Here is a 57,200-nt window from a genome sequence, read left to right as displayed (position 1 = left end):
TAAATCTATAGCCATGAAAAATCGTTTTGCCTTACTCTTCGTGCTTGCCGGGTTGCTTTTTATTAAACCAGCTTTCGCTCAAACAGCCGCATCGGAATTTAAAGGTGCCGAAGCCACACAAGCCCACTATAAAGCGCTTTATTACCTTGACGAATCGGACCCGAAGAAGATTAAGCAAACCCTGCGTAATATGGACAATGCCCTGGAGGACATCAGGTTAAAAGGAAAGGTTGAAATGGAGCTTATTGCTTTTGCCGATGGTGTTGCCGTTTATGATAAAGCGGGGCCATACGAAGCCGAACTGCAAAAACTACTGCAAAAAGGAGTGATACTGGCGCAATGCAGCAATACCGTAAGGGAGCGGCACATTGATAAGGCTACGCTTTTTCCGTTTATAAGCTATGTGCCCAGCGGCAACGGCGAAATTATTATCCGCCAGGCCGATGGATGGGCAACTATACATCCCTAAGGCTTTAGCCAAACTAAATATCGTCCTTATTTTCACGCTTTATTATGAAAGAACAATCCGTTATCCAGGACTATTTAGACCACCTTTTTCCCCAATTTGAGCCCGGGTTAAAGGCTTTTTTAGTTCAAAACGCATCAGTCATTCATATTCCCGCCGGCGAGGTTGCGTTGCGCACCGGTCAATACATCAAATCAACCATGATGATTTTAAATGGCCGGGTTAAGCTATACCGCGAAGGCGACGACGGGGGCGAATTTTTCATGTACTACCTGGAACCGGGTAATGCCTGTGCCCTAACCATGATATGCGCTGCCAAACTGGAAACCAGCGAAGTAATGGGCAAAGCTATTGAGGATACCACTGTTTTGGCTGTGCCGATAGCGCTGATGGACCAAATGATGGCCACCTACAAAACATGGTATTATTTTGTATTGGAAACCTACCGCTCCAGGTACGAAGAGTTACTGATAGTGATTGACCATATTGCCTTTAAGGGCATGGACGAACGTTTATACTATTACCTGCAAAATCAATATCAAAAATTAAAAACGCGCGAGCTAAAAATAACCCACGGCCAGATTGCCGCTGATTTGAACTCATCGCGCGAGGTGATTTCCCGCCTGTTAAAAAAAATGGAACAGCGCGGAGATATTGTACTGAACCGTAATTTTATTGAGTGGAAAAAATAAGAAAAAATGGTTGTGCATTTGCGGTACAAACCTCCGGCTCATTTTTTGCGGATTGTAAAAAGATAATAGCGTCAGAAACATTAAGGTATCCGGGCTGTTGAAGTATTTGGGGAAATGAGTAATTTGTGATCTCTAAACAAACCAAACAACCGGTTATGAATTCACGTCGCGATTTTTTACAAAAATTAGGTATATCGGCCTTAGCCCTGCAACTGACACAGGTTTCGGGATGGGCAAGTAGCATGGACCATCATAACGAAGCGTATGAAGGGCCGGTGCTGCGTGTGGCCATAATGGGCCTTGGAAGTTATGGCACCCGCGTTGCCGAAGCCATGCAAGCCTGCACAAAAGCCAAACTGGTTGGCGTAATTAGCGGTACGCCCTCAAAAGTTAAAGACTGGCAAAGTAAGTACGGCATACCCGTAAAGAATTGTTATAACTACGAAAATTTTGATAACATAAAAAGTAATCCCGACATAGACGCGGTTTATGTTATAACACCAAACGGGCTGCACCACGACCAGGTAATAAGAGTGGCAAAAGCCGGCAAACATGCAATTTGCGAAAAGCCAATGGCCGTGAATGCCCGTGAAGGGCAGGAGATGGTTGACGCCTGTAAAAAAGCGAACGTAAAGTTATTGGTGGGTTACCGGATGCATTTTGAACCCAAAACCCTCGAGGTGATCAGGATGCGAAAAGCCGGTGATTTTGGAAAAATATTATTCTTCCAGGGATTATGCGGTTTTACAATTGGCGATCCGTCGCAATGGCGCTTAAATAAGCAGCTGTCAGGCGGAGGATCTATAATGGATATTGGTATTTATGCCATCAACGGCGCCCGTTATATGACCGGCGAAGAACCCATTTGGGTTACTGCGCAGGAAACCAAAACAGACCATGTAAAATTTAAGGAAGGCGTTGATGAAACCATACAATTTCAGTTTGGTTTTCCTGGCGGAGCTGCGGCATCCTGTTTATCAACTTATAACATGAATAACCTTGACCGTTTTTTCCTGAACGGAGAAAAAGGATTTGCAGAGTTGCAACCATCCACCGGCTACGGGCCTATCATGGGCCGTACAAACAAGGGCGAACTAACCCAGCCTATTACCGTTCATCAAACGGTGCAGATGGATGAAATGGCCGCCATTATCTTCCACAACAAACAGCCTGTTGTACCTATAGATGGCGAAGAAGCGGTAAAAGACCTGAAAATAATTGACGCAATATACCTTGCGGCTAAAACCGGCAAAAAAGTTGAAATTAGGCTTTAATACCTTGCAGAGACTCAAAAATCAGTTACAATAACCGGGTAAATATTTACCCAATAATTAAACTATTCCCGGTATATAAGTGCATTGTCGACAAAATTTAGCTTAAAAAAACGCAAGTTTGAACTGGTTCGTTTTTTGAATTGTACATTCATATGTATGATTTTAACCTGGCTTGTGTAATTGATGACGACAGCATAGCCCGCCTGATGTCGGAGATTATGATCTTTAATTATAAGATAGCTAAAAAAACGATCACCTTCGAAAATGGTAAAGCCGCGCTTGACTACTTTAAACTATTTAAAGACAAACCCGACATGCTACCAGAATTCATACTGCTGGACATTAATATGCCGGTACTTAACGGATGGAGGTTTATTGAACGTTTTGCGCGGCTGGCCCCGGACCTGTCCCGGAAAGTTGTAATTTATTTAGTGAGTGCATCCCTGGATCCCCATGACCATCATCGCGCATCGGCCCTCGAACTGATTTCCGGTTTTATTATTAAACCCGTTAATAAAACAGCATTAGAACAGGTTGTTAGAGCGGCGATGATTGATAAAAACATCACTTACTTTGGTAAATGAAGTGCCTGCAGTGGAAAAATACTGCAACGGATGATAAGCCGCTATACACAATACATTACTCATCGCGGAGCAATTTCAATTAGCATGATGATGGCATTGTTAGATAATGCTTCCAACTCCGTTTCGTCCAAATCCCATAAAACAAGGCCGTCCCTGGCGTGCATTAGCCGGTATTGAACTTCAAACGCACCCTCAATAACATAGGCAAATAAAGCATTTCCCGGTTTTGAAACCCGAAGAGTGGCTTCTGCCCGACCGTCAAACTGCCCCATGTAACCAATTGTATTTCCAAGCCGGAAAATTTCGGTCAGACGGTTGCGGCTCGCCGGAAGATCGAAGCTGAAAGACTGGTTTACCGGTTCTTTTGTTTTGATCCAGAGCTGCAAAAAATTAACCAGGTCCGTCTCTGCATTATACGGATTATTAACCTGGAAACCCAAACCGGCCGGGAGCGCCAATAGCTGCACCATGCCGGGTTCGATCATGGTGTGATCGCCGTTGTGATCACGACACCCTATCGCGCCAACAACCGGGATAAGTAAAACGGCTGTTTGTTCTTTCACGCTCATCCTGGTGCTTTGCGCCGCGGCCAGCGTATCATCGTTTAAAACATACAAATCGCTAAACGGATGCTTATAATTGTTGTAATAATTGCCAAAATTAAAGGTGTGATAGCTGCGGTACCAATCCTGCTGGGTTAGTCCACGTTCATCTGCTAAAAACATTTTTCCTTTGGATTGCGGTATCATGTAAATTTTATAACGAAGTTTAATGGCGTATAAAGATATCTTTTGGTATATAAGCAGGCACCCTTAAACAATTGCCCAATGCTGTTACGTAAAGAAAAAACAGGCGTGCCAATAACGTCCGGTGTTCCATATCTAAACAGGGTTTAGTTCTTCAACTTAATAACATCACACAATCGTTTTTTGGGGCCGTAACAGATAGCCTGTTTTAAAGTTAGGCAGCAACGCCGATGCTTATCGTAAGCACGTATCCGGCCGAAACACTTCCTGTAACGGTTGATAGCTCGGTAGCAAGAGAGTCGCTGAACACCATATCCGCGGTATTTGCGGTATCCTGAACCCCGCGTGCCTTATAGTCAGTTGCCGTGGTGTAAACTGTATTGCAAACATCTGTAGGGAAGGCAATCTGCGTGATTAATAACGAAGTACCCGATGAATTGTATACATGCACATGGATGTGCGGGGCCCTTGGAGAATACCAGCCGGGGAAAATACTGGTAAACGTAACCAGCCCATTGCTATCGGTAGGTTGCCTGCCGCGCAAAAAATGAGACGATGTATAATCAATGGTAGCATAGCCGCCGCCGGGGGTATCTGTATATTCAGAATAGTAACCCAGTGCGGTACAATGCCAGATATCTACCAGGGCGCCCGTTAACGCGGCGCAGCTACTGTTGGTATTGGTGAATGTAAGCTTAATGGTTAAAGGCACGCCCGATTGGCCATCAACAATATTGCTCCTCACGTAGCTTGATGGTGTAATGGTAGGGTAAGGCCCGGCAGTTTCTGAAGCCCCGGTGGTACAGGTTCCGCTCGTGGTTGTGGTTGTAGTTGTTGTGTCGGTAGTAGTAGTTGTGCTTTCCTTTTTGCAGGAATTGGCAAGCGGGGCAATGGCGGCAAAGCCTAATGCTGCAAGCCCGCTGGTTAAAAAAGTTTTTCTTTCCATGATGTTAATTGATTCTTTGAGCGTGATTAATAGCTGAAAGTATCTATAACCCTGGGTACCGGCTAAAATGTATCGCCCAATTATCGATATCTGTCGACGAATGTAAAAAACGGGCGAGCCGTTCTGAACTGAACAACGCCCCCATTTTATTATATCCTGAAACAGAATTGCGTTTGCACTTTATATAACATCGGCTGCGAACGCCGGTTAATACCTACCAGCCCGATGCTGCTTTGGAGCACCGAGCTGCAACTTAGTTGGAAAGCGTAGCCGACGCCGATGCTTTTCAACCCCAATTTTCTGCGCAGCAGAAGTGCGGGCACAGCCTCGGCGGGTGAACGTTCGCCATCATGCAATATACGTCATAGCTTCTCCTGCGTTTCACAAAATCTTACTACCCGCAATATGTATAGGGTTTCTCTTCTGCTGGCCTACCAAATCTTAACCCTTTTATCGGGATCCAGCCACATCTTATCGCCCTTTTTTATACCAAACGCTTCATAAAACTCTGGCACATCTGTAAATGGGCCATTTACGCGCATAAAGCCAGGGGCATGTTCGTTGGTTAATATCTGGCTCGATAGGGCTTCCTGCCTGTCTTGCCCCAGCCAGCCCAGCGCATAACCTAAGAAGTAGCGTTGCAGCGGGGTGAAACCGTTGATGGGGTTGCCTTCTTTATATTGGCTGGTTTTCTTGAAGGCATCCAGGCCAATTACTATACCACCCAAATCGGCAATGTTTTCGCCCTGGGTGGCTTTGCCGTTTACGTGCAGCCCGTAAATAGTATAACCGTTAAACTGGTTTATGAGCATTTGCGCACGCTGGGTAAACTTAACCGAATCCTGTGGCAGCCACCAGGCTTTTAAATTTCCTTTAGCATCAAACTGCCGGCCTTGGTCATCAAAGCCGTGGGTCATTTCGTGGCCGATGGTAGATGCAGCGGCGTAGCCGTAAATGATGGCATCGTCAATATTCTCGTCTTTAAAGCCGGGTATAGCAAAAATACCCGCAGGCAGCACAATCTCGTTATTAGATGGGTTATAGTAGGCGTTATAGGTTTGCGGTGTCATCCCCCATTCGGTACGGTCAACCGGCTTACCCAGTTTAGATGCGTTAAACTTATGCTGCCAGTTGTTGGCTCGCATCATATTCAAAGCAAGCGGCCCGCGGTCAATCTCCAGCGTCGAAAAATCTTTCCATTTATCCGGGTAACCAACCTTTGGCATTACTTTGCTCAGTTTATAATATGCTTTTTCTTTGGTTTGCGGGCTCATCCAGTCAAGCTTTTCAATATGCTCTTTAAACGTTTCGCGCATGGCTTCAACCAGTTTTACATAGCGTTCTTTTGTTTTTTGGGGAAAGTACTCTTTTACAAATATTTGCCCCAACACTTCGCCCATTACACCGTTTTCCAGGTCAAGTATTCTTTTCCAGCGGGGTAGTTGTTCTTTGCTGCCATATAGCACCTTATCATAAAAACGAAACAGCTCCTGGTCAAACGGTTTGCTCAGGTACGATCCGAAAGAGGTAACCAGGTTTTTACGCAGGTAGTTTTTCCAATCGGCAATACTATAATCATGCAAAGCCTTGTTAAGGGCGCGATAGTACTCGGGCTGGCCAACAATCACGGTATCCACATCCTTGTAATCCATTTTTTTAAAGGTGGCTTTCCAGTCGATATCGGGAGCCAGTTTGCCTAAGCCGGCCAGCGTCATTTTATTATAGTTACGGTAAGGGTCGCGCAGGTCTTCCAGCTTACGGCTGCTATCGGCAAGCGCTGTTTCAAGGGCATAAGTTTGTTTGGCGGCAGCACCTGCAGCATCAATAGGCAAGCCGCTCAACCTGAATATTGTTGGCAAATGCGTTAACTTATAATCGGTGCGGATGGCAACACTATGTGCATCGGTATTAAAGTAGTAATCGCGGTTGGGCAACCCGATACCCGATTGGCCTAATTCCAGCATTATTTTATCGCTGTTTTTGCTATCCTGTCCGGCATAGGTGCCTAAGGGTGTAGTTACGCCTATACCATCCAGGTGAGCAAATTCCTCAATAAGGCCTTTAATATCTTTAATATCCTCAATCTTTTTCAGTTCATCATTAAGCGGCGTAATACCCCGCTTTTCAATGTCAACGGTATCCATGCCGCTGTAATAAAAATCGCCTATTTTTTGGGTATTACTGCCTTTAGGGGCATTGGCCTTAAGTGCGTCTTCATTAATTTTTCTCATCCGGTCGCGCAATTCCTCTTGTACAACGTTGCCTATACCCCAGGCTGCGTAAGCTCCGGGAATAGGATTCTTTTTAAGCCAGGTTCCGTTGGCGTATTTAAAAAAATCGTCGCCGGGTTTCACACTGGCATCCATGTTTTTAATCACGGGGTCGTTATCCGCGTAAGTTTTGGTATTGTCTTTACATGCCGGAAGCAAGGCAATTGTGAGAAGCCCGCTTAAGAGTATAGCGGGTGTCGCTTTTTTGATCATAAATTTGTTTGGGTGTATGTAAAAAAATACAACGATTGTATTGAATAATAGAATTTAGGACAGCGATTTTATTAAAACAGACGGCTTTTAATATATGCCTTGAAAAAAACCAGCTAATGAAACATCAAAATAATAACAAACTTTTCGGAGGGTATCCAGTCTAATATCAATTTTTCCAGACTCAAGCCGGGCAATATTAATATTGGTTTCGGTAAAAAACTTCTCCTGGGTAACCTGGTTCTGCCGCCTCAAGTTCTTGATCTGGAGTGCTATTTTTTTTTTAAAAGCCTCGTCTGAATTGCTAAGGTACTCAAAATCAGTAAATAACATAAAATTAGATTTATTAAAAAATTGATCTTTGACAGGGGAGCTCAAAAAATAATTTAGCGTTTGATTATTAAAGTTCGTAAAAAATATTGGATTAAATAATTGCGGCGTAACTATTATTTATTGCCAGTAATTATCAAAATAATAAATACTGGCAATAAATTTGTTTAAAACAACTCGCCCTGCATATGATCTGTGAAAAAAAATTAAATCACCTACCTGTGAAAAACTTTTTTTGAATTCTCAGACGCCCAAGTTGAGATTTTTTGTTCTTTGTTTTGGGTTTAATCAATAGTTTAAATTAATTAGGGGAAAGGGAGCTTCCAAAAAGGCTCTCTTTTTTTATGTTCTTTTTTTACAACCCGGAATCAGGGATCAGCCCAAAAATTTGATGGATAATAAAGTCAGACGTATATTTTGGCAAGTCTGAATAAGAAGAAAGGGTATAGTCCAAAAATGAGGGCGTGGATGAAATAAATATAATCTTGCGGGATTTAAAATGCAACCGAACATTCCTTGCAGAACACCTCCGAAACACTTGCCGCTTATTATTACCATAGGTTATGCTGGAATTCTTCGAACTAACGAACGTTACTCAATTACCTGCAGGGCTTAATGTCTGCCTGGAGGAAAAGAATATTGTACCTTATAAAATATAAAGATCAGAAACTGGGATTCGAAGGGTATTCTAACAGAGATCTGTATCCTGAATTTCCCTATCCGTGGCCAGAAGGTAAACTTATGCATCAAAAGACGCAGATGGGAAGCGACCGTCACAAGAGACCGGGATCTGATTTGGCGAGGAGCGCGAATGACAACGAAATTCGGCACCTTTTTTAAAAGTATATATTTGGATAATCACCCCGGTCAGCAACCATTTGGCCTGGCTGTTCTTCCAGTTAAATAGCACAGTTAGGGCGGCAATACAAGAACTTTTTTAGTGATTTTCATATTTGGGATCAAGAGTAACATACCGGAGACCGGATGCTGTTTCCAGGCGGTACGGGCGCGTCACCAAGCATCGGCGAGACGTGTTGAATTAATGCCAATAAAAGCAAGCTAAGGACGTAAAGCACCGTTGTAGCGATACTCAAGGGCGCACTGCCGAACGGATCATCACTAAGATACCGTTACGCATCCGAAAAAGGGTAACAGCGGTTACTATCAACACGGCACTAATATGATCGAGGCTATTTGCAGGTGTTTTAAAAATACCGAAAGGGTCATAAACTGTTCCTTGGTACGAAAGCTGGCTTATGATGCAGGACAGGAATCCCGGATCAAATATCGCCGGGAAGCGCCGGATGAGGAAAACAAGCTATTGATGCTGCCAAAGAGCACGAACAGGCTTGTCATTCAGAAATATTTTTCCCAGAAAGAAACCTTAAAACTGCTCCCGGCAAGAAGCCGTTATCTGCTCTTTAAACATCAATCCAAATGGTAAGGTTCGCAAAAGGAAAGGGCTGATATCCTGTTTTGTATTTGGCCTATGAGTTGGCTGTCGGCTTAGGCAATATATCAGCCATCTGCAAGAGTAACAGCAAGCCTTTAAAAAGACTGCTATCTGTATAATGCCGAGGAAGCGGCAGGTATCGAATATTTCACCCACCCTTTCAAGATCTATTGATGGGTTATTATCTTAGAGCGCCTCATTTTTTCTATACAGATAAACTAAAATCTATGCTTAATCTTCCCTTTAAACGAAATAGTTTGATTCCCAAATTTTAAAATTGCCAGCACATCTATAAAAAATAAAAGCCGCCCAGACCTTGCGTCGGGCGACTTTCAACCTAAACCTTATCACAATTAAACCGGTAAGGATTACCAGTTCATATAAGCATATACAATTACTATACCAAAAATAAAAACTTCGTAAATTTTTTTAGCAAGTCGTCTTTTTAGCCTTATACGCGTTAAAAATGCATGTTAACAAAAAAAAACATCAACCTGAAAAAATCGATATTAGTTAATTGTAAACTTTTGCGTATAGCATGGTAAACACATTAAGCTTGTTTTGTCGTTTTTTTCCTACGCAAATAGCTATCTGATAAAAACAGGGCCAATACAACATCAAATACAATAAACCATTTAAATACCGGGCTGGTAAAAATATTGGCTGCATTTGGTAGTTTCATAGTATCCGGCAGTTTAACATTAAAAGATGCAGGTTGAAAATGAGTGTTTGCAAAAGCGAACACCAATAAAGCCAGGATGGTAAAAACAAAGAAAATAGCTATGCCTATAATAATACGTTTATCAATAGTCGCTTTAAGTGGCTGGCGCGCGTTTTCGGCGCGGATGGTTTCCATCACATTGTAAGTAAATGCCATTGATGGCTCGTCCAGTTCCATGGCCGTAAATTCCAGGTTTAACTGTAGCAGTTCCTGGTATTTTTTGCTGTACGCTTCATCCTGCTCAATAAGCCGGGCAATGGCATCCTGCTCGGCCGGCGTGCAGGCGCCATCAATGTAGTTCCAGAGTTTTTCTTCTATGGTATTCATATCAGTTCTTTAACCTCATGTTTTAAATTACGCTCCAGCTTATCTTTCAAACGCTGGCGCGCCCTGAATAGTTTTACTTTAACCGTATTGGCTTCCATTCCCAGGGTTTGTGCAATTTCTTCCAGTGATTGCTCTCCTTTATAAAACAGGGTTATGATGGTAGCATCATCGGGCAGTAACTGCGCAATGGCCTGGTTAAGATAAAACGACCGCGATTTATTTTCCACATTGTCGGTATCATAAGCCGACTCGTGGTTTTCAACCTGTATAAAGGTAGCTTCGTCATCAATTGAATCGGTGACTATCCTTTTCTTTCTTAAAAATGTCATGGCCGTATTATATACAATAGTGTACAACCATGTACTAAATTTTGACTGCCCGCCGTATGATGTCAGCGCACGGTATGCCTTTATAAAACAATCCTGTGCAATCTCCTCGGCATCCTCGCGGTTTTTTGAAAAACGCAAAGCAAGCGTAAACACAAACCGCTGGTGCCGCTTCACCAAATCAGCATACGCCGATTGGTTGCCCGCCAGTGTTTGTTCAATAAGATCGATATCTGAAAGCTTGCTTTGCATGTGTTACAACCTCTCTGACAACAGGGCTTTTACTTAGGTTACAGGAAGGTAAGAAAAAATGTGCAGATTTCAGATTTCAGATGTGCAGATTTTTAATTCGCTAAAAAGGGGCCAAGCAAAAGATCTTCCACTTGTGGAAGGCCTTTTGCTATTCATCATCTGCACATCTGAAATTTGCATATCTGCACATCAAAGCCCGAAGGGCCTTTAATTCCTCCTGTTAAACAAAAACGACGCATAATAAAGCAATGTTGCCAGCGAACTGAGCGCGGCTACAACGTAGGTCATCGCGGCCCACCAAAGTGCGTCTTTGGCTTGTTCGTGCTCTTCGGTAGTTTGCACAACACTGTAGTTGTTATTAAGCCAGGCCAGTGCGCGGCGGCTGGCATCAAACTCGACGGGCAGCGTTATAAAACTGAACAAAGTGACCAATGCAAGCGCTGCCACGCCAATAGCCAATACAAAAGGATTGTGCGAAAAAATCAGCAGCATGACACCAATCATCAGCGTCCATTGAGTTAGGGTTGATGCTATATTAATAACCGGTACCATAGCCGACCGGAAACTAAGCCAGCTATAAGCATGCGCATGCTGCACCGCGTGGCCGCATTCGTGCGCGGCAACGGCCGCCGCCGCAACACTGCGGCTGTAAAAAACATCCTGGCTCAGGTTAACGGTTTTTGTTTCGGGGTTATAATGATCGGTAAGCTGGCCTTCTACACTTATTACCTGTACGTCAAATATGCCATGGGCGCGTAGCATTTGAACCGCCACCTCCTGGCCCGAAAGGCCGGATAGCAATCCAATCTCTGAATATTGTTTAAACTTACTTTTAAAACGCCATTGTACAATAAAGCTTACAACTGCAACCAGGATCATTAAAAACCAGGCCGAGTTATATCCAATATATCCTATTATAAATGATAAATGATCCATATTTTAAGTCAAAATTAAAAAGTCAAAATTCAAAAATGATTAGCATGCAATAACGCGCTCAATCTGTGTACGTATGTTCACACGCATTTCTAACTGGATATTCAAAAACCATTCCGCTCAAACATGCATGTCAAAAGTAATGCCCGCAGTGATAGGTTTTGACTTTTGAATTTTTCACTATATGTTTATTTTTTATGGTGTTCAAGAGTGCTTCGCAATTTTTACTTTTGACTTACTATGTATTCCTACTGGGAGCGGACTTCTTTTATTGACAATGCCGATGTAATCATCATTGGCAGCGGCCTTGTGGGCTTAAGTGCCGCCCTGCATTTAAAAAAGCAGCAGCCATTATTGAAGGTAGTGGTGCTTGAGCGGGGCTTTTTACCAAGCGGTGCCAGTACTAAAAACGCTGGCTTTGCCTGTTTTGGTACAGTTAGCGAGCAAATTGAGGTAATAAACCGATCATCGGAAGCAGAGGCTATGCGTTTGGTTGATTATAAATGGCGCGGACTGCAGCGCCTGCGGCAAAACCTTGGGGACGAAAACATTGGTTACTACCAATATGGTGGCCACGAGTTGTTTATGACCGGCGAAGCCGTAGCCGCAAAAGCCGCTTTTGACCAAATGGATCACCTCAATAAATTATTGCAGCAAGTTATCGGATCGACTGACATTTATGCAGTCGCGAATGAAAAAATTGCAGGTTTTGGCTTAAACGACGTAGCCCACATGATTTACAACCGTTTTGAAGGCCAGATTGATACGGGCAAAATGATGCGGACTTTGCTTTATAAGGTGTATGAATTGGGCGTATTGGTTTTAAACAATGTACATGTATCGGCAATTGGTCATGAAGCCGGTAACATCAGCTTGCAAACCACGCAGGGCAACTTCAAAGCGGGCAATGTGATATTGGCTACCAACGCATTTGCCAGCCAGTTATACCCCGAACTGGATGTAGTGCCAGGAAGGGGTCAGGTATTGGTTACAAAGCCTGTCCGTGGCTTAAAGCTGAAAGGTACCTATCATTTTAATGAGGGCTATTACTACTTCCGCAACATTGATAACCGTGTGCTTTTTGGCGGCGGCCGCAACCTGAATTATAAGGCTGAAGAAACCTGGGAATTTGGACATACCGATGAGGTTAAAAAGAAACTTGCGGGTTATTTAGCCGAAGTTATCCTACCCGATCAAAAAATAGAGATTGATTACTGGTGGAGCGGTATCATGGGCTTTGGCGAACAACTAAGCCCGATAGTAAAAGAAATAAAACCCAATATTTTTTGCGCGGTGCGCTGTAATGGCATGGGTGTGGCTATGGGAAGCCTGGTAGGCGAGGAGGTAGCAACGTTAACGTTGCGCAATACTTAACTACTGTAATTGCAAGTTTTAAATTCAACTACATTGTGATCGGCACACCAATGACTAATGACGCGCAGCAAATAACAGCGCAGCGAAATGAATAGTTAATTAGCCAGAAAAGCATACCTGTCATCGGCGAAGGTGTTGCCTTGTTTTACATCGCCTGTTTCATAACCTTTTTTAAACCAGTATACACGTTGCGCGCTGGTGCCATGTGTGAAGCTGTCGGGCTCAACATGGCCCTGGCTTTGTTTTTGCAGGCGGTCGTCGCCAATTGCGCTGGCTGCGTTCAGGGCTTCTTCAATATCATTTTCGTTTATCACCTTTTTTACGCTTTGCTCATAATGGGCCCAAACGCCCGCGTAAAAATCGGCCTGCAATTCCAGTTTAACCGAAAGTTTGTTGTACTCACGTTCGCTCATCCTGCTGCGGGCCTGGTCCATTTTGGCACTTACACCCAACAGGTTTTGAATATGATGCCCAACTTCGTGTGCTATAACGTAGGCGTTGGCAAAGTCGCCGCCGGCGCCAAAGCGGGTTTTAAGTTCGTCGTAAAAACTCAAATCGATATATACCTTAGCGTCGCCGGGGCAGTAAAATGGCCCGGTGGCCGAACTGGCATTACCGCAGGCCGATTGTATATAATCGGTAAATAAAACCAATTTAGGATCCTGGTACTGACGCCCCATATCGTTAAAAAGTTTGCCCCAAATGTCTTCGGTATCCTTAAGTACCACGCGAACAAATTTTTTGCCGTTGTCTTCGGGCGCGTTGGGGTTTTGTTGTTCGGTTTGCTGTTGCTGGTCGCCAGCCTGGTTAAGCAGCTGCGATGGGTTTATCCCGGTAAACATATAAATTACTGCCCCAATAAGGCCCAGTATTCCGCCGCCAATTGCTATGCCACGACCGCCGCCGCCACGACGATCTTCTACATTATCGCTTTCGCCCCTGCCAAACCATTGCATAATTTTGTGATTTTTAGAGGTAACAGCAAAATGGAGTGGAATGTTTGAGCCCCCTCTAAATCTCCCCCGGTAGGGGAGACTTTTGAAAGGAAGGTTAGTTTATATTCTCTTGAATGGACATATTTTTAAAAGTCCTCCCTTCCGGGGAGGATTTAGGAGGGGCTGGCCGCATGGCTTACTTTATTTCAAACACCGCATTTATCTGCAGGCTGATCTTAATCTTTTTAAAGTCGATATCGGATTGGGGGGCATCGGCAACGGCAGCTTTATACATCATGGTATTGTACTGGCGTGGCTGGGGGAAACTGCTGTTATCGGTTTCGGCAATATTGAGCACATCGCCCAGTTTACTGCCAAGACCGTTCAATAAAAACGAAGCTTTATCGCGGGCCGAGAGCAGGGCTTTAAGTTTCAGCTCGTTTTTCAGTTCGTTTATTTTTGAATAATCGTAGCTGTCGATGTTGGTAGACTGAATGCCTTTAGGATCTATTTTAGATACGATCTGGTTAAACTTGTTCAGGTCTTTTATCCGGAGGCCGTATTGTTTGCCGGCTAAAAAATCGGGTTGTTTCTTTTTTTGAAAGGTATTGTTCCAGGCTGATACGTTGTTGACGGTAAAATCGGCCGCCGGGATGCCGGCATCTTTAACTGCTTTTTCGAGCTGAGCTTCCAGGTCCGAGATCTGGATGTGTTTTTTACCGTCCATATATTCCTGCAGCGATATAATAACGTTGATGATATCGGGGGTAACTTCCTGTTCGGCAAGGCCTGTAACTTCTATTTTACGGCGCAAATCAACAGCCTGCGCAAAGGCTCCATAAGTAAATGTTAGCAGGGCGGCAATGATGAATAGTTTCTTCATGGTGTAATGTGTATGGTTGTTTTTTGTTTGTATGACTGTAATGACGGGCAAATAGTTTAATGTGTAACAGCACGCGCTATTTAAATGTTTAGCACGTTCTTCTCTAATCTCCCCGAAACGGTGTATTCAATTTGCATAACCAACAACGCCCGGTCCTTTCGAACCGGGCGTTGTTGGTTAAATATGTTTTGATTGAATATGCTAATCGAAAAGTCTTCCCTTCAGGGGATGCGCAAAGGGTTTACGCCTTTACTCTTTCTACATAAGTTCCGGTAGTGGTATCAACTTTTACCTTATCGCCAATGTTGATGAACAACGGTACACGGATTTCGGCGCCGGTTTCAACTGTGGCATTTTTAAGGGCGCCGCTTGAGGTATCACCTTTAACAGCCGGCTCGGTGTAGGTAATCTCCAGCTCGGCCGATCCTGGAATTGAACCCATGATAGGCTCGTCGCTTTCAAAAGCTACAATCACATTCATGCCTTCTTTTAAAAATTTAACAGCAGGGCCAAATAAAGCTTTGGGCACGTTATGCTGATCATAAGTAGTATTATCCATCACTACCAATGAATCGCCATCCTCGTATAAATATTGATAATCGTTGGTTTCAACACGGGCTATATCAACCTCTTCGTCGGTACGGAAACGGTATTCAACCAATTTTCCCGATTTTACGTTACGCATACGGGCCTGGTAAAATGCGCGCAAGTTACCTGGTGTACGGTGCAAAAACTCTTCTACCTGCACTAATTCGCCATTAAAGCGAAGCACATTTCCATTTTTAACATCTGATGCTTTAGCCATAAAATAATATTGAGGCGCAAAATTAGAAATTAGATCTGAGATGTAAGATATGAGATTTGAGATTTTTACCAGGAAGATAATCAATACATTACACCGGGCTTCCCGAACAAGGATCAATAAAAAAGCAGTCCGGAAAGGAGCGCCGGGATTTGAGTTTTTAATTTTATTCAACCTGTTGCGTTGCGCAACAGGTGAAATAGTGAAAAATAGTATTTATTTAATAATCAATCAATCAATTACCAATTGTCATGTTTTACAAATCGCAACAAAACCGCAACAGCAGGCAAAACAGCCGGGGCCGGGGAACTAAAAGAACTGCAGGCAATCAGTCCTTCACGCTCTGCCAATTGAGCTGCTTTGGATTGCTCCAAAGGCCGGCCCTGAACCGGCAACCATGACGTCCCGAAACGAAGTAAGACTTACTTACAACATCTTTTTAACCCCACCCTGCGTGGAGGAGCCTGGCCTTTAATTTTAAAAAAGGAAGGGTAACTGGCAACAAGTGACTTGCACCTTGCGGTGCCCCTGCTCTATCATCTGAGCTACCGCAACCTAAGCTACAGGCCGGACTTGAACCGGCGACCCGGGGGTTATCAATCGAAGTAACACTCGTTTACGACACCTTCTTTTTATTTTTAATTTCTTTAAAAAGGGCAATTAACAATAAGTGAATCATACCCGGTCGTAGACTAATGTCCCGGCAACGGGTCCCTGAACGAAGTAACACTTATTTACGGCACCTTTTTATTTTTAATAACATAAGAAGCAACAAACGACCAGGAAACGGGGACTCGCGTTAGGGACTCGAACCCTCATCACAGCTTGCGCCACAATGCCCTCCCCTTATTGGCGAAGTAATCCTGGTCTACGGCATTCTTAAGCCCCCCAGCCCCCTAAAGGGGGAGCCGGAAGTTTTCTTATTCCCCCTTTAGGGGGTTAGGGGGCTCAGATTTCTACTTTATTGATTTCGCTTAAAGCTGAATTTCCTTTTTCAAGGGAATCCAGTACTTCAAACACTTTATCGCTCCAGCCCGCTACCAGGTAAACATCGTTTTGCATTACCTGCAATGGTACCTTGCTGTAACCTTTTAAATCAAACAGGTATAGTTTTGCCTTTGGCGCAACTGCTGCTTTATAACGCGACCATAAGGCGTTAATGTTATCGCCCTTAGCTGGCATGCTGTTATAAAGCTGGCAATCGGTAAATAACATTACTTTATCCATTTGCACATTACGGTCAAGCAGGGCTTTGATTACCAGGTAACCGTTGGTTGAATAACCAACCTCGCCTTCGCGTTTGTAAAATTCCTGCACATTGTTCAATATGTTGTGGCGTGGTACCATAATGGTTTTCCATGTATCACCAAACATACCCACTTCTACATTTTTACAGCGCGATTGCAGCAACATGGCCAGCATCAGGCCAACATCGTACAGCAAAATTTTTGATTTTGCCGATACCGCTGTTTGCATCGAGCCGGATACATCGCAGGCCAGCAATACCCTGGTATCGTGATCAAAGCCTTTGATGTTTACCGCGCTTGCCTGTACCGCTTTTTCCAACGCATCCAGTAACTCGCCGGTATAGCCTTTGTTGCCTGTTAACAACGCTTTAAGCTTTTGACCCAAACCTTGTACAGGGGTTACACTTCCTGCACTCAACAGTTCGCGGTATGCAGCCAGGTAACGGAACGGAAACTGCTTTGCCTTTGCCACTTTATCCGCATCGGCAAGCGTTGCGCATACCTTTTGGATATGGGCATAACTTACACCGGCTTCCTGTATATTGCGCAGGTTACGCAGCAGGGCCATATAACCCAACTTGCCGCTATCTATCAACTCCTCCCATTTGTTACGGAAAGCCATTGCTTTGGCCTCCTGGCTATCGTAATTAAGCTGGCCTAATGCCGATAACTCAGTTTCCCAGGTGTATGGAGTTTGCAATGTGCCGCTTACTATCTTGTTAAACACCAGTTGCTGTGCATCATCCTTTGCCTTTGGGTGCACCAGGAACAAAGCATCGCGCATTTTTATGGCGGTATCGCGGTTGTACTTGGCAAACTGGTACTCATCAAAGTTATTAAACGCGGCTTGCAGGCCTTTTTGCATTTGCTTTGATAAGCGGTTCAGCTTTTTTGGGCCGGTGCGCTGGTTCAGCATTTCGTAACAGGCCAGCAATTCGGTTATTTCATCGGCGCGGTTAACAACCCCGGCTGTAACCCTTGCAACCAAATCGTCGCCCGAGTGCAGCTTAGCCAATTCAGTAGCCAAAACCAATGGCACCGAACGCATGTACATTTTTGTACGGGCATATACTGCCAGCCTGCCCACAAATTCGGGCTTGCACTTATATATGATGTTGCGCAGGCGCTCCATACGGTCATCGTTTTTTTCGTAAAAGGAATCGCTCAGGCTCCAGGTTACTACCAGGGTATACAGTTCCATCTCGGGTGATAGCGCAAACGCTTTTGCACCCTCGTGATTAGTGAACTGATTTTTTACTTTGCTTAACAGGTTAAATTTCATTGTTACCTCCTTTTATTTGTTTTGATGATACAAAGGTTAGGAGGCGCTGCGCAGCCTATTTGCGCAGTAAAAATTATTTTTTATTTTTTTTGAAAAAGGTTGAAATACCAACGTTTTTTAGTTTCGCAGTTAGCGGCTGCGAAGCTCACAGTGGCCTATCTGAAAATAAATTAAAATATTTTTCTTATTTAATAAAATATTATGTATCATTGCATCATGAAAAATACAATATGTATACAGAGCCAATACCCCCAGCTGATTTATCAGAGGAGATAGCTATGTATTCATAAAAACGATATAAACTAATGCAATCCTCTTAGATAAACTAAGGGGATTTTTTGTTTTACAGGGTAGTATATCAATGGTCAGATTACTCCGTTTGGAACGGAGAGGCTCCCGGTTCGAGTCCGGGTTACCCTACTATGGAAATATAGCTCAATGGTCAGAGCAGCACCCTTATACGGTGTCGGTTAAAGGTTCAAGTCCTTTTATTTCCACTGTAAAAGAGCGATTTATACAAATGGAGTTAAAGCTAAAACGATGCGATGAGCGGATAAAGATAATTTTATAATGCGTTGGCCGGTTGCCCGAGTGGTTTAAGGGAGTCCTCTGCAAAAGGAATGTTCGCAGGTTCGAATCCTGTACCAGCCTCTGTTTATTTTCCTGTGGTGCAATTGGCAGCACAACTGATTTTGGTTCAGTTGATCGTGGTTCGAATCCATGCAGGAAAACCCACGTCTTTATTTATTATAATATATTAAATTGTATGTTTTGTGGTATTTTAAGAAAATTTGCAGATATTTGTTAAATAAGTAATGTGGAATTCGTTTTTAATATCACGCTTTTATTTTTTGCCTGTGGTTTAACCCCCATTGCACCAATGTTTCTGTAACGGGCAAAACACTCAGCCCATAATCGGTGATGGAATAATTCACCGTAATAGGCCTGGTATCCATCACTGTTCTGGAAACAAGCAGGTTCAATTCCAGATCCTGCAATTCTTTAGACAGCATCTTGGCCGAAATTCCTTCAATTTCCCGCTGCAGCTTCTTAAACGTATTTTTCTCGGCAACATGGTTATTCAGGTGCCGCATAATCCGCAGTTTCCATTTCCCGCCCAATATTTCCAGGCTATCTTTAATGGCAGCCAATTCCTGGTCGCAGCTTGCTTCCTGTATGTTCCCGTTGATATTGATAGTGGCCATAATTATTGATAGTTAACCAAAGGTAACTGGTTACCTTTGGTTAACCCATAACAAAAATAAACTACCGGTCCTTACTTTTGGCATCATGTTAATTAAATCAAAATGAAAAAACTTAATTATTACGTGCTGGACGTATTTACAGATCAGAAATATAAAGGCAATCAACTCTCGGTAGTTTATACCGACGATGAACTTGAGCTGAGCCAGTACCATGCAATTGCCCGGGAATTTGGTTATTCCGAAACTTCATTCATAAGCTATTCAATAATCGAAAATGCACTAAAAGTGCGCTCTTTTACCCCCGCTGAATTTGAAGTAAATGGTGCCGGGCACAATCTGTTAGGGGCCGTATGCCTGGCTTTAATAAAGGGCTGGGATATTTTTAAAAACCAGGACGGGCCGCCATTTGTAATGATCAACGATACGCGAATCCCGCTCCGGGTAACCGAAGATGCCGGGCTTCCGTACGTGGCCATGAAACAGCAACCTGCCAGGGTGATTAACCCGGTACCCGCCGGGCTGGTTTCCAAAGCAGTTGGATTGGACGTACATGATTTAGATTTAAATGGCTGGGGAATTAATGTAGTTGAAACAGAAGTTGCCCACCTGATGGTGCCGGTAAAAAACTTGGAGACCTTGCAGCGTGCGGTACCCGATAAGGCGCTTTTAAAACAACTCTCTGCAAAATACCAATTTGAGGGTTTTTACCTGTTTACCACAAATGGCCAGGATGATGGTTATATTGCCGAAACAAGGTTTTTTAATCCGGGTATCGGGATTGATGAAGACCCTGCAACAGGTACAGCAGCAGGCCCCCTGGCCGGTTACCTGGAAAAATCAGGCCATATTAAGGCCGGGCAGGATTATCGGATACTACAGGGCACTGCGGTAAAGCATCCGTCGTCAATCCATGTCAAAGTTTCGGACGATGGCATTTGGGTAAGCGGCTCGTCAGTTATCGTTATGGAAGGCACCATATACCTGTAAAAGGTGGAGCAAGCGGCATTTATTCCTTTTCGTAATAATCTACCGGTGCGTCGGCCATACTGCCTATAGCGCCGCCCAGGCTAAACTTGTTCCCGGTAAGGCCTATATATTTTGCCTCGCTGTTGTAATCGTTATCAAAAACAATACGGTTAAGTTCGGTGCCGTTTACGTTTTCTTTAAACAGTTTGTATGTCCCGCTTTTTTTCAATACGTGCTTAAGATAGTATTTGTAATTAGTGGCCGAGAAGTTGTAAACAGTACCATTGCCTGGCATATAAGCACTGCTATCGGTTGGTGGTGCACAGTAACAGGTTGTGCCCCGGTATTCCCAGCTGCCGTAAATGCTAATAGCAGCATTATTATCTTTTTTGCAACTCACTAAAAACAGGACGATGGCGCCCGCGAGTAATATTTTTTTCATTGATACTCAGCTTTATTAAGCCTATTACGTTGATAATAACGAAAATGCTACAGTAAATTATTGGCCAATATTTAAAAAATCAGTATTATCGTAACAGGAACCTTTTACAATTAAAATGAATAATATTAAACATCTTACAAAGATACCCGTCTTTTTACTTTTCATAGCCGTGTTGCAAAGCTGCGGCGGTCCCAACGGTCCGGGCATCTATAAAAATGAAAAAATAAGCTCAAGCGATCAAAGCCGTTTCCACGATTTAAACGACAAGCTGTTTACTGCCCTTAAAACCAATGACGAACCACAGCTGGAATACATCATGTCGGAGGATTTTATAGCGACAACCAACAGGAAACGTGCCGTTGAACTGGTAAGTAACCGTTTTAAAGAAGATGACTACAAGCTGCTTGACGAGTATTATGTGGTTAATCGCTACATCCATGGCGATACCATTAAACCGGCCTTAACCGGCGGCAAATACACCCTGTACTGCCCCGGCGGTGTTAAGGAAATGTACATAGCCTTTTTTGTGCCCAAACATATTGCTAATCAGTATATGATAACTGCTCTTTACTGCAAGTATGATTATGGCTGGAAACTTAGCCAGTTGGAAACAAACGCTTATGCCAAAAACGGAAAAAATATGGACGCGCTTTTGGCAGATGCCAAGGCTGCTTATGCAAAAGGCTTCCTGGTAAACGCGTTAAATGATGGGGCATCGGCTATAAATTGCTCGCGCCCAAGCAGTATCTGGAAATATGATAATGAAACGGAGGCCGGACAGCTTTACAGCACCGTATTAAATCAGGTATCAGCTAAGTATCGCGTACCATTGCCTATCAAAGGCGCGCCAACCCACCTGGAAATTATCAGGATTTTTACCCAGGAGGATAAGGAAGGAACTTTCCCGATGATATATTATTTAACCAACGTTAAACTAAGTGATACCGCAGCTATCAAAAAAGAAAATGACGTGATCAGGAAAGTGATAAACAAAACCATCCCCGGCATTGATAAAGATAATAAATACGTGCTTTACTCCGCATTTAACGAGTGGCCCACTGGCGTTAAAACCGTTGAACACTTTGATATGAAACAAAAGATGTAAGTAAGCCAAAGGCTTAAGGCCGAAAGCTAAAAGCCGGATTGCTAAGAAGAGGAGTTATTGAATATATAGCTCCTTTTTTGTTTATTATTCGCTATCCTCGTTCTTCATCCCTTTTAGCAAAGCATAAATTGCCATGGCATGGCCGTGGCCAAGGTCAAAGTCTGCCTTCAGCCAGGCTACAATATCGCCTGCTTTTGCTTTTAATTCGCCGTTTTGTGTAAAACCTTTTCCTTCGGCTATCGCCCTGAAATCTGCGGGCTCTTTGCCTGTTTTGGTTTTGATGGTTTTTAAATATCCCTGGAATGACATGGTTATTTAGTATTGGTTTATCGGGATAAATATAAAAAAACGCTATTGATGGGGCCGCATTAAGAAGCTTTATTGCAGAAAAATCGCCTTTAAGATTTGTTTGTAAAAAAGGGTAGCCCCTAAGGGGCAAAGGAAATATTTGGATTTACTACAAATGGGTTGCCTCTACGAGGCAAAAACACCTTTAACAAGATGATAGCCTGCCTCGTAGAGGCACCCCATTTGTAGCACTTTTCGTCTCAAATTCTGTTTGCCCCTTAGGGGCTACCCTTTTTGAACATTAAAAGCACCAGTAAAAAGTTAAAAGCAATTTCCCTGAGCTTTGTTAGTAACCTCAACCAAATAAACCAACCCGGTTTCATCAACCTGGAGTTTCACTGCATGGTTTTCCAGGCCGCTATCGGCCAGCAGGCGGTAAATATCCTGTTCGGTGCGTTCAATCAGGATCCAGTCTGATAGGTATTCCATATAAATGCGGTAGGGGTTGTGGTGCTTAATATTGGTGAAAAATATCTTTCCACCTGCGGTCAGGTTTTGTTTTAAGGAAGATAAAATTCTTACTATTGCTTTATCGCTTAAATAGTCAAATACCCCGCCAATAATAACCAGGTCATACTGTTGCTTAAGCGTGCGGGCAATTTTATAGATGTTGCCATGAATGGCGCTTACATTATACTTAATTGCTTCAAGGTTTTGCATTGAACAGGCCAGCGCGTCCTTATCTGCATCAACAATAGTAATATCAATTTGTGTACCTTTTATCAGATCGACGTTTAGGCGGATATCTTCAGATGTGCCGCAACCGATAGATAGAATAGTTGCCAACGGATTGCCTTCAACAACATTTTTTATCAAAGCCGATTGGTATTGCACTTTGTGGATATGCTGTTTGCGGATATCGGATGTTAAAAAGAAATCTTCCAGCAGGTGTCCTGTGGTGCCGGGAACAGCTTTATTTTCACCAGAGATGAGATGCCCGATGGCCTCAAAATCGCCCTGGTACCCCCTGCGCCATTGCTGTGCCTTATTTACAAACGGCGAGGTAGCGGCAACGTTCCGGATGTTGGGGATAAGGTTGATAATATCTTCACGTTGCGTACTTATTTCCAGGTCGTTCACCAGGTTTTTAAAATATTGGAAAAATAATTTAAGCGATTTGCCATCAATAGTGGCCGCGGCGGCTACATTAGTATCCAGTTTTTTTAATTGCGCTACAGACATACGGGGTGTTTAATTATAGCGCAAGGTAGGCCGGACGGGGTTAATTATGATAGTGGGTTTTACGCGATTTAGCGACCCGGCATATCGTAATTATACGGAATTGACGCCCAATCGCTTTTAAGTTTTTTTCAGCTACAAACGGTTAATCTTTACAATATAATACACTTTTAAGCTGCCTCGTAGAGGCTACCTGTTTGTAGAAAATGAATAGTTCAACCCTTTTTGCTCCTTAGGAGCTACCTTTCTTCAGGATCGGCTTTTAAAAGCGATCCTGAATTGGCGCCGTCACCTAATATCATTTCAGGGAAATACGCTATTAAATTGATTAAAAGGCGGGCAACAGTTAACTTTGCGTTAGCACACATCTACCATCATATGTCAAAAAATAAAAAAGGGAAAGTAGTTCCATTAAAGCCGGTTCAATTAAGTGCCGAAAAATATATAAAAACACAGGCGCGCTTATTGCCCATTGCCGAATGTGTTATAAATAAAGATTGGGAAACCGCCGGGATGTGTAATATTGTTGTTGCCAGACGGCACAAAAACGGCAATTTAACGGTCGGGATATTTTTGGTCGACATGTATTGCCTTGGCCCCAAGGATGTAATGTATGAGTTCAACCTCGATCCTGAAGAATATGAAGGGTGGAAAGCTAAGTTAGCTGATGGTGTGGCCTGCGACTATGTTTTAGCACATAATATTATTTATGGCGCCATTGCCTATGCCGAAGATTATGGATTTAAACCCCACAAGAATTTTGACATAGCTCAATTCATTTTGGAAGAGGACAGTGAGGATATAGAACTGGTAGAAATAAAGTTTGGTATGGATGGTACGCCCTGTTATGTGCCCGGCCCTTATGATTCTGATCACAAAATCCAAACCATTATTAATACCCTTAACCGCACTGCAGGCCCTGGTAATTATACATTTTTGGGCGAGGATGACGACCTGGATGACTTTAACGATGACGATTGGGATGACGATGATGAGGATGATGACGATGAAGAAGACGATGATTTTGACGAAACGCAGGCAAGCATAATTGAACTGTTGGTGGATGGGTATCAAAAAATAAGTGCAGCATATGACGAGCGTTTGAGAACTGATGGCGCCAGGAAAGCACTTAAGCAACCTTTTATTGGCTTAAAATATCGCCTGAGCGACGATCCCAAGGAAACTGCCTATATGAAATTTGACAGTAAGGCGGAGGAAAAGGAATATTTCCGCCTGCTAAACCTGGCGGCGGTTGATCATGATTATGAGTCGGTGATTACAGGCGTACGAAAGGTGATAGCTAAATACGCCGGTTCGGCGCCATGGTATATGCTATGGCATTCGGCCCTTCAGGCTGCCGGGCAGCACGATGAAAGTTATAGAATAGCCGAAATTATGTTTAACATGTTCCCTGATTATTTGCCTGCCAAGGTGAGCTATGCCAATATGCTTATTGATACCGAAGAACCGGAAGGCGTGCTTGCTGTATTTGACGGCCAGCCGGATCTTGGATATATTTACCCCGACCGCAAGGTATTTAACCTTACCGAAGCTGCAAATTACTATGCCTGTATGTGCCGGTATTTTACGGCGGTTGACAATATCGACTCGGCCGATATGTATATGGAAGCCATCATCAAAAACAACCTGGCCGATCAATTTGGTATCCAGCTTGCTATACGCGAGCTTTGCAAAGCCAAAATGGAAAAGCTTGGCATCTTTACAAATAACAAGACCGACGACGACGAATAGGCTGTGGTAAATTCATTTCAGGCCCGGTTATTTGAAAGGTAAAAGCATTATATTGCCGTTACCAATTAACAACCCTAAAAATCATGATCAAACGTGTTACCCTTGCCTGCCTGGTGTTTGTTTTTATTATCCCACGCTTTGCTCTCGCGCAAGCAACAGCAGCCAATAAACCCGTTTCGCCACGGATACGGATTATCATTGATAACGATTTTAGCGGCGATCCGGATGGCTTATTTGCCCTTGCGCATTTGATGTTGTCCCAATCCGTAGATGTTAGAGGTATCATAGGTTCACATCTTAAGGTAGGTGATGGTTTTGATCCATCAAAAACCCAGGCCGACAATGCCACAAAAAAAGCAGCAGAACTGTTAACCATCCTGAAAATGAACGGACGGGTACCTGTCGCAACCGGCTCAAACACCGCGATGCTAAACGATACAACCCCGGTTAAAAGCGCCGCGGTTGATATGATTATTAAAGAAGCTTTGCGTACCGATACGCAATTGCCGCTATATGTAGTTTGCGGGGCCGGGCTTACCGAAATTGCATCTGCGGTTTTAACAAACCCCGCAATTGCCGGCAAGCTCACACTAATTTGGATAGGCGGCCCCGAATATACCGACCTGGCCTTGCCCCCACCCAACTACTCCAACCCCGAATACAATTTAAATATTGATATTTCCGCAGCCCGCGCGGTTTTTAATCATTCGCAATTGAAGTTGTGGCAGGTGCCGCGCAATGCATACCGCCAGGCCTTGCTGCCGTACTCGCAATTGCAGCTAAAAATCAAGCCGCAGGGCGAGGCCGGTAAATATTTGGCTAATGTGATAGAAAGCCTGATGACTCGCATTCAGCAATGGCACCTGAATATTGGCGAAACATATGTTTTAGGCGATAGCCCCCTGGTATTACTCACAGCATTGCAATCATCGTTTGAGGCCGATCCGTCAAGCAGTGAATATGTGTTGAAGAACTGCCCGACGATAAATGCGCAGGGCGGCTATGATTACAATGCAGGCGGCCGCAATATCAGGGTGTATACCCGACTGGATATCGACCTGATGTTTAATGATTTTTTTGCCAAACTGGAGTTGAATGCTAAATGATCTCTTTGGAATATTAAGTGCCTATAGGCTAATAAATTACAAATAAACCTTCAGCGTAAATGCCCATTGCGCATTAATTAACACCGTGAATTGTATAGAATAATAAGCTATTTACCTTGTTTTAAGTACAGAAAACAGGAGCTGAAAGCGTTGTTTCAAGTGCTTTTAAGGTAGAAAATATAATTGGTATTTAAATTGTAAATGATTTAATACATCATTTGAAAAACATTTTTTATAAACAATTAAAAAAAACTATCATGAATTCATTACTGTATATTATTGCTGTTATCCTGATTATAGGATGGGCAATTGGAGCATTTGTTTACTCTGTAGGTAGTTTAATCCACATTCTGTTGGTTATTGCTATTATAGCCCTGATACTCGGCTTTTTACGCAGAGACACAGCAATATAACCTGCTGTTCTAAATAAAATTCAACCCCGGCTTGTTTTGCATGCCGGGGTTATTTTTTAACTCCTTAGGTACGATGCGCCGTTAATATCAATAATGCTGCCGCTGCTAAACTCCATCCCTTCAGATGCACAAATGGCTGCCAGCCGGGCCACCTCTTCTGCGCTGGCCACACGGCCAAAGGGGCTTTGGTTTTTTATTGCCTGGCCAGCCGGGCTGTTCAAAATTTCGGCAGTCATATCTGTTTCTGTAAACCCCGGCGCTATAACATGTATGCTTACACCCTTTGGCGCCAACGCAATAGCCAATGATTGGCTCAGCGAGTTTAACCCTGCCTTACTTGCACCATAGGCAGGGCAATCGGGCTCGCCACGGAAGGCCCCGCGTGATGAAATGTTTACTATTTTACCGCCACCCTGCTCCGCCATTTGCCGCCCTGCAAAATAACATAAGTTGGCCGCTCCCATAAGGTTAACATCAATGGTTTGTTTCCACATGGCCAGCCAGTGGGTATAGCCGGCATCCATGATCTTATGTTCCAGGAAAACACCCGCGTTGTTCACCAATACATCAATACCGTTATGCTTTGCTATAAAGGCCTTCATGAAAGTTTCAACCGCTGTGGCATCCTGTATTTCCAGTTGCCACGCGCTGTGCCCGGTTCCCGGCAGCAAGGTAAGTGTTTCGTCGGCCGCCTGTTGGTTGTTTACGTAGGTTATAGTAACCTGCGCACCCGAAGCCGCAAATAACTGCGCGCATGCCCGCCCTATACCGCGCGAGCCACCTGTGATTAAAACCCTTTTGTTTGTAAAATCAAATGTCATCATACTCCTGTTGGTGGTGGATAAAACAAATAACGGAAAGCTTGTCCATAAAACCCGTCAAAATTTCATTTTACAATGCGGTTCCGCCCAAAACATTCCCAACCCTATTAACTTTTACAATCCCTGTACATAATTTACTCCGGCATTCATATCATCAAAAAAATTTCTACATTTAACTATCACACCCACATTATGAAATACGTAAGCTTTAAAATACCGTTGGCCCTTGGCCTGTTTGCTTGCACCGCCACCTATGCGCAGCAAGAAACCGTTGATACTGCCGCGTTTCGCAAAATCAGGAATGCCGAGCTTAACAGTTCGCAAATTCCGCAAATTGCCCATTACCTTACCGATGTATCCGGGCCAAGGCTCACCAATTCGCCGGGTTACAAACGGGCGGCTATGTGGGCTGTTGAAATCATGAAAAAATGGGGCTTGGCCAATGCCAAAATGGAGCCCTGGGGCGAGTTTGGCAAGCAATGGGAAGTACAGGATTTCAGCATATCAATGCGTGCGCCTTACGCGCAATCTGTAAGGGCATATCCAAACCCGTGGAGCGCAAATACTAACGGCTTACAACAGGGGCAGGTAATATTGGTTACGCCCGCGCAGGCTATGGATACCACTTACCTGGCCGGCCATGCAGCCGATTTTAAAGGCAAATTTGTGCTGGTAACAGGGGGCGCCGCAACGGGCGCCGAACGCTTTGAGCCGTCGGCAACGCGATTGGCAGATACGGCGCTTGCCAACCTTAAAGATGCCTACATGATTGATAAATCGATGATCGACATGTATAAAGGCTACTTCAAGATTTTTGCAAAGGTCGATCAACTGCTTAAGTTATCCGGCGCGCTGGCCTATATTACCACCGGGCGCAATAACCATAACGGGACCGTGGTAGTACAGGCTTCCGGCGGCTACAAAACAACCGCGGCCGAAACTGTACCCAAAGTAACCATGTCATCTGAAGACGGGCAAAAAATAAAAAGGCTTATCCTGTCCGGCCACAAAGTGGAGTTAGCCTTAAACATCAGCGGCATCCTTTCAACCGACGATACCAAAGGCTACAACGTAGTTGCCGAAATTCCCGGCACCGACGCCAAGCTGAAGCCCCAGCTGGTAATGCTTGGCGGCCATCTTGATTCGTGGCAGGCCGCCACGGGCGCTACTGATAATGCCGCCGGCTGTATCGTGATGATGGAGGCCGTACGGCTGTTAGATTCATTAGGCCTTAAGCCTAAACGCACCATCCGCATAGCGCTGTGGAGCGGTGAAGAACAGGGCCTGTTAGGGTCTTTCAATTATGTGAAAAACCACTTTATAGATGGTACAACATTCGCCCTAAAACCCGAACAGGCAAAAGTATCAGCCTATTTTAACCTTGATAACGGCACCGGCAAAATAAGGGGCATCTACGCCCAAAATAACCAGGCCGTAAAACCCATATTTACAGAATGGTTTAAACCATTTGCCGATCTGGGCGCCAAAACCGTAACAATGAGCAACACCGGCTCAACAGATCACCTCAGTTTCGATTGGGCAGGTATCCCCGGTTTTCAGTTTGTGCAGGACCCTATTGATTACGAAACCCGCACCCACCACAGCAACCTGGACGATTACGACCACCTCCTGATTGACGACCTTAAACAAGCCGCCATCATTGTAGCCTCGTTTGTATACCAAACGGCCACCCGCCCCGATATGCTGCCCCGCAAACCGCTGATAAAAGAAAAGTTTGTGTTTGATGGATTTTAGGAATAATAACACCATCGCAACGCGATGATTTCTCATAGGAGTTTTTGAACATTGAGCGCTGCGTAGCAAGCCCCTTAAACAACAACACAGCCTTTGATCAATCAAAGGCTGTGTTGTGTTGATAAATATCCTGTAACACTTATCAATTATAAGAAACCGAGTAGCTGTTACAGGTAAAGTTTAACCCGTTGCCGTTGGTTCCGTAAGATGATGTGATCTCGAAACCAAACTGCACATTCCCCATTGTGATGTTGCCAAACCAGCCCTGGTTTTTTATCCATGTTTGAATTGCCTTAATATCAACAGTTGCCGATGAGGTATTACTTGTGCGCAAAAACGAGTAAACATTGTTTGATCCGTTGTTTCCTCTGAATATATTCCAGGTGTGGCCACCTACGCTAACGTTGGTATATACAGGCACCGCCGCCCCGCTGGCATTGTAATTATACGATATGGGCTTAACATTACCGCTGCCATTAGGGCTGCCGGTGTAGTTTAACCAAAGCATGGTTTCGTTTTGGTTGCCGCTATCCCATATATCATAGGTTGCTTCCCACGCGCCGCTTGATGGAACGGTGAAGTTGACGCTGCTTGTGCATGAGTTTAAGCTGCTTAAAGCTATACCTACATATTTTGTGGAGTTAGGGTATGATTTTATTCCACCGGTATTAGGGTGGTTGGCCCAAACGCCCCAATTGCTATAGGAGTTTGCCCAGATATTTTGACCGCCGGCGCCCGAGCCCCAAACATCGTTGTACACGGTGTAGCCCCCGTTTGACCATGACCCGTAGGCTGCACTTGACGACCAGTTTGCTTTTACCTGTGCATCAGCAGTAGCAGGTAAGTTGGCATTGTCTTTTTTACAGCCCAGCGCCATAGCCGAAACAGCCAGAAACAGCATTACTTGTTTTTTGATTTTCATAATTTTTGGTTTTAATGATGTATGTTTATTTGGTTTATAAAGCACGTTTAGGGGGTAGCTTATATTTAAATAAGCCGTCCCGATAATAAATACTAAAGCGCGTAATAATTGGTTGTGCCAAATTTATAGAAGTGCGTAACCGCTTTTGTTTAAAAACAGGGGCACAAATGTTAACTATTACAACAAAAACAATAGATAAAAGTATTTTGTGATACTTTTATGTCGTTATAAGCACAAAAAGGGAGGTGTTAATTATGCAACATAGCTTTGCAAAGGGCTGCATTAAAACCAGGCGGTTCTTGTTTTTTTATCTGCTATGTATTATGCTAATAGCGTGCAAAAAGGAAAATGCCATCACAACGGGCCGCGTGGAGCTATCTATGCTAGATTCGGTAAATAAATTACGTGCTACCGGCTGTACATGTGGAACCGACTTTATGCCCCCGGCAAAAAAACTAATATGGAATAATAACCTGGCCACCGCCGCGCAAGGCCATGCACTTGATATGAATAACAATAACTACTTCGATCATATTTCCCCCACCGGCACCTCGCCCATACAAAGGGCAATAGCTGCGGGATACACCGGCCAGTATGTTGGCGAAAATATTGCGAAAGGATACGCTACCATTGGCCAGGCAATGCAAGCCTGGAAAAAGAGCGACGACCACTGCAAAGCCATGATGGACACGCTTTATGTAGAAATGGGGGCTTACAGCTATAACGGTTATTGGGTACAGGAGTTTGGGAAGTAATAGGCCTCACCGGTTTCCAGTTTGTGCAGACCCTATTGATTACGAAACCCGCCCTCACCACAGTAGCCTGGACGATTATGATCACCTTATGATTGACGCCTTTAAATAAGCCGCGACCGTTGTAGCATCATCACTTAACCAACAAACTTAAAATACCTCTTACAAATTATATTGCAATATAAACTTGGTAAGCTCCACCGGATTTTTCAGATTCAGTTTTTGCATAATGTTTTTGCGGTGCGTTTCAACGGTATAGATGCTTAGGTGCAGGTGGTTGGCCATTTGCTGGTTGGTATAGTTCTGCTTGATGAACTGTAACAGTTCCGTTTCTCGTTTTGTGAGCTGAAACTGCTTTAAAAAAGGGTCGGTGTCGTCAAATGTGGAGTTAACAACCGGCGGCTTATACGGAAAGCATTGCTGCCCCTGGGCTACCAGGCGCATTACCCTCAATAACTCATCCTTTTCGGCATTTTTAAACAGGTAACCATCGGCACCGGTGGCCCTTGCCTTTTCAATCAGGTGTTCTTCGTTATAGGTAGATAGCATCACCACCTTAATTTTTGGATAGTAGGCTTTTATCCGTTTAAGCACCTCGAAGCCATTAATGCCCGGCATATTGATATCAAGCAATACCAGTGTGGGCGTATGGGTATGCAACAGCCCCAGCACTTCTTTACCATTGGCCGCTATATTCATGATCTCAATATCCGGCTCATTTTGTAATAACATACTAAGCCCGTTTATAAATAATGTATGATCATCTGCTATGATCACTGATAGTTTTTCAGTTGTCATTTCCATCGTGCTAATTACTTGTAAACCTATGTTTTATTACCGCTGTAAAAAATACAAACAGCTTTGTATTGTGTGCCTTGCCGCTGCCCCATAAAATTGTATCGTTAAAAATAACTAACAAGCGTATCAAAAACAGCGCTGTTGCAGCCTGCAAACGGCGGTAATAAACGGTACAATATACGCAATCAGCTAACACATTAAATCCGAAAGTCATGGAATACATCCTTGTAACAATAGCAATAATGCTGATATGCATTACGGCGCTTACCCGGCAAAATAAAAACACCTATTAAACCCGATACCTATGAAAAACTTTATCGTCACACTTTTAACAATGCTTTTTTACTTTGCTGCTTATGCCCAGCAAAGCAACATCCAAAACCCTGTAACCAACAGCGGCAATACCGCGCAGTTTGTTTCACCCATATCCTTACAGGTGCTTGTTGGCAGCCAGGGTATAGGCGCCGATGTTAAATATGGCTTTTTGCCGAAACTATCGGGCCGGTTTGGCTTTGGAATCATCCCGGTAAATGCAAACAAGGGTTTCCAATTTTTCGGTTTCCCGGTACAGGGACAGTTTTCAACCAGTTTCTCCAATGTTCATTTATTGGCCGATTATTCGCCTTTTAAAACCAACAACATCCGCCTGGTGGGCGGCGCCTCATATATCACGCAGGGCAAGGCAACTGCGTTAATTACGCCATCGGGTGGTTATAACATCGGGAGCCAATCGCTCACCAAAGATCAGATTGGCATACTACAGGCCGATGTAACCTGGAAAGGTGTTGCACCTTACCTGGGCATCGCCCTTTTTAAAGGGTTCCCGGGCCAGCTTTTAAATGTAAACGTTGATGTTGGCACCTATTACCTATCCAGCCCCGGCACTTCATTTACGGGCACAAAACTACTATCAGATAACGACGCCAATAACATACAATTCAATAAAAATATGCGGGGCTATCGTTGGATGCCCGTTGTTCAGCTCAATTTTAATTTACGAATCAGATAAAAAATCACCATGAAAAACACCTTTAAACTTCACTCACAAATCAGTCCGGCAAAACAAGGCGGCGCACTCATTAATGTTTTTTTGCTGGTCGCGTGCCTGGTATTGGTACTAACCCTAAATAGCTGTCGAAAGCCTAATGAAGGCATAGCGCTCACCATTAACGAAACCACCTTAGCTAAAGCCCCTGTTTTACTCCGTTTTGCCAACGCCAATGCAAATTCTACCAACCAGCCCGGCGATTTCGATGTTAAAATAACCGGTAAAGATGCCGCGCTGGTACAAATGGACGGGGGCTCAACATCCGATTTTAAAGCCTCGCATGGCTTTTTACCCTTATCCCTCACTGCCAATGCAGCGCCTTCGGCTTCGGCGCCGGTAACATTCAATGTGTCGGCCGATATTCCAGGTTATGCACCCATAGTGCAAACCGTTACCATTACAAAAGATAGCGCAAAAATTGTTGATGTTGCCGTGGTTGAATATGCCAACCCACCCGGAGGTACTTCAGTTTTGGTGGCTGCTTCGCCCTTATCGGGCGGCGTTTCTGAAGGGGTAACCCTTAACCTGCCGCCAAGATCGGGCATGGTTGAAACCGCGCAGGTTAAAATTTTGCCCGGTACGCAAATGCTTGATGCAGATGGTTCTGCAATAAACGCAACACAACTCACATCCCATATTGTCGATTTCAGCGCCGTTTCCACCACTTCATACGGGGCCTTCCCGGGCGGCTTTAGCCCTACCAACGTTATAGACAAGGCCGGTAACCAGGTTAATGGCGGCAATGCCATAAATTTTGTATCGGCGGGTTTGTTATCAATTAAAATGTCGGCTGCCGGTACGCAGGTCAGGCGTTTTACCAAACCGATACAGGTGAGCATGAAGCTTGATCCTAACACCACAAACTTTATTACCGGCACTAATATTAAAGCCGGCGACACCGTGCCACTATGGAGCCTTACCGAAGAAACCGGGCAATGGAAAAGCGAAGGCGATGTAACCATAACCAACGATGGCAGCGGCAACCTTACTGCTAATTTTGAAACCTCGCACCTGTGCTGCTTTAACCTCGACTGGAGCTGGGCGGTGGCCGGGCAGCCCTACGGCACCTGTTTTACGCCGCTAACCGTGCGCATTCATTGCGGCGCAGGCAACAGTGGTGTTTATGATGTAACCATAGTTACACCCAACAACCAATACCTGGCCGGCGCCCATGGCGAATTTGTACACGATGGCGATGTGGTAGTATTTCCGTATGTGCCCAGCATTGCGCAATGTAAGGTTGTTATCAGCAGCTTTAACTTATACCTTAACCCGCGGCTGCCCATACTTGCACAAACCGGGCTGTTTAATCCCTGTACCAAGGGTTCGGTCGATTTAAGTTTTGGCAGCCCGGCTACGCCTTCGCTCATTAATGTAACCCTTAACATGCAGGGGTATTGCAGCAATAAAAACATCAACCTGTTGCCCTCTGGATGGTTTTTCCTTTACGATATTGGCGCGGCACGGCTTAATCAAAATGCGTGGACTTACGCCTACGTAAACCGGGGCGTTATCCAATATGCTTTTGGCGCAGGCATTACAGGCAGTAAGGGCAGGTACAGCATTAAATTATTTAATGGCGACCAATATTATATGTACGCTTACAACAGTTACGTATGGTACCAAACATCGGTGTTTACCATGGCGCCGCGAAATTTTACTTTACCATCAGCAAGCGGTATAAATGGCTCGGCTATTTACGATGCCGGCAGCAATACCTTAAACATCACCGCTAAATTTAGCGTGCGCTGTCATTAAAAGAAATTGGCCGTTAGGTTAATAATTAGGGGAGAAGCCCCGTCAATAGCGATATTGCGGGGCTTTGTTATTGTTTGGGCGTACGCCGCTGGTAGAAGCGTCGCCAGGCTTTACATTTATACGCCTGCAGGCATTACGCGCGCTGGCCGGTATCCATTTCAATCCTTTACGCGAATTACGGGTATACTAAAATTGATCGGGAGTTGCATGCATATTATTGGGCATGCGGTTTGCTTATCATCCTGGCTACGCGCGGCACACGCACCAGCCGAAGGATAGCTAAGCAATTGATTGAACATCGAAGTAAAGGAGAAAAGAATGCTCTTGCTTCCTGATTGACAGGGTAAGGTGGTATGAGTGTATCCTGGTTTATAGATATGAAATAGCCAAGGAACGCCTGGCCAAACTACAAAATCTCATCTCGTTTTAAGACAACTAACCGATTTCTAACTTTGACGTTGTTATCGATCTTTATGACTTCCATTGGCAAGTAAATATCGTACGGCTTCGAAGGCACATTTGGCAGGTCTAAAGTCGGCGGCTCGTTAAAGGCATTGTTTGCCAAGTCGTCCGTTACCTGTAAATGAAGCCATTTTACGGTTGCCCAAGACAATCCCATCCTTGTCCCTTTGTCATATCTTGTCACAGGTTTAAGCCTGACGTAATGAACAGGATTTATCAGCCCTTCTATTTTGACGCGCTTTCGATAAGCCTCCAAGCAGTTTTTGTCGAACACATACTGTTCGACGCCTACGTTTTTAGTGCCGAGATAGGTCAAATATTTGACGGTGTCTGTTTGTTTATACTTATAGAGCGAATAGATCTCGTCTATCGACATCCGTTTTGCCCGACTAATGTCAAATGAGTAGGCCCTGTCGAACATCATGGATTCATTCCTCTCGATACCCTTCGGCATTTTATATTTCAACCGAAAAAAATATACGGATCTTGTCACAGTGTCTATACACGTAACTTGTTGTGCCGAGGCAAGGTGCATATTGAAGATACAACAAACACCTAAAGCGATTTTTAAGGGAGTTCTCATAGTCTATTGATGATGCATTCGTTCTGCTTTCTGAAATCGGAGACTTTGGAAAGCGCGGTCTTAAAGATTCAGTCTCAACTATATTTACCCCGCCCAACCCTCTCTATCCAAGCTCCTGAAATGAATAGCCTCGGCCAGGTGTTCCAGTTTAATTTCTTCGCTGGCGGCAAGGTCGGCAATGGTGCGGGCTACTTTCAGGATGCGGTCATAGGCGCGGGCGCTCAGGCCAAGTTTTTCCATGGCTTTTTTCAGGAGGGTTTGGCCGGCAGCATCTATTTTGCACAGGTCGCGTACCATTTGGGGGCTCATTTGGGCATTGGCATGTAAGTCGGGGCGGTTGCCAAAGCGTTCTATTTGTATTTCGCGGGCTTTGATTACGCGCTCGCGGATATTCTCACTTTTTTCGGCCAACCTGTCTGATGATAGCTCGCTGAAATTCACCGGGGTAACCTCCACATGCAGGTCGATCCTATCCAACAGCGGGCCCGATATTTTGCTCAGGTATTTTTGTACCATTCCCGGCGGGCAAATGCATTCTTTTTCGGGGTGGTTGTAATAGCCGCAGGGGCAGGGGTTCATACTCGCCACCAGCATAAAGCTTGATGGATAATCAACGGTAAATTTCGCTCGTGAAATGGTTACGCGGCGCTCTTCCAGCGGCTGGCGCATTACTTCCAGGGCGCTGCGTTTAAACTCGGGCAATTCATCCAGGAATAAAACGCCATTGTGGGCCAGCGAAATTTCGCCGGGAGCGGGGTTGCTTCCTCCGCCTACGAGGGCTACGTCGCTAATGGTGTGGTGCGGGCTCCTGAATGGCCTTATGGTAACCAATGCATCCGCTGCCGCAAGCTTACCGGCAACGGAGTGGATTTTAGTGGTCTCTAATGCTTCGTATAAGCTCAACGGCGGGAGAATGGATGGCAGCCTGCGGGCCAGCATGGTTTTACCAGCTCCCGGTGGGCCTATCAGGATGACGTTATGACCACCGGCGGCGGCAATTTCCAGTGCACGTTTAATGTTTTCCTGGCCGCGTACTTCGCTAAAGTCGCTGTCATAGTTGCACAGGCTGTCGTAAAATTCTTCGCGGGTGTTAACAACTACCGGCTCAAGCTTTACATCGCCATTAAAAAAGCCTACCACTTCCTTAATACTTTCAACGCCATAAACCTGCAGGTCATTTACAATGGCGGCCTCGCGGGCGTTTTGTTTAGGAAGTATAAAGCCTTTAAAGCCATCTTTGCGGGCCTGTATAGCAATGGGCAAAGCGCCTTTGATGGGTTGCAGGCTGCCATCAAGTGATAGTTCGCCCATTATGATGTATTTGTCCAGTTCATCGGCATCCAACTGGCCCGAGGCGGCTAACACAGCGGTTGCAATAGTAAGATCATATGACGAGCCTTCTTTTTTGATATCAGCCGGGGCCATATTTACTACCACCTGCTGGCGCGGCATCCTGAAATTGCAATTTTTTAATGCCGAATCAATACGGAAATAGCTTTCCTTAATAGCCACATCGGGCAGGCCCACAATAAAATATTTAGTCCCTGCCGCTATATTTACCTCAACTGTAATGGTGATAGCCTGTATCCCATAAACCGCACTGCCAAAAGTTTTAACTAACACTGTGATAAAATTTAATCAACGCGTAAGATAAATATTTTTGGTTATTGTAAAAGGGAAATAAAAATGTCATCTAACAAAAAACGGCGCCTTAATGGGCGCCGTTGTTAAATGTTTTATGATCGTTGTTTATACGTATCAAAATCGCTTGCAAAATCTTTAAGGATGTTGTACCATGAGTGTGCCCAGTAGTTACGGAAGCCAAAACCACGGCTATTGCCGGTTTTATACATGGTAAATAAAACCGTTTTATCGTTCATATTTACAAAAGTTACCCAGGCGCCGGCTTCGTGTGTTGCTTTGTTCATGCCTTCAACAAACATCATCATGCCCAGGCCTTTTTGGCCCTGGAAATCGTAATTCTTTACCAAATCAACAATGTCCTTTTCTTTCAGCGTGCTAAAGTCGTTTGGTTTCTCGGTAAAAAAGTTTTTGGTGATGGCGTTATTTACGGCTTCGGTAACTTTGAAAGCAAAATGTACACTATCGCGGTGCGAAGCACGGGGCACGTTGTATGTTTTTGGCTCGGTTATAAACAGGTTTGCCCAGGCAGGGATAAATTTAGCTACAAACTCGGAGTTTAATAATTCGCCCGATGCCTTGTATACCGCTTCAGAGCCAATAAATCTTGCCTGCGAAAAGTCCATTCCCAGCCAGGTAACCGGTACTTTAGGGTTAAACACATCGGCCTTGGTTTGTGCCTGGGCAACGTTTACTATGGTGCAGGCAATTAAGGCAATAAGACAGCTAAATTTTGTGATTTTTTTCATGGTTATGGTATGCTTTGTAATACCTGCCGACTATACCGGCAGGTATTACAAAATAACACACAATTCATGTAATTAGCATGGGCCTAAAATAACCGGATAGTTAAATTTTGTTGTTATACACGCAATACGGTCAAAATCAGGCTGATATTTTTTAAAAGATCAAATGGTATTTACAAACAGGAAAAAGACACAGGAAATCACCGCATATGCCATTAGCATAATTGACCATACTTTTTGATTGTTTTTGCTCAGTTTTTCAAAGGCGATATTCCATTTTTTAAACCGGCCATTGTTTAGTAGGATAAAGTAATTAAGCAGCAGCGCGCCCGAGGCGGCCAAAAGCATTACGGTTGCAGTTACCTGGTTAATATTAAACCATTTTTGGTGTAAGCAAAGTTGGGTAAACATCAGCAGGTTGGTTAGCAAAAGGATTAACAGGAAACTAACGCCAAAAAGGGAGTTAAATTTGGGTAGGCCACCTTGTCCGAAATTTCTGGCGTTCCATCTGTAAGCGGTTACATAAATGGATTTAATTGCTGCTGTGTTCATGATGTTAATGGTTTAGAAGTTAATAGTTGGTAGTTAAACGAGCCACTGGAATGGATTGTTTGGTTGATAACGCAAACTGCAAAATTATATTATGCGAAAATTTCAAATTTTTGAAGATTGCCATATAAAAATTTGCGTGGGCGACTAAATGTCAATAAGCCGGGATGGCGCTATCTCCCGGGTAAACAAAAACGGCCACCAAAGGCAGCCGTTTTATATTATTAAAGTTGGAGATTTTTATTTTGCCGATGCCATTTGAAGCAGGGCAGCGTCATGATGGTATTTTACCTCGGCTTTGTTATCAAATAACATGGCCGCGCCGTTTTGGGCGGTGTAAGCGGGCCAGTTGGGCAAGCCTTTGGCATTTGGGTTGCCGGTACGGGCAAAATTTATCCACGCCCGGCTCATTTTGTTGGCTAAGGCGTAAGCATCCTTACCCCCTCCGGTCATTTCTTCGCAGCGTTTAATGTTATCAAACTCAAAGCAGATATCGATACAATGAATGGATTTAAACATACCATCGGCCACAGGCGATTGCCAGGTAAACATATACATATAAACCGGGGCGGCGCCGGCTACTGACGATTTTGCGTTTGCCTGGCGAATAACGCCCGGCCTGAAGGTTGCTAAATCAATATCCAGGTAATCTGATGGCTTTACTGTACCGGGGTAAGCTTTTAAAACTTCGGCCATATAAGCGTCTGTTTTATCGGCATATTTTTTTTGCAGGTAACTTTTAACATCATCCATACTAAAGTTGCGGATAGCCGGGTTTATCAGCGAGGCCATAAACTCGGTTTTGGTTGAGCCTACCAGTAAGGGAATGTTTTTTGATAGTTCGGCAGCGGCGGGGTCATTTAACTGGTAGGGTAAAAACACACCATCGTTAACAGGCTCCCATCCCAGGCCAAAACCGGTAACGGGCTTGCCTTCGGCTTTTAGTTGCGCGGCCACCTTTGGTAAAGCTTTTTTTGCCGCAGCGCTCAGACGCTCATATGATATGGTTTGTAACGAATCGGCCTGGTTTGGCTGCAGGTTCAATACTTCCAGCATAGCCGCGCCAATTCTTTTTGATACATCGTTATCCATAAATTTTGACTGGTAACTGCCGCTTTGCACAATAGCTTTATGAAACAAGCCTTTTGCTGATGGCGCCGCCATTAAGGTAGTAACCTTGCCGCCACCGCCCGACTGGCCAAAAATGGTTACGTTATCCGGGTCGCCGCCAAAGCTGGCTATATTTTGTTTTACCCATTGCAGGGCTGCAACAATATCCATCATACCTACATTGGCCGATGATTTATATTTATCGCCATAGGCCGATAGGTTTAAAAAGCCCAGCAGGTTTAAGCGGTGGTTAATGGATACCACTACAACATCACCTTTTTTGCTCAGGTTTTCGCCATCATAAGAAGGTAGTTCAATAGCCGAACCGGCTGCAAAGCCGCCGCCATGCAGCCAAACCATTACGGGGCGTTTTTTTTGGTCGCTGATTCCTGGTGTCCAAACGTTAAGTTTAAGGCAATCCTCATTCATATAGCCCCAGTTGTGCTGAAAGCCAAACTCAATAGGGTCGTTAACGGTTGTTGTGGGGTCTATAGGGCAAACTGCTCCGTATACCAATGAGGCCCGGACACCTTGCCATAGCGCAGGCTTTTCAGGCGCCATAAAACGTTTGGCAGTAGCATAAGGTATGCCTTTATAATTAAAGGTGCCGTTGTGGATGTACCCGCGTACCTGTCCGGCATCGGTGCCGGTTACTGCTACGTTTTCGCCGGCAATAACGGCATCGCTGCTTTGGCTATAGCCAAATAATGGCAGGCAAATGGCCAGCAAAGCCCAAAATGTTGAGTTTTTCTTCATGGTTATCTGGTTTAATATAATTGGTTTATGGATTCAGCCGGGGGCTGAATAACGTATACCATTACCATGATTTATTGGGCAATAAACCAATAATTACCATTGTGTAGGTATTACACAATGGTAATTATAAAAATTTGATCTGCAATAGCGTGAAACAACTTTATTACAAATAATTGTACGCAATGAGGTTAATTGGCCGCTACATTAAATGTGGCTAACAAGTTTATATCTGGGTCGATATTTATCGTTTGCGGTTTTGCCTCCACCGGCAGTTGTATTAGGGTCGTTTTATTTTTAATGTGTACGGTATTTAGCTTATTTCCAATAGCAATCTCCAGCGCAAAATCATACAAATGCGCTTGTTTTTGAGTGATATCAATATTGACAAGTTTTTTAGGTTCATCATATTTCCAGGAAATCTCCAAATCAGGATGCCCTGCTATACGGAGCCATTGTTTAAAAAATGGTTTCAGGTTTTGCCCGCTGGCATGTTCCATTATCGCGCACAGATCGGCAGTATTGGCGTTACGGCCATTATATTGGGCGTAATAGCTAACAACACCTTTCCAAAAAACAGCATCGCTAAGCTTGTGCCTAAGCATGTGTAGCACCCAGCCCCCTTTTTGATAGCTATTGGCGTTTAGCAGTTGCATATATTTGTCTTTTACCGCAGTATCAACCACCGGGCTAAGCCTTTTCTTTTCAAAATCAATAACGGTTTGCCTATCCTCGGTTAAACGTTTTTTTAATGTATCGGCCCCGTATTTATTCTCCAGGTACAGGTTGGTCATGTAGGTGGCAAAACCTTCGCTTAACCATAAATGAGCAAAGTTTTTTTCGCTCGCGCCATCACCAAACCACTGGTGGGCAATTTCGTGCGCCATTAACTCTTCGATGCCTTTGCTGGTAACCGACTCTTCGAAGTAAAATATCGCGCTTGCGTTCTCCATCCCGCCAAATATGGTTTTCGATTGTACGTTGGCTAATTTCTCGTAACTGTAAGGTCCCACTTTTTTGATAAAAAATGGCAATATATCTTTGGCAATGGCATAGTTTTTAAAACCGGCCTCCTTGTTTTCGGGAAACACATAGGTATAAACCGGGATACCGCTTACATCGCCGGGATGGTCAATGGCAAATTCGGCAACGCCAATAACCATTACTTTGGTAGGTAGTACCACGTTTTCCTGCCAGTGGGTAAGTTTTAAGTGATTATCTAAGGCTTTCTCTTCCAGCTGTAAACCATTGGCCACAACCTGGTAATGATCGGGCGCGGTTACTTCAAAGTCAACGGTTGCTTTATCGGCCGGGTCGTCAACGCAGGGGAGCCAGTTATGGGCCCTGTTTGGCCAGTTATCGCCAAAAAAAGTACGGTGACCAAAGTTGTTGGTAGATATGATCAATCCATCGGCGGGTACGCCTTCGTAGTTAATTACAAAGTTATGCCTGCTGGGGGCTTTAACCTGGGTATATATTTTAACAGCATCGCTATCCTGTTCAAATTTAAGGCTTTTGCCGTTTTCGGTTACCGAAGATACGGTCATCCCCTTGCCGGTAGCATTCTTTTTCACCAGGTTTAGGTTAAAGGAGGTGGCATCCTTAATAAATTTTAGGGCGATGGTAGCTTCTCCTTTGATGATGTTGTTATCGTCATTCAGCTGCAAGGCAAAATTATAATGCTGCACATCAACAGCCGAGCCGGGAACCTGGGCTTGGGCAGACAACGCGAAAAAGGCAAAAACGGCAGGAAATATTTTTTTATAGTAGAGGATTGAGCGCATACAAAACGGTTTAAATGCGAAGTTTATAAAAAACAACAGCATTTAAACCATATGTTAATATTTTTACGATAGAAATTGAAGGTGTACACGTTATTTCGTTCATGTAAAATACATTGGAATACTGTCTGCTCTAATTTTCTTATCTTGAGATGGCTTTTTTATTTCAAAACAAAAGCCAAGCCCTTGGCGCATAACAACATTTGTCTGCTTTTTAATTATTATATTTGAAATTATGACTATCGAAATAAAAACGCCGGTTACTAAAGAAAAAGTTCAGCAAGCAATTGAGCTTTTGTCAAAAGAAGAGGGTAAAAAGAGCCTGAGAAAACACTTTGGAAAACTTAAACGAAATGTTGATGGTGTAGAATACCAAAAACAAGTAAGAGATGAGTGGTCTTAGTTTTGTTGCAGATACAAATTTCCTGATTTCGGTACATGAAGGAAAAGAATATGTTGAACCATTTTTGGATGGCACTGTAGTCATATCTGCAATCTCGGAAATAGAATTACTGGGGCTGGCATAAAATAAGTGTAAAGGAAAAACAACTATTGCGCTCCATATTAGACGATTGCATTATTTTTGAACTCACAGCCGATATCCGCAAAATAGCTATTGAAATAAGGCAAAAAGTGAAGGTTAAAACTCCCGATGCAATTATTGCTGCAACATCTAAATATCTCCAAATTCCCCTGATAACTTCTGACAAGGGATTTAAAAATATAACAGACATTGAACTTATATTATTGTAAATAACCAGAACATTGAGGCGCGCTCTGGTTATTTAATTGCTCTGTTAAAAAGTTACGCTTGCCCCCACAGAAAACAAAAAGTAAAGCCCGTTTTTTGAAGTATTACTTACATAATTAACCTGGTTAAATGGTTTTATAAGGTATGGTGTAAAAACTATCTGAACTTTGTTTATAACGTAGGTTACCGGCATCGATCCGCTAAAGGCAAGCAGCTGGTATTTTCTTACTTCTTTTTGGTTTTCCTGGGTTACGGTTTGGGTGATGATGGTTTGTTTAGGTTGATTTGGGAACAGGATGTTGATAGGTGTTTGCTCCTGAGGCGTTTCTACCGACCTGGTTACCTGCGACTCGGTATAATAGGTTTGATAAAACGATTGGGTACCGGCATACAACGATGCTGTAGGTGTAAACTTAAGGCCATTTAACTTTGTGGCGCCGGTTTTAACCGCAAATATTTCTTTAGATAGCTCGGCGGTATTGATGATATCGTTCTTGTTGTTTTTATCAAAGCGGTAACTGCCGCCAATACTCAGTTTTACAATATTATCGGGGTTGGCGTACAATGAACCATCAATGGTTGCATTAAAGGATGAAAGTATGATAGGACTGCTGCCTGTAATAAAAAACTTGGTAGCCGATATTGTACCACCATAATACTTTTTACTATCGAACCCAAAAACATAACCAGGGGTTATACTTAAGCCTTCGGCACCCGATTTGGATCCGTTAAGATCGAAATAACCGATGGCACTCAGGAAAAATCCATGTTTGCTTACCAAGGTAAGCGTTGGCAGTAATAAGGGTACACTGCTATCATCGCGCCGGCCGGCGTATGTTAGGTTGGATATATATTGAAGCCCGGCATTTACAAACAACTCCTTTACATGCGGCTTTTTGGATGCCGTATCGGTAACGGTTTGCTGTGCAAACGAGGGTATGCTGCTGCCCATAATTATAAGCAGCGCGATAAGTTTAAGTTTTTTCATGAAAGATTTGATGTGCTTAGCCAATGTTTTAAATCAACAAAAGGGCCGCTAACGGCCCTTTTGCTAATGATATTACTATAATTTGATGTTATTGTTTAGCAGCGCTTACTTTAGTTGAGCTGCTGCCCGAAGCGCTAACAGTAGCGCTTTTTTTACCTGCTTTTACTGTGGTTGCAGATGAGCCACTGTGTGATAAGCTTGCTTTGGTGCTTTTTGTAGTTGTTGCTGCACTCCCGGAACTGCTTACGCTTCCTTTGCTGCTAACACTTACGCTTTTCCTGGCAGCTATTGCTTTTTTGCTGGCTGCAGAAGCGGCATTAACCGAGGCGGTTTTAGCTGCTGTTGCTTTAGCGGCAACGTTGTTTGCTTTAGTGCTAACATCTGCTGATGCATTGCTTGCCACATCTTTTGATGCTGTAAACGCGCTACCCGCAGCTGTTGTAGCTTTATCTGCCGATGCTGAACCACTCACACTACCCGAACTGGTAAGGTTTGCGGCAGCGTCGGCTTTGTTAACTGCTGCATCGGCATTTGTTGCGGCGGCAGCGTTAGCTGTCCCGCTTACGTTGGCTGCCTGGCTTGCAGTTGCCTGTGATTGAGCGGCTGCCGCGTTAGTTGCTGCTTGAGTTTGCGCAGCGGTACGGGCAGCAGCGCTTTGTGCCTGGGCAGCTGCCTGGTTGCTGATATTGGTGGTTGTAGCTGCGGCTTTTTGAGCCACGGTAGCAGCATTCACAGATGGTAATGCCGTTTGGGTAACAATTTTTGTTGCAGTTGTTGCACCTACGTTAACCTGTGCAATACCGGATTTTGCTGCGAATAAAGCTGCTGTCAATAATACTGATTTAACTAAAGTTTTCATTTTATCTATCTATTAAGTTTATGTTGCATGCCGGGTTATTAAACCGGCAGCATGACATTACATAGACAAATGATATGCCATTGGAAAAATAAAGCCAGAATAATGGGGATATTGAGGGGCTTTTGTATAGAAAAAAATACAAAAAGCGACAAAAGTTTACCAAAATATAAAAAAAGAGACAGTTTCGCCGGTATTAAACGGCGATAGCCCGAAAGCAAAGAAACCCCGGTAAATACCTGGGGCTGCTCTATATTTTAAAACAAGCACTTAAAAAAGGTTAGCCGACTTACATTTTTGGCATCCGGCGCATCATGCTGGCCATGGCGGCGGGATTGCTCATTTGTTTCATCACCTTTTTCATGTCGTCAAACTGCTTCATTAACCGGTTTACTTCGGTTAAATCAGTTCCGGAACCTTTGGCTATGCGGTTACGACGGCTTTGGTTGATAGTTTCGGGGTTCGATTTTTCAAACGGCGTCATTGACTGGATGATGGCTTCGATAGCTTTAAAAGCGTTATCATCAACTTCAACATCCTTCATCATTTTGCCTACGCCGGGAATCATGCCCATCAGATCCTTCATATTGCCCATTTTTTTGATCTGTTGTATCTGGCTGTAAAAATCGTTAAAATCAAACTTGTTTTTGCGGATCTTCTTTTGGAGCTCGGCGGCTTCCTTTTCGTCAAACTGCTGTTGGGCGCGCTCAACTAACGAAACCACATCACCCATGCCCAGGATACGGGATGCCATACGATCGGGGTGGAAAACGTCAAGCGCTTCCATTTTTTCGCCGGTACCTATAAATTTAATCGGCTTATTTACAACCGATTTGATAGATAAGGCTGCGCCACCGCGGGTATCGCCATCAAGCTTGGTTAATACTACGCCGGTAAAATCAAGCCTGTCGTTAAACACTTTAGCGGTGTTTACGGCATCCTGGCCGGTCATGGAGTCAACCACAAACAATATCTCATGTGGTTTTACCGCACTTTTTACCTGCTCAATCTCCACCATCATGGCTTCGTCGATAGCCAGGCGGCCGGCGGTATCAATAATCACTATATTATGGCCATTTTGTTTGGCCAAAGCAATACCCTCCAGCGCAATAGCAACGGGATCTTTAGATTCGCGGTTTGAATATACAGGTACGCCTATTTGCTGCCCTAATACCTCCAGCTGGTCAATAGCCGCGGGGCGGTAAATATCATCAGCAACCAGTAGGGGTTTTTTATTTTTTTGAGTTTTTAGATAATTGGCCAGCTTGCCGGTAAAGGTTGTTTTACCCGCACCGTTTAAGCCTGCAATCAGGATAATGGTTGGCGAGGCCTTTATTTCCAGCTCGGCTGTGGTGCCGCCCATGAGCTCGGTAAGCTCATCGTTCATGAGCTTGGTGAGCAACTGGCCAGGCGATATGGCTGTTAATACATTGTTACCCAGTGCTTTTTGCCTTACATCATCAGTAAATGCTTTGGCGGTTTTATAGTTTACGTCGGCATCAAGAAGGGCCTTGCGGATCTCCTTCATGGTTTCGGCCACGTTTATTTCAGTAATAGTTCCTTGCCCCTTCAGTACCTTAAAGGCCCTGTCGAGTTTATCCGAAAGATTTTCAAACATTGTAATATCCCAGTTTTGAGGTTACAAAGGTATGATTTTGAAAGTTAATTTTAAGACAGATATACACCCCGTTTTTAACCGGGAAAACCAGGCCGAAAAGCGGCCGCCTTTTTTCCAAAAATATGTTTCCATCCAATTTTTAAAAAGGCCTTTCAACGCTATTTTTGTGATATTTAATGCAAAAAAGTGTCAAAAAACCACAAAAAACGCACAATAAAACTCAAATAATCGTCAAAAAAATTAAAAAAATTACAACTTTTATACAAGTGCTTTTTAACGACATACCCCGGGGAAAGAGAATTTTTTTTCGACCAAAGAAACGACCAAATAAAATCAAAAAAGCAAAACAAATCCGCAGCTACCCAATTTTGATCAATGACCAACTACGGGAACCTGTACAACATTCCCAGCGCCAAACCTTCTGTGGCCTGGGCATCTTTTGAGGTATGCTGATCATATAACAGCGTGCCATTAATGGTAACGTTGATTAAACGGTTAACCCGGGCCGATAACACAGCATCAACACGGTGGGTAATATATTTAATCGATTGGCCATACGGGATAAACAAAGCATACCTCGTATTTAGGTGGATATTTTTCATGATATCCTTATCAAATAGGGCCACCATTTGAAATGCTAAATCGTTCTTTACGGTTTTATTGGTATCAACCCCGTAGTTATCTGTTTGAAAGCGCCGTACGTTTTTGTCTAAAACAAAGGTTTGCCTTGCGGTACCCGTACCTAAACGCAAATCAAAATAAGGGGCAGGCTTATACTCCAAACCCAACGACTCGGTTAAATACCCCGGCGCCATAAAATTCGAGATCTGCTGGGCGTCAAAACGGCCGTTGCCCTGGTCCACATAGTTAAAACCTTTGTCGAACTGCGACTCGAACGTTAAAGCGCCGAAAAGATACCAGTGTTTTGATAATTGCGATGCTACCTTATTATCAAAGTAAATCCTGTCGTTGGTTTTGCGTTTGCCCTGGCCCTTGTTTTTGGCTACGCCATAAGTAAGGTTAAGCTCGGATACATAGCTAAAGGGGGCGTTGTTATACTCGGTATGGTATATAAAGTTTGTACCCAGGGCTACTGAGTTTACGCCACCGGCGCTATAGTTGCTGGTAAAGGCCGACTGGCTGAAATTTAATCCAAACGCTACCGCTTTTTTCCAGTGAATAACCTTATAATCAAGCATGGTAACCGGAATTTGCTCGCGCTGTATCTGGATGGGCCTAACCCGTGTAGGGATTGAATTTGGGCGCGGGCTGACGCGCAACCGGTTAACCACGGCGGTATCAATTTTAACGGTGTCCTTTTTCAGCGAATCGGTTTGCTGGGCGCTTACCTGTATGCTGCAGGCTATCGATGCTAATAAAAGCAGGGCAAGTCTGATTTTTAACATAAAAGCAAAATAAAGCAAAAAAATTTAGAGTAGTATCAAGTAGTAAGTATCAAGTATCAAGATTTTTATTTAGTATCAAGTCGCAAGTAGTAAGTATCAAGATTTTTTGATTCCGGTTCTTTGCAGCTGAATTAGAACTAACTATTTGATAATCAATGCTTTTGTGAGACATCCTTGATACTTACTACTTGCGACTTGCTACTGATAAAGCAGCAGTCTTGATACTTACTACTTGATACCTACTACTACAATTGCAACAATCTTGATACTTACTACTTGCTACTTGATACTAAATCAAGGGTTAACTTTTCAGGCAAATTCCTACCTTTGGCAAAACTAAAAGTTGATGACTGAAAAAATTTTAGTGATTGGCGCCAATGGTCAAATTGGTACCGAATTGGTTATGGCATTACGCGGCATTCACGGTGCCGAAAATGTAATTGCCTCCGATATTAACGATCCTACCTACGCCATCCGCAACAGCGGCCCCTTCGAAATTGTAAATGTGCTTGATAAGCATAACCTGCACCACATATTTGATAAACACCGCCCAACCCAGGTTTACCTGCTGGCCGCCATACTATCGGCCGTAGGCGAAAAAAAACCAAAAATGGCCTGGGATTTAAACATGACCGGCCTTATCCATGTGCTTGATTTTGCCGTAGAGTTTAAAACAGCCAAAGTTTTCTGGCCAAGCTCTATCGCCGTTTTCGGCCCGCATTCGCCGCAGTATAATACGCCGCAGTATTGTGTGATGGATCCTAACACGGTATATGGCTTTAGCAAACTGGCCGGCGAGCGCTGGTGCGAATATTATTTTGAGAAATATGGTGTTGATGTACGCAGCATCCGCTACCCAGGCCTTATCGGCTGGAAGGCATCGCCCGGCGGCGGCACCACCGATTACGCGGTGCACATATTTCACGAGGCATTAAAGAATGGCAAGTACCAAAGCTTCCTTTCGGCAGATACCGCCCTGCCGATGATGTATATGGAAGATGCCATCAGGGCTACCATCAGCCTGATGGATGCGCCAGAAGAGCAAATTAAAATCCGCTCATCATACAACCTGGCCGGCATCAGCTTTACACCAACACAACTGGCCGAAGAAATTAAAAAGCACATCCCGGCGTTCGAGATAAGCTATACCGATACCGACCCACGCCAGGCCATTGCTGATAGCTGGCCCAAATCAATTGACGACAGCAGCGCGCAACAACACTGGGGCTGGAAACTGGAATACGACCTGCCCAAAATGACCGCCGATATGCTGGACAATTTGAAGCGGGTTTTATAAGGTGAAAGGCAAAAGGCGAAAGGTTTTTCGCGCAGAGATTACAGGGAGGGGAAATGATTTGCTTTTTTTACTGTCCCCCGCGGGAGAGCCCCCCAATGCTATTAAGTTAAGAGAGGCAGAATTAAAAAATAATATCGAACACTGAATTTCGAACATCCAACACCGAAGTTTTTCCTTTGTTATTCAAAATTGGATATTCGGTGTTCGATATTAAATCGGCCTTAATAGCGTTGGAGAGACCCGGGTGGCGAAACCCCCACCTCCCTTTCTCCCAAGGAAGGAATCGCACGTTCCCCCGCTTATTACTTCTTTCGAACACTTATGCAAACAATTTAACAAAAGTGGGGCCTGTCGCAAAATTGGTTGTAAATTGTCGTTTACTACCCTGTTCAATAACCGTTTTTAACCGCATTTTTGTTAAAGCAATAAGCAATAAACGGTGGAGCAGCTACCACCTGCAAAAACGGGCGATCCGAAAAGCCAAATGAGTAGGAATACAAAAAAATGATTTTATGTCAGACAACAAAGTTTCATTGCACAGAGTGATTAAGGCTTCACCCGAAAAGGTGTATCGTGCCTTTACCGAAGCCACAGCCATTGCTTCATGGCTGCCGCCTTATGGCTTTCTTTGTACCGTACACCACATGGACGTTAAGGTAGGTGGTTCTTTTAAAATGTCATTTCATAATTTTACAACCGGTAACGGCCATTCATTTGGCGGCGAATACCTGGAGCTGAAACCAAATGAGTTTCTGAAATATACCGACAAGTTTGACGATCCCAACATGCCCGGTGTAATGACCACTTCTATTTCGCTCCAAAAAACATTAGTAGGTACCGAACTGAAAGTATTGCAGGAAGGAATACCCGCAGTAATACCCGTTGAAATGTGTTACCTGGGCTGGCAGGAATCGCTGGAAAAACTTACCAAGCTGGTAGAGCCTAATATACCGGATGCCTGATTAATGCCGGCTCGCATCTCTTTTGGTGAATATCAGCTATCGTAAAATGTAATTGCCGGAAAAAGCATTTATTGCTCGATAATCACTTTTGTGGATTGGCGTTTGGATATCCATGCCATTGCTGAAGTTATCTCAATAGGTGTTCGGAAGGAAAAAAAGCGCAGGATATGTGCGATTCCTTCCCTGGGGAAGGGGGAGGTAGGGGTTAAATCAGGCGTTCAAGTCGCTTTGCAACTCGTCGCTCGTATAAACCCCTCCCTGCCTTTGCGCTCAACGTCAGCCGCACCCCTCAGGTTGGGCTACTGTGTGTACACATCTTTTTAATAAAAGAAAATTGTCATTTCGATAGAGCATGCTTGGGGGTTGTGCGGGAGAGCGAAAGATCTTATACGATTTGCATCGCACCGCGCAAGTTTGCAAGCATGAAGTATAGGATTTCTCCTCACGCCAACGCTCAAAGCCCACCCCTGTTCGTTCGTATGACATTTTTTTATTTATTGATAAGTTTCCAAAAGATGCATACACACATTAACCCATAGAGAGGAAACTAAAAACCTTCCGGACACCTCCGGAATTATCCAACACCGGCACGGGCTTAACCAATACTGTACCTCCATATTCAAAAACACCGCGTACAATTAATGCGCCCTGCCTTGTTCGCTCTCGGCGCCGCCGGTATCTCGTTTTTGGGGTGTGTTGGTTAATTTACCAAAACTATAGGTAAATGCCAGCGTGACTACCCTGGTATCTAAAAAGTTATGGAAGGTGGCATTGGCGCCCACAATATTGGTAATGGTGCCGCTTGGCCTGAAAGTGTGGAAAATATCGCGCGCATTTAGCTTAATGGAGCCCTTATTGTTCAATATCTTTTTCTGAATGGCCGCGTTAAGCATGCCTTTAGGCAGTATAACAAACTGGCCGTAGGTGCCCCCGTTATCATAAAAGCCGCTTAGTTCGGCACTCCAGGTTTTGGATAAGGTGAACTGGTTGTTACCATTGCCCGAAAATGTGTATTGCGATTGATTAAGGTACCCGGTATAAAACGCCCCCTGGTAAGTATTCTTATAAACCTCGGCATATAGATTGACCGACCACCATTTGGCTGGCTGAAAGTTGCTATTGGCAGACAGGTTGATTGTTTTTTGTCGCCCAATATTGCCCTGAGTGCTAATGAACACGTTGTTACTGTTATGAATAGTTTCGCCCTGAACATCGGTGGTATAGTTATAGGCAAGCGCAACGGTAAACAGGCTTTTGAAACTATACGCCAGCTTATAATTATCAGTAAATTGTGATTTAAGGAAAGGGTTGCCCGAAAAGTAAGTAAACTTATCTACAAAAAAGGTAAAAGGATTTAAGCTTCCGTAGCTGGGCCTTCCAATGCGGCGGCCGTACGAAATAACCAGCACATTATGGCCGGCTGTATCCAGGTTGTATGAAAAATAAGCCGTTGGGAACAGGTTGGTGTAATGTTTTACAAATGACGAATCGGCCTTTTGGGCGTTCCCCAGTTGATGGCCGGAGCCATTGGTGTTCTCGGCCCGCAAGCCTGTTTGTAATGAAAACCGGCCGAGGGTTTTGTTGAAATTAACGTATGCAGCATTGATATTTTCCTTGTATAAAAACCGGTTGGTGTTGTTGTAATCAATGGTGCTTACATTATCAATCACGTTAAAATAATTGGCAGCGTTATCTGTACTCACATAGCTGCTTTTAATCCCGGCCTCCAGCTTTGCCTTGCCTTTAAGCGGATGGGTGTAATCGGCCTTTGCGGAGTAAATATTGATGATGGAAGGCAAATTATCAGTCAGCGTTTGCGAATTTGTCAAAGTGCCATCGGGTAAAAAAGTATTGTTTATAAACAGCTGGTTACTGCCTGCGGCATTGTGAATATAATCCAGGTCGAATGTAAGTGTCCGGCCCGTGCTATCAAACTTATGGGTATAATTCAGGTTGATACCCTTGCTGTCAAACTTATTTGTAGATGTATTCAGCGTGTTTATAGTTGAATCCAGCCCGCCATCTTTGTTGTATAGCAAGCTGTATACCGGGCTGCTATCATGATCATGCGATATATTGCCGGTAAACACCACGCCCCATGTAGTTTTTGGCGATGAGTAGTAGTCCATTCCGGCTTTAATATTGGTGTTGTTACCAGAGGGCCTGAAATAGGAAATGTCTTTTAAGGACGAGGTTCTTTCTCCATTGGCATCAAAATAATCGCGGTCAATTTCCAGCCGTCTGAACGTTTTTTGCTTGTTATAGGCAAGGTTGGCAAAAAAGTTAATTTTATTTATACGATAATTCAGGTTGATGCTTTCGTTGGTCCGGCCATAAAAACCGAGCGCGTAATTGGCCGAAACCACGGCGTTAAATCCCCTGGTGGTATTTTTTTTAGTTTTTATATTAATTACGCCGGCATTTCCTGCGGCATCATATTTGGCCGGCGGGTTATCCATCAGCTCTATCTGATCTAATGACGATGACGGCAACGAGCGCAGGTAAGTTGCCAGGTTTGCGGCCGAAAGATAGGTTGGTTTATCATCAATCATCACCATAACGCCGCTTTTCCCTTTAAAGGTAATATTGCCATCGGCATCTACCTGTACGCCCGGTGTTTTTGCCAATACCTCCAAAGCATTGGCACCAGTGTTGGATATCAGCGCCCCAACGTTAACTACCGTACGGTCAATTTTTTGCTGTACGTACGATTTTTTGGCGGTTATAGCCACCTCATTTAACTTTTTGCCGGCCAGCGATAAAATAAACGGGGGTAAATTAACCGGCTTTTGCTGGCTTACAACCACAGGGCTGCTTTGGTAAGTTTTATAGCCAATATAAGTAGCCTTAATAAGGTAGGTATTATCCTTTACGTTTTTAAATGCGAAGCCACCATCCGGGTTAACAAGCTGGGTACTTACCACGCTTGAATCTTTTGCGGCAAGTAAAATAACTGTTGCGCCATCAAGTGGTTTCTTGGTATCATCAAAAACCGTCCCCGAAATTTTACCACTGTTGGTTTGCGCCTGGGCAAAGTTGAAAAGTAACAGCATGAATAAGGGCAACGGAAATACGCGTATCAGTTTCATCATGACTATAAGACATGGGCTGCGCTATTATCGTTACATGATTTTTACTTTATTTAGATGGGTGGGGGGTAATCCAGGTGGTGTAATTGAATTAAGGGACTTTTCGCGCAAAGACGCAGAGATGCAAAGTGATTGCTTTTTTATCTCCCCAGCGATCTTTGGTGCGTAATTGAATTATAAATATTTCCCTTGACTTGTTAGCGTTGGAGAGCCGTGCTGTTTAGTACAAATCTTGTGAGGTTGCCTACGGGCTGATGACTTGTGACCTGTGCTACAGGCACTATTTGAAAGAAACTATTTTAATAAGCATTGAAATGATATAAAAGGTCAACAAATTACTGCTGACCTTAATCTGTAGGTATCATTTTAGATGTTAACCTTTTTTACTCTTTTTATGTTAATAGGTGTAGCCTTGCCCGATGGCGATGCGTACCTGCTATTGGCGATAGAGCTCAAAGCGATCGGGTGCGTGTTGCAACAGCTGGCACCGATCGAACAACAACATCCCCGGCAGAAGCTACTTCATATGCAACAATCGCTTTTGCAAGTGAAGTGTTACTTTTTTTCTGAATCTGCAGTATATCTTCAATTTTTATCAGTGCCGGATCTTCTTGCTGCTCAGCAAGTTTCAGGTCGTAGTCCAGTTGCATCCGCAGCCAGAAACTGGCACTGATATCCAGCGCTGTTTCCAATCGCATGGCCATCCTGGGCCCTATCGGCCTTTTGCCCGAAAATATTTCACTCAAATGAGTAGGTAAGATTTGCACTAATTCAGCAAAATCTTTTTTAGCAATCTCCCTGGATTCAATTTCTTCTTTGAGAATGTAGCCGGGATGGAAGAGGTCGGGAGACCTTAATACCTTCCCATCCCGGTCTACTACCTCATTTAGTAAGTTTTGCATAATTAATATACGTTTTGTCCTTTCAAACTTCTTTTTGGCGAATTCTAATATTGTCTGTTTTTCTTTGCGGCGTTTATCTTGTCTGTGATGCGGGATCCGTAAGGACCCTATTGCTAATGTGACGTTTTTGATGCCTTCTTTTTTCTTCGACGTTCTGTTTCTAATGCCTTCTACTTTATGACTACGTTTATGCATAAGTTAAAATAGCTGCTTAAGCTATTTAGAATAATGATCACTCATTCTTTTCACCCGGACGATCTCGGCTTTGCCGTTACTGTCAAGGTTAAATTCCAAGCGATATTGATCATTCACCCTGATCGAATAAAGTGGATCAGGGGCATTTTTGGGCTCCAGCTTTTCAAAATTCAGGCTTCGGAATTTTCCTAAGTCATAGGTTGAAGCACTGTTTTTGAGCATCTCAATCCGCAAACGGTATTGCTTGATAACTTCTGGCGGAAACCTGGGTTTTCCAGGAACTTTGCCACCGGTATACAGCAATTCGTAATACGAATCTGTGAATGAAACCTGCATGTCAAATAACGTTTAATTAAACCATCTGTTAATTGATACAAATTAAATAAACATTTTTTAAATAACCAAATAATGGGAAGTATTTAATGTGTTATTATTGGTTATTTACGCCCTTTGGCGCCCTGTTTGACACAAATCTTGTAAGCTGGATATGGGCTGATGACTTGCACCTCATCGGATAGCGCTCTACACTGTAAAAGTCTGCTTTGATGTTTTTATATTAGCCCAATAATCATACAAAATATTATACCTTGCCTATTACACCTCCAACCCCAAATCATGCCTGATATACACGACAAGCTAACAATCCTCTATGAAGTTTTGGTTGATAATTCAGAAACGTTTGAGCAGGAAATAATTGATCAAATAATGCATCCTGGTAAAATCAACGACATCAACAGGTTTACATCCTTGCTGGCCGAACTCAAAAATTTCAATTTTATTGAACCTTTGCTTCTCCAAATCAGTCGTGGAGAGAAAGGCGATGTTTGGCTATGCGACTTTTTATATGCAGCTACTAAAATATTGGATGAAAGTTTGGAGGAGAAAGAATTTGCAACGCCCAAAAATTTGATTACCAAATTAGGATCATGGATTATTAACCATCAGGGCGAACTAGCCTGGATGGCCGCGAGCTTGCTAAAGTTCAGCCCGTCCAAATCAGCAGCAAAAATCCAGTTGCAAAAACTGGAAGAACGGGGAGATTTCTTTTTAGTTTACGTTGAATGTATTTTGGGGCTTTTACGTAACTATGATGGCAAGTTCCTCCCGTTGATAAAGGAGATTGCGGCAGATGAAACACGAGATATTAAGCTAAGGGAGTATTGCCAGGGTGTTATCGATGATAAACAATAATGATTCCGCCCTCCCAGGCCAAAAAAGGACACACCCAATTCTGGATTTTTATTCAGCCGTTAAAAAAAACAATATTATATTTGAACCCGCTGTATAACAAGGCATACAGCGGGTTCTTTTTTTATGGCAACAGCCATAAACCATGAACCCTCAACAATGAACTAAAAAAGTTATGGGAAGAGCATTTGAATTCCGCAAAGAAAGAAAGTTTAAGCGCTGGGCCAAAATGGCGGTGCAGTTTACCCGTTTAGGGAAAGAGATTGTAATGGCCGTAAAAGCAGGCGGTGGCGATGTAAATACCAACTCGCGCTTGCGTACCGCGGTACAAAACGCTAAGGCCGTAAATATGCCTAAAGACCGCGTGGAAGCCGCCATAAAACGTGCCGGCAGCCGCGATGAGAAAGATTACGAAGAACTTGTTTACGAAGGCTATGCGCCTTATGGCGTTGCTGTTTTGGTTGAAACAGCTACCGATAATACCAACCGTACCGTTGCCAACGTGCGCAGCTATTTTACCAAATATGGCGGCTCGCTGGGAAAAACCGGCTCGTTAGATTTTATTTTTACCCGCAAATCGGTATTCACCTTTGAGCCGGGCGACCGCGACCTGGAAGAATTAGAGTTTGAACTGATTGATGCCGGCCTGGAAGACCTGTTTGTTGAAGCAGATGAAGAAGGAAAAGACATCGGCGTTATCCACACCGCGTTTGAAGATTTTGGAAAGATGCAGAAAGCACTGGAAGAAGCCGGAGTTGAAGTAAAATCGGCCAAACTGGAGCGTGTACCACAATCGTTCCACGAAGTAACCGAAGAACAAGTGGTTGATATCATGAAACTGATTGACCGTTTGGAAGAGGACGACGACGTACAGGCGGTGTACCATAATATGGCGGAGTAGAAAGCCGATTTGAAAATTTGAGGATTTGAAAACGGGCTTTTAATTTGAAAATTTGAGGATTTGAAAATTTGAAGATGGTTTGATAAGGCAGAAAGCATTTTCAATTATTCGTGTCTTTTTCATTTTCAAATCTTCAAATTACCAAATTTTCAAATCAATTTTGTTTTCATTTTCAAATTCTCAAATTAAAAAACATGCCACTATTCAGTTCACGTAAGGAAGAAAAGAAAGTAAAGGTAACCTTTGCCAACGGCCTGCTTTTTGTTGAGAAAGCAGATGGCAAGCAGCAGGCTTTCCCGCTGGAGTGGTTCCCTAAGCTGATGAACGCTACTGATGAAGAACGCGAAGACTGGAAACAAACAGATAAAGGCATCCACTTTAATCAGCTGGATGTGGACGTGGTTTTATAGAGTCAAGATACAAGAATCAAGAATCAGGAGTTTAGAATTTGGGCTATTTGTCTTGATTCTTGACTCTTGATTCTAACATCTAATTCTCATGCTATTCGAAGAGTTTTTTAAAAAGAAAAAGATTGACCTTGCCGCCTTACAAGCGACTGAGGGATCATTGTTTTCGGAATTTAAAGATCACTTTGAGCAAATGGGCGAGAAAAGTTTTGATCATACCAAAAAATACTGGTTCAATAAACTAAGGCGCCGGTTTCCTTTGGCGCCCGAAATTAAAACCGAACGGGTACATATTGCCAACCCATTGGCCGAACAAACAATTACCGATGGTTTGACAGCACCGGCAACACCATCGCCAAAAGTTGGTTTTATACCAAAATTCAGGGCGGCAGCTGTACCAGCAAAACCTGTTGAAGAAAAGCCTGAAGAAATAAAATCCGCTGAGGAACCGGTACCTGCCGAAACCACAATACCAAAACCGGCATTTAAACCGCGCTTTAATCCGGGTATGGTAAAACCCAAACCAGCCGAAAATGCATATCCTGTTGAAGAAAAACCGGATGTTAATGAAGGAACAGCTACGCCAGCCGCA

General features: G+C 43.8%; 56 protein-coding genes and 4 tRNA genes (1 of these 60 only partly in view). 29 read left to right on the top strand and 31 right to left on the bottom strand.

What is annotated here, in order from left to right; all coding sequences use genetic code 11:
- Positions 1-13: 13 nt before the first annotated feature.
- The 4 genes from AC1DXF_RS10940 (at position 14) to AC1DXF_RS10925 (ending at position 3,016) form a co-directional block, all read left to right on the top strand.
- On the top strand, positions 14-469 hold the full coding sequence (locus AC1DXF_RS10940) for a DsrE family protein (protein ID WP_477448453.1): 456 nt from the start codon (positions 14-16) through the stop codon (positions 467-469).
- A gap of 44 nt (positions 470-513) precedes the next feature.
- Positions 514-1,158, top strand: a complete 645-nt coding sequence (locus AC1DXF_RS10935) for a Crp/Fnr family transcriptional regulator (RefSeq protein ID WP_477448451.1) — start codon at positions 514-516, stop codon at positions 1,156-1,158.
- A 155-nt stretch (positions 1,159-1,313) separates the two neighbouring features.
- A complete protein-coding gene (locus tag AC1DXF_RS10930; RefSeq protein WP_477448449.1) occupies positions 1,314-2,432 on the top strand; it encodes a Gfo/Idh/MocA family protein in 1,119 nt (372 codons plus the stop codon).
- Between the two features lie 152 nt (positions 2,433-2,584).
- Positions 2,585-3,016 (top strand): response regulator, encoded by a 432-nt coding sequence (locus AC1DXF_RS10925; RefSeq protein ID WP_477448447.1) that lies wholly within the window; start codon positions 2,585-2,587, stop codon positions 3,014-3,016.
- Positions 3,017-3,075: 59 nt separating this feature from the next.
- Here AC1DXF_RS10925 and AC1DXF_RS10920 read toward each other — a convergent pair whose 3' ends face one another.
- The 4 genes from AC1DXF_RS10920 to AC1DXF_RS10905 form a co-directional block, all read right to left on the bottom strand.
- Positions 3,076-3,765, bottom strand: coding sequence for a pirin family protein (locus tag AC1DXF_RS10920; protein ID WP_477448445.1), 690 nt, complete (start codon positions 3,763-3,765; stop codon positions 3,076-3,078).
- A gap of 211 nt (positions 3,766-3,976) precedes the next feature.
- A complete protein-coding gene (locus AC1DXF_RS10915; protein WP_477448443.1) occupies positions 3,977-4,708 on the bottom strand; it encodes a dioxygenase family protein in 732 nt (243 codons plus the stop codon).
- Between the two features lie 431 nt (positions 4,709-5,139).
- The gene (locus tag AC1DXF_RS10910; RefSeq protein ID WP_477448441.1) at positions 5,140-7,191 is read right to left on the bottom strand and encodes a M13 family metallopeptidase; all 2,052 of its coding nucleotides are present in this window, start codon (positions 7,189-7,191) and stop codon (positions 5,140-5,142) included.
- Between the two features lie 87 nt (positions 7,192-7,278).
- A complete protein-coding gene (locus AC1DXF_RS10905; protein WP_477448439.1) occupies positions 7,279-7,521 on the bottom strand; it encodes a helix-turn-helix domain-containing protein in 243 nt (80 codons plus the stop codon).
- A 1,177-nt stretch (positions 7,522-8,698) separates the two neighbouring features.
- Between AC1DXF_RS10905 and AC1DXF_RS10900 the strand changes: the two genes are divergently transcribed.
- Entirely contained in the window at positions 8,699-8,962 is a 264-nt protein-coding gene (locus AC1DXF_RS10900; protein ID WP_477448437.1) for a hypothetical protein, read from the top strand.
- Between the two features lie 559 nt (positions 8,963-9,521).
- On the opposite strand, the gene AC1DXF_RS10895 is transcribed toward AC1DXF_RS10900, so the two are convergent.
- The 3 genes from AC1DXF_RS10895 to AC1DXF_RS10885 form a co-directional block, all read right to left on the bottom strand.
- On the bottom strand, positions 9,522-10,019 hold the full coding sequence (locus tag AC1DXF_RS10895) for an anti-sigma factor (protein ID WP_477448435.1): 498 nt from the start codon (positions 10,017-10,019) through the stop codon (positions 9,522-9,524).
- Positions 10,016-10,597 (bottom strand): RNA polymerase sigma factor, encoded by a 582-nt coding sequence (locus AC1DXF_RS10890; protein ID WP_477448433.1) that lies wholly within the window; start codon positions 10,595-10,597, stop codon positions 10,016-10,018. Before AC1DXF_RS10890 ends, AC1DXF_RS10895 begins: the two co-directional genes overlap by 4 nt.
- Before the next feature lie 207 nt (positions 10,598-10,804).
- The gene (locus AC1DXF_RS10885) at positions 10,805-11,533 is read right to left on the bottom strand and encodes a zinc metallopeptidase (RefSeq protein WP_477448430.1); all 729 of its coding nucleotides are present in this window, start codon (positions 11,531-11,533) and stop codon (positions 10,805-10,807) included.
- Positions 11,534-11,770: 237 nt separating this feature from the next.
- Between AC1DXF_RS10885 and AC1DXF_RS10880 the strand changes: the two genes are divergently transcribed.
- The gene (locus tag AC1DXF_RS10880; protein ID WP_477448429.1) at positions 11,771-12,904 is read left to right on the top strand and encodes an NAD(P)/FAD-dependent oxidoreductase; all 1,134 of its coding nucleotides are present in this window, start codon (positions 11,771-11,773) and stop codon (positions 12,902-12,904) included.
- Between the two features lie 95 nt (positions 12,905-12,999).
- Here the strand turns inward: AC1DXF_RS10880 and ypfJ are convergent, their stop codons facing one another.
- The 4 genes from ypfJ to AC1DXF_RS10860 all read right to left on the bottom strand — a co-directional run bounded on the left by ypfJ (position 13,000) and on the right by AC1DXF_RS10860 (position 18,053).
- Positions 13,000-13,860, bottom strand: a complete 861-nt coding sequence (ypfJ, locus tag AC1DXF_RS10875; protein ID WP_477448427.1) for a KPN_02809 family neutral zinc metallopeptidase — start codon at positions 13,858-13,860, stop codon at positions 13,000-13,002.
- Positions 13,861-14,035: 175 nt separating this feature from the next.
- The gene (locus tag AC1DXF_RS10870; RefSeq protein ID WP_477448425.1) at positions 14,036-14,722 is read right to left on the bottom strand and encodes an SIMPL domain-containing protein; all 687 of its coding nucleotides are present in this window, start codon (positions 14,720-14,722) and stop codon (positions 14,036-14,038) included.
- 241 nt (positions 14,723-14,963) lie between these two features.
- A complete protein-coding gene (gene efp, locus AC1DXF_RS10865) occupies positions 14,964-15,527 on the bottom strand; it encodes an elongation factor P (RefSeq protein ID WP_477448423.1) in 564 nt (187 codons plus the stop codon).
- A 945-nt stretch (positions 15,528-16,472) separates the two neighbouring features.
- On the bottom strand, positions 16,473-18,053 hold the full coding sequence (locus tag AC1DXF_RS10860) for a TROVE domain-containing protein (RefSeq protein ID WP_477448420.1): 1,581 nt from the start codon (positions 18,051-18,053) through the stop codon (positions 16,473-16,475).
- Positions 18,054-18,400: 347 nt separating this feature from the next.
- Between AC1DXF_RS10860 and AC1DXF_RS10855 the strand changes: the two genes are divergently transcribed.
- The 4 genes from AC1DXF_RS10855 to AC1DXF_RS10840 all read left to right on the top strand — a co-directional run bounded on the left by AC1DXF_RS10855 (position 18,401) and on the right by AC1DXF_RS10840 (position 18,784).
- Positions 18,401-18,473: transfer RNA gene (locus AC1DXF_RS10855), tRNA-Pro, on the top strand.
- Between the two features lie 4 nt (positions 18,474-18,477).
- Positions 18,478-18,550 (top strand) — tRNA-Ile (locus AC1DXF_RS10850).
- A gap of 80 nt (positions 18,551-18,630) precedes the next feature.
- A tRNA-Cys gene (locus AC1DXF_RS10845) sits at positions 18,631-18,704 on the top strand.
- 8 nt (positions 18,705-18,712) lie between these two features.
- Positions 18,713-18,784, top strand: a tRNA-Gln gene (locus AC1DXF_RS10840).
- Between the two features lie 105 nt (positions 18,785-18,889).
- On the opposite strand, the gene AC1DXF_RS10835 is transcribed toward AC1DXF_RS10840, so the two are convergent.
- Positions 18,890-19,258, bottom strand: a complete 369-nt coding sequence (locus AC1DXF_RS10835; RefSeq protein ID WP_477448417.1) for a winged helix-turn-helix transcriptional regulator — start codon at positions 19,256-19,258, stop codon at positions 18,890-18,892.
- Between the two features lie 102 nt (positions 19,259-19,360).
- On the opposite strand from AC1DXF_RS10835, the gene AC1DXF_RS10830 reads away from it, so the two are divergent.
- Positions 19,361-20,245 (top strand): PhzF family phenazine biosynthesis protein, encoded by an 885-nt coding sequence (locus tag AC1DXF_RS10830; RefSeq protein WP_477448415.1) that lies wholly within the window; start codon positions 19,361-19,363, stop codon positions 20,243-20,245.
- 19 nt (positions 20,246-20,264) lie between these two features.
- Here the strand turns inward: AC1DXF_RS10830 and AC1DXF_RS10825 are convergent, their stop codons facing one another.
- Positions 20,265-20,666, bottom strand: coding sequence for a hypothetical protein (locus tag AC1DXF_RS10825; protein ID WP_477448413.1), 402 nt, complete (start codon positions 20,664-20,666; stop codon positions 20,265-20,267).
- A gap of 115 nt (positions 20,667-20,781) precedes the next feature.
- Here AC1DXF_RS10825 and AC1DXF_RS10820 point away from each other — a divergent pair, with 115 nt between their 5' ends.
- The gene (locus AC1DXF_RS10820) at positions 20,782-21,771 is read left to right on the top strand and encodes a hypothetical protein (RefSeq protein WP_477448411.1); all 990 of its coding nucleotides are present in this window, start codon (positions 20,782-20,784) and stop codon (positions 21,769-21,771) included.
- Between the two features lie 84 nt (positions 21,772-21,855).
- On the opposite strand, the gene AC1DXF_RS10815 is transcribed toward AC1DXF_RS10820, so the two are convergent.
- Positions 21,856-22,080 (bottom strand): DUF4287 domain-containing protein, encoded by a 225-nt coding sequence (locus tag AC1DXF_RS10815; RefSeq protein ID WP_477448409.1) that lies wholly within the window; start codon positions 22,078-22,080, stop codon positions 21,856-21,858.
- A gap of 300 nt (positions 22,081-22,380) precedes the next feature.
- Entirely contained in the window at positions 22,381-23,301 is a 921-nt protein-coding gene (locus AC1DXF_RS10810) for a class I SAM-dependent methyltransferase (RefSeq protein WP_477448407.1), read from the bottom strand.
- Between the two features lie 375 nt (positions 23,302-23,676).
- Here AC1DXF_RS10810 and AC1DXF_RS10805 point away from each other — a divergent pair, with 375 nt between their 5' ends.
- The 3 genes from AC1DXF_RS10805 to AC1DXF_RS10795 all read left to right on the top strand — a co-directional run bounded on the left by AC1DXF_RS10805 (position 23,677) and on the right by AC1DXF_RS10795 (position 26,569).
- Entirely contained in the window at positions 23,677-25,050 is a 1,374-nt protein-coding gene (locus AC1DXF_RS10805; protein ID WP_477448405.1) for a hypothetical protein, read from the top strand.
- 83 nt (positions 25,051-25,133) lie between these two features.
- Positions 25,134-26,156 (top strand): nucleoside hydrolase, encoded by a 1,023-nt coding sequence (locus AC1DXF_RS10800; RefSeq protein ID WP_477448403.1) that lies wholly within the window; start codon positions 25,134-25,136, stop codon positions 26,154-26,156.
- 257 nt (positions 26,157-26,413) lie between these two features.
- Positions 26,414-26,569 (top strand): lmo0937 family membrane protein, encoded by a 156-nt coding sequence (locus AC1DXF_RS10795; RefSeq protein WP_143065492.1) that lies wholly within the window; start codon positions 26,414-26,416, stop codon positions 26,567-26,569.
- 56 nt (positions 26,570-26,625) lie between these two features.
- Here AC1DXF_RS10795 and AC1DXF_RS10790 read toward each other — a convergent pair whose 3' ends face one another.
- Entirely contained in the window at positions 26,626-27,393 is a 768-nt protein-coding gene (locus tag AC1DXF_RS10790; RefSeq protein ID WP_477448401.1) for an SDR family NAD(P)-dependent oxidoreductase, read from the bottom strand.
- Positions 27,394-27,582: 189 nt separating this feature from the next.
- Here AC1DXF_RS10790 and AC1DXF_RS10785 point away from each other — a divergent pair, with 189 nt between their 5' ends.
- A complete protein-coding gene (locus AC1DXF_RS10785; protein WP_477448399.1) occupies positions 27,583-29,145 on the top strand; it encodes a M20/M25/M40 family metallo-hydrolase in 1,563 nt (520 codons plus the stop codon).
- A 142-nt stretch (positions 29,146-29,287) separates the two neighbouring features.
- On the opposite strand, the gene AC1DXF_RS10780 is transcribed toward AC1DXF_RS10785, so the two are convergent.
- On the bottom strand, positions 29,288-30,067 hold the full coding sequence (locus AC1DXF_RS10780) for a GH12 family glycosyl hydrolase domain-containing protein (RefSeq protein WP_477448397.1): 780 nt from the start codon (positions 30,065-30,067) through the stop codon (positions 29,288-29,290).
- 323 nt (positions 30,068-30,390) lie between these two features.
- On the opposite strand from AC1DXF_RS10780, the gene AC1DXF_RS10775 reads away from it, so the two are divergent.
- On the top strand, positions 30,391-30,822 hold the full coding sequence (locus AC1DXF_RS10775; RefSeq protein WP_477448395.1) for a CAP domain-containing protein: 432 nt from the start codon (positions 30,391-30,393) through the stop codon (positions 30,820-30,822).
- Positions 30,823-30,981: 159 nt separating this feature from the next.
- On the opposite strand, the gene AC1DXF_RS10770 is transcribed toward AC1DXF_RS10775, so the two are convergent.
- On the bottom strand, positions 30,982-31,623 hold the full coding sequence (locus AC1DXF_RS10770) for a response regulator (protein ID WP_477448393.1): 642 nt from the start codon (positions 31,621-31,623) through the stop codon (positions 30,982-30,984).
- A gap of 298 nt (positions 31,624-31,921) precedes the next feature.
- On the opposite strand from AC1DXF_RS10770, the gene AC1DXF_RS10765 reads away from it, so the two are divergent.
- The 3 genes from AC1DXF_RS10765 to AC1DXF_RS10755 all read left to right on the top strand — a co-directional run bounded on the left by AC1DXF_RS10765 (position 31,922) and on the right by AC1DXF_RS10755 (position 34,613).
- Complete coding sequence (locus AC1DXF_RS10765; protein WP_477448391.1) at positions 31,922-32,626, top strand: hypothetical protein; 705 nt, start codon at positions 31,922-31,924, stop codon at positions 32,624-32,626.
- 9 nt (positions 32,627-32,635) lie between these two features.
- Complete coding sequence (locus AC1DXF_RS10760) at positions 32,636-34,423, top strand: hypothetical protein (RefSeq protein WP_477448389.1); 1,788 nt, start codon at positions 32,636-32,638, stop codon at positions 34,421-34,423.
- A gap of 64 nt (positions 34,424-34,487) precedes the next feature.
- Positions 34,488-34,613 carry a hypothetical protein gene (locus AC1DXF_RS10755; protein WP_477448387.1) on the top strand — a complete coding sequence of 42 codons (126 nt, stop codon included), beginning with the start codon at positions 34,488-34,490 and terminating at the stop codon, positions 34,611-34,613.
- A gap of 216 nt (positions 34,614-34,829) precedes the next feature.
- On the opposite strand, the gene AC1DXF_RS10750 is transcribed toward AC1DXF_RS10755, so the two are convergent.
- From AC1DXF_RS10750 to AC1DXF_RS10725, 6 genes are all read right to left on the bottom strand, one after another.
- Complete coding sequence (locus AC1DXF_RS10750; protein WP_477448385.1) at positions 34,830-35,468, bottom strand: hypothetical protein; 639 nt, start codon at positions 35,466-35,468, stop codon at positions 34,830-34,832.
- A gap of 84 nt (positions 35,469-35,552) precedes the next feature.
- Entirely contained in the window at positions 35,553-37,091 is a 1,539-nt protein-coding gene (locus AC1DXF_RS10745; RefSeq protein WP_477448383.1) for a YifB family Mg chelatase-like AAA ATPase, read from the bottom strand.
- 113 nt (positions 37,092-37,204) lie between these two features.
- A complete protein-coding gene (locus AC1DXF_RS10740; protein ID WP_477448382.1) occupies positions 37,205-37,858 on the bottom strand; it encodes a hypothetical protein in 654 nt (217 codons plus the stop codon).
- A gap of 159 nt (positions 37,859-38,017) precedes the next feature.
- Entirely contained in the window at positions 38,018-38,407 is a 390-nt protein-coding gene (locus AC1DXF_RS10735) for a hypothetical protein (RefSeq protein ID WP_477448380.1), read from the bottom strand.
- A 237-nt stretch (positions 38,408-38,644) separates the two neighbouring features.
- On the bottom strand, positions 38,645-40,270 hold the full coding sequence (locus AC1DXF_RS10730; protein WP_477448378.1) for a carboxylesterase/lipase family protein: 1,626 nt from the start codon (positions 40,268-40,270) through the stop codon (positions 38,645-38,647).
- A 188-nt stretch (positions 40,271-40,458) separates the two neighbouring features.
- Positions 40,459-42,051, bottom strand: a complete 1,593-nt coding sequence (locus AC1DXF_RS10725; protein WP_477448376.1) for a M1 family metallopeptidase — start codon at positions 42,049-42,051, stop codon at positions 40,459-40,461.
- Between the two features lie 232 nt (positions 42,052-42,283).
- Between AC1DXF_RS10725 and AC1DXF_RS10720 the strand changes: the two genes are divergently transcribed.
- From AC1DXF_RS10720 to AC1DXF_RS10710, 3 genes are read left to right on the top strand one after another with little or no spacing between them, the layout of a single operon-like run.
- Positions 42,284-42,451, top strand: coding sequence for a hypothetical protein (locus tag AC1DXF_RS10720; protein WP_477448374.1), 168 nt, complete (start codon positions 42,284-42,286; stop codon positions 42,449-42,451).
- Complete coding sequence (locus AC1DXF_RS10715; RefSeq protein ID WP_477448372.1) at positions 42,438-42,575, top strand: hypothetical protein; 138 nt, start codon at positions 42,438-42,440, stop codon at positions 42,573-42,575. Before AC1DXF_RS10720 ends, AC1DXF_RS10715 begins: the two co-directional genes overlap by 14 nt.
- Before the next feature lie 25 nt (positions 42,576-42,600).
- Positions 42,601-42,801: a PIN domain-containing protein gene (locus AC1DXF_RS10710; RefSeq protein ID WP_477448370.1), complete on the top strand. Its 201-nt coding sequence runs from the start codon at positions 42,601-42,603 to the stop codon at positions 42,799-42,801.
- A gap of 44 nt (positions 42,802-42,845) precedes the next feature.
- Here the strand turns inward: AC1DXF_RS10710 and AC1DXF_RS10705 are convergent, their stop codons facing one another.
- The 4 genes from AC1DXF_RS10705 to AC1DXF_RS10690 all read right to left on the bottom strand — a co-directional run bounded on the left by AC1DXF_RS10705 (position 42,846) and on the right by AC1DXF_RS10690 (position 47,667).
- Positions 42,846-43,787 carry a hypothetical protein gene (locus AC1DXF_RS10705; protein WP_477448368.1) on the bottom strand — a complete coding sequence of 314 codons (942 nt, stop codon included), beginning with the start codon at positions 43,785-43,787 and terminating at the stop codon, positions 42,846-42,848.
- Between the two features lie 88 nt (positions 43,788-43,875).
- Positions 43,876-44,646 (bottom strand): hypothetical protein, encoded by a 771-nt coding sequence (locus AC1DXF_RS10700; protein ID WP_477448366.1) that lies wholly within the window; start codon positions 44,644-44,646, stop codon positions 43,876-43,878.
- Positions 44,647-44,932: 286 nt separating this feature from the next.
- Complete coding sequence (gene ffh / locus AC1DXF_RS10695; RefSeq protein ID WP_477448365.1) at positions 44,933-46,261, bottom strand: signal recognition particle protein; 1,329 nt, start codon at positions 46,259-46,261, stop codon at positions 44,933-44,935.
- A gap of 383 nt (positions 46,262-46,644) precedes the next feature.
- Complete coding sequence (locus AC1DXF_RS10690; protein WP_477448363.1) at positions 46,645-47,667, bottom strand: DUF3078 domain-containing protein; 1,023 nt, start codon at positions 47,665-47,667, stop codon at positions 46,645-46,647.
- A gap of 346 nt (positions 47,668-48,013) precedes the next feature.
- Between AC1DXF_RS10690 and AC1DXF_RS10685 the strand changes: the two genes are divergently transcribed.
- Together AC1DXF_RS10685 and AC1DXF_RS10680 are read left to right on the top strand one after the other, a co-directional pair.
- On the top strand, positions 48,014-48,964 hold the full coding sequence (locus AC1DXF_RS10685; RefSeq protein WP_477448361.1) for an NAD-dependent epimerase/dehydratase family protein: 951 nt from the start codon (positions 48,014-48,016) through the stop codon (positions 48,962-48,964).
- A 512-nt stretch (positions 48,965-49,476) separates the two neighbouring features.
- A complete protein-coding gene (locus tag AC1DXF_RS10680) occupies positions 49,477-49,926 on the top strand; it encodes an SRPBCC family protein (protein WP_477448359.1) in 450 nt (149 codons plus the stop codon).
- Positions 49,927-50,564: 638 nt separating this feature from the next.
- Here the strand turns inward: AC1DXF_RS10680 and AC1DXF_RS10675 are convergent.
- The 3 genes from AC1DXF_RS10675 to AC1DXF_RS10665 all read right to left on the bottom strand — a co-directional run bounded on the left by AC1DXF_RS10675 (position 50,565) and on the right by AC1DXF_RS10665 (position 54,448).
- Positions 50,565-53,018, bottom strand: a complete 2,454-nt coding sequence (locus AC1DXF_RS10675) for a TonB-dependent receptor (protein ID WP_477448357.1) — start codon at positions 53,016-53,018, stop codon at positions 50,565-50,567.
- A gap of 449 nt (positions 53,019-53,467) precedes the next feature.
- Complete coding sequence (locus AC1DXF_RS10670) at positions 53,468-54,112, bottom strand: HigA family addiction module antitoxin (protein ID WP_477448355.1); 645 nt, start codon at positions 54,110-54,112, stop codon at positions 53,468-53,470.
- A 21-nt stretch (positions 54,113-54,133) separates the two neighbouring features.
- The gene (locus AC1DXF_RS10665) at positions 54,134-54,448 is read right to left on the bottom strand and encodes a type II toxin-antitoxin system RelE/ParE family toxin (RefSeq protein ID WP_477448353.1); all 315 of its coding nucleotides are present in this window, start codon (positions 54,446-54,448) and stop codon (positions 54,134-54,136) included.
- A gap of 279 nt (positions 54,449-54,727) precedes the next feature.
- Between AC1DXF_RS10665 and AC1DXF_RS10660 the strand changes: the two genes are divergently transcribed.
- From AC1DXF_RS10660 to AC1DXF_RS10645, 4 genes are all read left to right on the top strand, one after another.
- Positions 54,728-55,303, top strand: coding sequence for a hypothetical protein (locus AC1DXF_RS10660; protein WP_477448352.1), 576 nt, complete (start codon positions 54,728-54,730; stop codon positions 55,301-55,303).
- 172 nt (positions 55,304-55,475) lie between these two features.
- Entirely contained in the window at positions 55,476-56,201 is a 726-nt protein-coding gene (locus tag AC1DXF_RS10655) for a YebC/PmpR family DNA-binding transcriptional regulator (protein WP_477448350.1), read from the top strand.
- A gap of 194 nt (positions 56,202-56,395) precedes the next feature.
- Complete coding sequence (locus tag AC1DXF_RS10650; protein ID WP_477448348.1) at positions 56,396-56,611, top strand: DUF2442 domain-containing protein; 216 nt, start codon at positions 56,396-56,398, stop codon at positions 56,609-56,611.
- A gap of 88 nt (positions 56,612-56,699) precedes the next feature.
- Positions 56,700-57,200, top strand: the 5' portion of a protein-coding gene (locus AC1DXF_RS10645; protein ID WP_477448346.1) for a hypothetical protein. It continues 498 nt past the right edge of the window; only the first 501 of its 999 coding nucleotides appear in the window; it begins with the start codon at positions 56,700-56,702; its stop codon lies off the right edge, out of view.

The organism is Mucilaginibacter sp. P2_A5 (genome assembly GCF_056404995.1).
Note: the sequence above shows the minus strand (reverse complement) of the source record. Positions and strands in the feature narration are given on the sequence as shown.

Bases quoted from the DNA above. Each gene is read 5' to 3' on its own strand.
- AC1DXF_RS10940 (WP_477448453.1), top strand. From the start codon at position 14: ATGAAAAATCGTTTTGCCTTACTCTTCGTGCTTGCCGGGTTGCTTTTT.
- AC1DXF_RS10935 (WP_477448451.1), top strand. From the start codon at position 514: ATGAAAGAACAATCCGTTATCCAGGACTATTTAGACCACCTTTTTCCC.
- AC1DXF_RS10930 (WP_477448449.1), top strand. From the start codon at position 1,314: ATGAATTCACGTCGCGATTTTTTACAAAAATTAGGTATATCGGCCTTA.
- AC1DXF_RS10925 (WP_477448447.1), top strand. From the start codon at position 2,585: ATGTATGATTTTAACCTGGCTTGTGTAATTGATGACGACAGCATAGCC.
- AC1DXF_RS10920 (WP_477448445.1), bottom strand. From the start codon at position 3,765: ATGATACCGCAATCCAAAGGAAAAATGTTTTTAGCAGATGAACGTGGA.
- AC1DXF_RS10915 (WP_477448443.1), bottom strand. From the start codon at position 4,708: ATGGAAAGAAAAACTTTTTTAACCAGCGGGCTTGCAGCATTAGGCTTT.
- AC1DXF_RS10910 (WP_477448441.1), bottom strand. From the start codon at position 7,191: ATGATCAAAAAAGCGACACCCGCTATACTCTTAAGCGGGCTTCTCACA.
- AC1DXF_RS10905 (WP_477448439.1), bottom strand. From the start codon at position 7,521: ATGTTATTTACTGATTTTGAGTACCTTAGCAATTCAGACGAGGCTTTT.
- AC1DXF_RS10900 (WP_477448437.1), top strand. From the start codon at position 8,699: ATGATCGAGGCTATTTGCAGGTGTTTTAAAAATACCGAAAGGGTCATA.
- AC1DXF_RS10895 (WP_477448435.1), bottom strand. From the start codon at position 10,019: ATGAATACCATAGAAGAAAAACTCTGGAACTACATTGATGGCGCCTGC.
- AC1DXF_RS10890 (WP_477448433.1), bottom strand. From the start codon at position 10,597: ATGCAAAGCAAGCTTTCAGATATCGATCTTATTGAACAAACACTGGCG.
- AC1DXF_RS10885 (WP_477448430.1), bottom strand. From the start codon at position 11,533: ATGGATCATTTATCATTTATAATAGGATATATTGGATATAACTCGGCC.
- AC1DXF_RS10880 (WP_477448429.1), top strand. From the start codon at position 11,771: ATGTATTCCTACTGGGAGCGGACTTCTTTTATTGACAATGCCGATGTA.
- ypfJ (WP_477448427.1), bottom strand. From the start codon at position 13,860: ATGCAATGGTTTGGCAGGGGCGAAAGCGATAATGTAGAAGATCGTCGT.
- AC1DXF_RS10870 (WP_477448425.1), bottom strand. From the start codon at position 14,722: ATGAAGAAACTATTCATCATTGCCGCCCTGCTAACATTTACTTATGGA.
- efp (WP_477448423.1), bottom strand. From the start codon at position 15,527: ATGGCTAAAGCATCAGATGTTAAAAATGGAAATGTGCTTCGCTTTAAT.
- AC1DXF_RS10860 (WP_477448420.1), bottom strand. From the start codon at position 18,053: ATGAAATTTAACCTGTTAAGCAAAGTAAAAAATCAGTTCACTAATCAC.
- AC1DXF_RS10835 (WP_477448417.1), bottom strand. From the start codon at position 19,258: ATGGCCACTATCAATATCAACGGGAACATACAGGAAGCAAGCTGCGAC.
- AC1DXF_RS10830 (WP_477448415.1), top strand. From the start codon at position 19,361: ATGAAAAAACTTAATTATTACGTGCTGGACGTATTTACAGATCAGAAA.
- AC1DXF_RS10825 (WP_477448413.1), bottom strand. From the start codon at position 20,666: ATGAAAAAAATATTACTCGCGGGCGCCATCGTCCTGTTTTTAGTGAGT.
- AC1DXF_RS10820 (WP_477448411.1), top strand. From the start codon at position 20,782: ATGAATAATATTAAACATCTTACAAAGATACCCGTCTTTTTACTTTTC.
- AC1DXF_RS10815 (WP_477448409.1), bottom strand. From the start codon at position 22,080: ATGTCATTCCAGGGATATTTAAAAACCATCAAAACCAAAACAGGCAAA.
- AC1DXF_RS10810 (WP_477448407.1), bottom strand. From the start codon at position 23,301: ATGTCTGTAGCGCAATTAAAAAAACTGGATACTAATGTAGCCGCCGCG.
- AC1DXF_RS10805 (WP_477448405.1), top strand. From the start codon at position 23,677: ATGTCAAAAAATAAAAAAGGGAAAGTAGTTCCATTAAAGCCGGTTCAA.
- AC1DXF_RS10800 (WP_477448403.1), top strand. From the start codon at position 25,134: ATGATCAAACGTGTTACCCTTGCCTGCCTGGTGTTTGTTTTTATTATC.
- AC1DXF_RS10795 (WP_143065492.1), top strand. From the start codon at position 26,414: ATGAATTCATTACTGTATATTATTGCTGTTATCCTGATTATAGGATGG.
- AC1DXF_RS10790 (WP_477448401.1), bottom strand. From the start codon at position 27,393: ATGATGACATTTGATTTTACAAACAAAAGGGTTTTAATCACAGGTGGC.
- AC1DXF_RS10785 (WP_477448399.1), top strand. From the start codon at position 27,583: ATGAAATACGTAAGCTTTAAAATACCGTTGGCCCTTGGCCTGTTTGCT.
- AC1DXF_RS10780 (WP_477448397.1), bottom strand. From the start codon at position 30,067: ATGAAAATCAAAAAACAAGTAATGCTGTTTCTGGCTGTTTCGGCTATG.
- AC1DXF_RS10775 (WP_477448395.1), top strand. From the start codon at position 30,391: ATGCTAATAGCGTGCAAAAAGGAAAATGCCATCACAACGGGCCGCGTG.
- AC1DXF_RS10770 (WP_477448393.1), bottom strand. From the start codon at position 31,623: ATGGAAATGACAACTGAAAAACTATCAGTGATCATAGCAGATGATCAT.
- AC1DXF_RS10765 (WP_477448391.1), top strand. From the start codon at position 31,922: ATGAAAAACTTTATCGTCACACTTTTAACAATGCTTTTTTACTTTGCT.
- AC1DXF_RS10760 (WP_477448389.1), top strand. From the start codon at position 32,636: ATGAAAAACACCTTTAAACTTCACTCACAAATCAGTCCGGCAAAACAA.
- AC1DXF_RS10750 (WP_477448385.1), bottom strand. From the start codon at position 35,468: ATGAGAACTCCCTTAAAAATCGCTTTAGGTGTTTGTTGTATCTTCAAT.
- AC1DXF_RS10740 (WP_477448382.1), bottom strand. From the start codon at position 37,858: ATGAAAAAAATCACAAAATTTAGCTGTCTTATTGCCTTAATTGCCTGC.
- AC1DXF_RS10735 (WP_477448380.1), bottom strand. From the start codon at position 38,407: ATGAACACAGCAGCAATTAAATCCATTTATGTAACCGCTTACAGATGG.
- AC1DXF_RS10730 (WP_477448378.1), bottom strand. From the start codon at position 40,270: ATGAAGAAAAACTCAACATTTTGGGCTTTGCTGGCCATTTGCCTGCCA.
- AC1DXF_RS10725 (WP_477448376.1), bottom strand. From the start codon at position 42,051: ATGCGCTCAATCCTCTACTATAAAAAAATATTTCCTGCCGTTTTTGCC.
- AC1DXF_RS10720 (WP_477448374.1), top strand. From the start codon at position 42,284: ATGACTATCGAAATAAAAACGCCGGTTACTAAAGAAAAAGTTCAGCAA.
- AC1DXF_RS10715 (WP_477448372.1), top strand. From the start codon at position 42,438: ATGAGTGGTCTTAGTTTTGTTGCAGATACAAATTTCCTGATTTCGGTA.
- AC1DXF_RS10705 (WP_477448368.1), bottom strand. From the start codon at position 43,787: ATGAAAAAACTTAAACTTATCGCGCTGCTTATAATTATGGGCAGCAGC.
- AC1DXF_RS10700 (WP_477448366.1), bottom strand. From the start codon at position 44,646: ATGAAAACTTTAGTTAAATCAGTATTATTGACAGCAGCTTTATTCGCA.
- ffh (WP_477448365.1), bottom strand. From the start codon at position 46,261: ATGTTTGAAAATCTTTCGGATAAACTCGACAGGGCCTTTAAGGTACTG.
- AC1DXF_RS10690 (WP_477448363.1), bottom strand. From the start codon at position 47,667: ATGTTAAAAATCAGACTTGCCCTGCTTTTATTAGCATCGATAGCCTGC.
- AC1DXF_RS10685 (WP_477448361.1), top strand. From the start codon at position 48,014: ATGACTGAAAAAATTTTAGTGATTGGCGCCAATGGTCAAATTGGTACC.
- AC1DXF_RS10680 (WP_477448359.1), top strand. From the start codon at position 49,477: ATGTCAGACAACAAAGTTTCATTGCACAGAGTGATTAAGGCTTCACCC.
- AC1DXF_RS10675 (WP_477448357.1), bottom strand. From the start codon at position 53,018: ATGATGAAACTGATACGCGTATTTCCGTTGCCCTTATTCATGCTGTTA.
- AC1DXF_RS10670 (WP_477448355.1), bottom strand. From the start codon at position 54,112: ATGCATAAACGTAGTCATAAAGTAGAAGGCATTAGAAACAGAACGTCG.
- AC1DXF_RS10665 (WP_477448353.1), bottom strand. From the start codon at position 54,448: ATGCAGGTTTCATTCACAGATTCGTATTACGAATTGCTGTATACCGGT.
- AC1DXF_RS10660 (WP_477448352.1), top strand. From the start codon at position 54,728: ATGCCTGATATACACGACAAGCTAACAATCCTCTATGAAGTTTTGGTT.
- AC1DXF_RS10655 (WP_477448350.1), top strand. From the start codon at position 55,476: ATGGGAAGAGCATTTGAATTCCGCAAAGAAAGAAAGTTTAAGCGCTGG.
- AC1DXF_RS10650 (WP_477448348.1), top strand. From the start codon at position 56,396: ATGCCACTATTCAGTTCACGTAAGGAAGAAAAGAAAGTAAAGGTAACC.